General features: G+C 61.4%; 33 protein-coding genes. 18 read left to right on the forward strand and 15 right to left on the reverse strand.

The window, feature by feature from the left end; translation table 11 throughout:
• From WCA85_RS00825 to WCA85_RS00840, 4 genes are all read right to left on the reverse strand, one after another.
• Window positions 1–184, reverse strand: a 184-nt coding sequence (locus WCA85_RS00825; protein ID WP_424061096.1) for an alcohol dehydrogenase catalytic domain-containing protein, incomplete at its 3' end; no start/stop codon positions are given.
• A gap of 51 nt (window positions 185–235) precedes the next feature.
• Complete coding sequence (locus tag WCA85_RS00830) at window positions 236–1,081, reverse strand: ATP-binding cassette domain-containing protein (RefSeq protein ID WP_424061097.1); 846 nt, start codon at window positions 1,079–1,081, stop codon at window positions 236–238.
• Window positions 1,078–2,058, reverse strand: coding sequence for an ABC transporter permease (locus tag WCA85_RS00835; RefSeq protein WP_424061098.1), 981 nt, complete (start codon window positions 2,056–2,058; stop codon window positions 1,078–1,080). Before WCA85_RS00835 ends, WCA85_RS00830 begins: the two co-directional genes overlap by 4 nt.
• A gap of 64 nt (window positions 2,059–2,122) precedes the next feature.
• Window positions 2,123–3,160 carry a sugar ABC transporter substrate-binding protein gene (locus tag WCA85_RS00840; protein ID WP_424061099.1) on the reverse strand — a complete coding sequence of 346 codons (1,038 nt, stop codon included), beginning with the start codon at window positions 3,158–3,160 and terminating at the stop codon, window positions 2,123–2,125.
• Between the two features lie 154 nt (window positions 3,161–3,314).
• On the opposite strand from WCA85_RS00840, the gene WCA85_RS00845 reads away from it, so the two are divergent.
• On the forward strand, window positions 3,315–4,322 hold the full coding sequence (locus WCA85_RS00845; RefSeq protein WP_424061100.1) for a LacI family DNA-binding transcriptional regulator: 1,008 nt from the start codon (window positions 3,315–3,317) through the stop codon (window positions 4,320–4,322).
• Here WCA85_RS00845 and WCA85_RS00850 read toward each other — a convergent pair.
• From WCA85_RS00850 to WCA85_RS00870, 5 genes are all read right to left on the reverse strand, one after another.
• Window positions 4,288–5,202, reverse strand: coding sequence for a sugar phosphate isomerase/epimerase family protein (locus tag WCA85_RS00850; RefSeq protein ID WP_424061101.1), 915 nt, complete (start codon window positions 5,200–5,202; stop codon window positions 4,288–4,290). The two genes, WCA85_RS00845 and WCA85_RS00850, sit on opposite strands and share 35 nt — an antisense overlap.
• Window positions 5,199–6,452 (reverse strand): NAD(P)/FAD-dependent oxidoreductase, encoded by a 1,254-nt coding sequence (locus WCA85_RS00855; RefSeq protein ID WP_424061102.1) that lies wholly within the window; start codon window positions 6,450–6,452, stop codon window positions 5,199–5,201. Before WCA85_RS00855 ends, WCA85_RS00850 begins: the two co-directional genes overlap by 4 nt.
• Window positions 6,449–6,814 (reverse strand): non-heme iron oxygenase ferredoxin subunit, encoded by a 366-nt coding sequence (locus WCA85_RS00860; protein WP_424061104.1) that lies wholly within the window; start codon window positions 6,812–6,814, stop codon window positions 6,449–6,451. Before WCA85_RS00860 ends, WCA85_RS00855 begins: the two co-directional genes overlap by 4 nt.
• A 63-nt stretch (window positions 6,815–6,877) precedes the next feature.
• Complete coding sequence (locus WCA85_RS00865) at window positions 6,878–7,945, reverse strand: fatty acid desaturase family protein (RefSeq protein ID WP_424061105.1); 1,068 nt, start codon at window positions 7,943–7,945, stop codon at window positions 6,878–6,880.
• 226 nt (window positions 7,946–8,171) lie between these two features.
• Complete coding sequence (locus WCA85_RS00870; RefSeq protein ID WP_424061106.1) at window positions 8,172–9,113, reverse strand: LysR substrate-binding domain-containing protein; 942 nt, start codon at window positions 9,111–9,113, stop codon at window positions 8,172–8,174.
• 99 nt (window positions 9,114–9,212) lie between these two features.
• Here WCA85_RS00870 and WCA85_RS00875 point away from each other — a divergent pair, with 99 nt between their 5' ends.
• Window positions 9,213–10,634, forward strand: coding sequence for an aldehyde dehydrogenase family protein (locus tag WCA85_RS00875; RefSeq protein ID WP_424061107.1), 1,422 nt, complete (start codon window positions 9,213–9,215; stop codon window positions 10,632–10,634).
• A 269-nt stretch (window positions 10,635–10,903) separates the two neighbouring features.
• On the opposite strand, the gene WCA85_RS00880 is transcribed toward WCA85_RS00875, so the two are convergent.
• Window positions 10,904–11,671 carry a tetratricopeptide repeat protein gene (locus tag WCA85_RS00880; RefSeq protein WP_424061108.1) on the reverse strand — a complete coding sequence of 256 codons (768 nt, stop codon included), beginning with the start codon at window positions 11,669–11,671 and terminating at the stop codon, window positions 10,904–10,906.
• A gap of 461 nt (window positions 11,672–12,132) precedes the next feature.
• On the opposite strand from WCA85_RS00880, the gene WCA85_RS00885 reads away from it, so the two are divergent.
• The 5 genes from WCA85_RS00885 to WCA85_RS00905 all read left to right on the forward strand — a co-directional run bounded on the left by WCA85_RS00885 (window position 12,133) and on the right by WCA85_RS00905 (window position 19,822).
• Window positions 12,133–12,810 carry a response regulator transcription factor gene (locus WCA85_RS00885; RefSeq protein ID WP_424061110.1) on the forward strand — a complete coding sequence of 226 codons (678 nt, stop codon included), beginning with the start codon at window positions 12,133–12,135 and terminating at the stop codon, window positions 12,808–12,810.
• Between the two features lie 139 nt (window positions 12,811–12,949).
• The gene (locus WCA85_RS00890; RefSeq protein ID WP_424061111.1) at window positions 12,950–16,111 is read left to right on the forward strand and encodes an efflux RND transporter permease subunit; all 3,162 of its coding nucleotides are present in this window, start codon (window positions 12,950–12,952) and stop codon (window positions 16,109–16,111) included.
• Entirely contained in the window at window positions 16,108–17,388 is a 1,281-nt protein-coding gene (locus WCA85_RS00895) for an efflux RND transporter periplasmic adaptor subunit (RefSeq protein WP_424061112.1), read from the forward strand. The genes WCA85_RS00890 and WCA85_RS00895 overlap by 4 nt, the downstream gene beginning before the upstream one ends.
• A 5-nt stretch (window positions 17,389–17,393) precedes the next feature.
• Window positions 17,394–18,893, forward strand: coding sequence for an efflux transporter outer membrane subunit (locus tag WCA85_RS00900; RefSeq protein ID WP_424061113.1), 1,500 nt, complete (start codon window positions 17,394–17,396; stop codon window positions 18,891–18,893).
• Window positions 18,894–18,949: 56 nt separating this feature from the next.
• The gene (locus tag WCA85_RS00905; protein ID WP_424061115.1) at window positions 18,950–19,822 is read left to right on the forward strand and encodes a universal stress protein; all 873 of its coding nucleotides are present in this window, start codon (window positions 18,950–18,952) and stop codon (window positions 19,820–19,822) included.
• 39 nt (window positions 19,823–19,861) lie between these two features.
• Here the strand turns inward: WCA85_RS00905 and WCA85_RS00910 are convergent, their stop codons facing one another.
• Window positions 19,862–20,158, reverse strand: a complete 297-nt coding sequence (locus tag WCA85_RS00910; RefSeq protein WP_424061116.1) for a DUF4148 domain-containing protein — start codon at window positions 20,156–20,158, stop codon at window positions 19,862–19,864.
• Between the two features lie 344 nt (window positions 20,159–20,502).
• Here WCA85_RS00910 and WCA85_RS00915 point away from each other — a divergent pair, with 344 nt between their 5' ends.
• Both WCA85_RS00915 and WCA85_RS00920 read left to right on the forward strand, forming a co-directional pair.
• Complete coding sequence (locus WCA85_RS00915) at window positions 20,503–21,447, forward strand: LysR family transcriptional regulator (protein WP_424061117.1); 945 nt, start codon at window positions 20,503–20,505, stop codon at window positions 21,445–21,447.
• Window positions 21,448–21,829: 382 nt separating this feature from the next.
• Entirely contained in the window at window positions 21,830–22,996 is a 1,167-nt protein-coding gene (locus WCA85_RS00920; protein WP_424061118.1) for a porin, read from the forward strand.
• Between the two features lie 163 nt (window positions 22,997–23,159).
• Here the strand turns inward: WCA85_RS00920 and WCA85_RS00925 are convergent, their stop codons facing one another.
• The 4 genes from WCA85_RS00925 to WCA85_RS00940 form a co-directional block, all read right to left on the reverse strand.
• Window positions 23,160–27,359, reverse strand: a complete 4,200-nt coding sequence (locus tag WCA85_RS00925; protein ID WP_424061119.1) for a molybdopterin-dependent oxidoreductase — start codon at window positions 27,357–27,359, stop codon at window positions 23,160–23,162.
• Window positions 27,356–27,703 carry a nitrite reductase small subunit NirD gene (nirD, locus tag WCA85_RS00930; RefSeq protein WP_424061120.1) on the reverse strand — a complete coding sequence of 116 codons (348 nt, stop codon included), beginning with the start codon at window positions 27,701–27,703 and terminating at the stop codon, window positions 27,356–27,358. The genes WCA85_RS00925 and nirD overlap by 4 nt, the downstream gene beginning before the upstream one ends.
• A 39-nt stretch (window positions 27,704–27,742) precedes the next feature.
• Window positions 27,743–30,337 (reverse strand): nitrite reductase large subunit NirB, encoded by a 2,595-nt coding sequence (gene nirB, locus WCA85_RS00935; protein ID WP_424061122.1) that lies wholly within the window; start codon window positions 30,335–30,337, stop codon window positions 27,743–27,745.
• A gap of 310 nt (window positions 30,338–30,647) precedes the next feature.
• Window positions 30,648–32,048, reverse strand: coding sequence for an MFS transporter (locus WCA85_RS00940; RefSeq protein ID WP_424061123.1), 1,401 nt, complete (start codon window positions 32,046–32,048; stop codon window positions 30,648–30,650).
• Window positions 32,049–32,723: 675 nt separating this feature from the next.
• Here WCA85_RS00940 and WCA85_RS00945 point away from each other — a divergent pair.
• From WCA85_RS00945 to WCA85_RS00985, 9 genes are all read left to right on the forward strand, one after another.
• A complete protein-coding gene (locus tag WCA85_RS00945; protein ID WP_424061124.1) occupies window positions 32,724–34,208 on the forward strand; it encodes an MDR family MFS transporter in 1,485 nt (494 codons plus the stop codon).
• 215 nt (window positions 34,209–34,423) lie between these two features.
• Window positions 34,424–35,107, forward strand: a complete 684-nt coding sequence (locus tag WCA85_RS00950; RefSeq protein ID WP_424061126.1) for a class I SAM-dependent methyltransferase — start codon at window positions 34,424–34,426, stop codon at window positions 35,105–35,107.
• Window positions 35,108–35,519: 412 nt separating this feature from the next.
• Window positions 35,520–36,086 (forward strand): acyloxyacyl hydrolase, encoded by a 567-nt coding sequence (locus tag WCA85_RS00955; RefSeq protein ID WP_424061137.1) that lies wholly within the window; start codon window positions 35,520–35,522, stop codon window positions 36,084–36,086.
• Window positions 36,087–36,300: 214 nt separating this feature from the next.
• Window positions 36,301–36,666, forward strand: coding sequence for a hypothetical protein (locus tag WCA85_RS00960; protein WP_424061127.1), 366 nt, complete (start codon window positions 36,301–36,303; stop codon window positions 36,664–36,666).
• Between the two features lie 365 nt (window positions 36,667–37,031).
• Complete coding sequence (locus tag WCA85_RS00965; RefSeq protein WP_424061129.1) at window positions 37,032–38,264, forward strand: cyclic nucleotide-binding domain-containing protein; 1,233 nt, start codon at window positions 37,032–37,034, stop codon at window positions 38,262–38,264.
• Between the two features lie 95 nt (window positions 38,265–38,359).
• Window positions 38,360–39,124 carry a flagellar motor protein gene (locus WCA85_RS00970; RefSeq protein WP_424061131.1) on the forward strand — a complete coding sequence of 255 codons (765 nt, stop codon included), beginning with the start codon at window positions 38,360–38,362 and terminating at the stop codon, window positions 39,122–39,124.
• Between the two features lie 82 nt (window positions 39,125–39,206).
• Window positions 39,207–39,872 (forward strand): OmpA/MotB family protein, encoded by a 666-nt coding sequence (locus WCA85_RS00975; protein ID WP_424061132.1) that lies wholly within the window; start codon window positions 39,207–39,209, stop codon window positions 39,870–39,872.
• A gap of 104 nt (window positions 39,873–39,976) precedes the next feature.
• Window positions 39,977–41,308: a TAXI family TRAP transporter solute-binding subunit gene (locus tag WCA85_RS00980; protein ID WP_424061133.1), complete on the forward strand. Its 1,332-nt coding sequence runs from the start codon at window positions 39,977–39,979 to the stop codon at window positions 41,306–41,308.
• A gap of 323 nt (window positions 41,309–41,631) precedes the next feature.
• The coding region (locus WCA85_RS00985; protein ID WP_424061135.1) for a CheR family methyltransferase at window positions 41,632–43,160 on the forward strand (1,529 nt) is incomplete at its 3' end.

The raw sequence follows: 43,160 nt of genomic DNA on the forward strand, positions 1-43,160 counted from the left end.
GGCCGAGAATCGCCGGGAAGATACCTTCCGGGTCGGCGCCCGAGAGCGTGTAGTAATCGGTATGGCAGATGCCCGTGGCCTTCACTTCGATCAGCACTTCACCGGCACGCGGGCCTTCCAGATCGACTTCCTCGATCGTGAGCGGTGCGCCTGCTTTCCATGCAATGGCTGCTTTCGTCTTCATTCTGTTTCCTGTTTTAAATTGCCAGGTTTTGCCGCTTGCGTTGCACGCCGATCAAAGCAGATCGGTCACTTCCTCGATCGATGTATCGGCTACTGCGCGGTCTAGCACCACCTCGCCCCGCGCCATCGCGACAATGCGATCGCACGAATGGAACACGTGTTGCAGATTGTGGCTGATGAAGATGCCCGTCACGTCCTGGGCAGACAAACCACGCACGAAACCGATCACCTTATTGGTCTCTTTCACCGAAAGATGATTGGTCGGCTCGTCCAGAATCAGCAGCTTGGATTTGAAGTGCATCGCGCGAGCAATGGCCACGCCCTGGCGCTGCCCACCGGAGAGTTCGCCAAGCAGCGCGTCGGCCGAGCGCAAATGCAGGTCGACATTCGCGAGCGCGAGGTTCGCGTCGCTGCGCATACGCGCCTGATTCATCGGTCCCACGCCAAGCAGCGAAAAACGCAGCGGTTCACGGCCAATGAACAGATTGCGCGCAATCGAGAGCGTCGGCACCATTGAGTTGTGCTGATGGATCGTTTCGATACCCAGTTGCATCGCCTGTTTAGGTGAGCCGATCTGGACCGGCCGTCCTTCGAATAGAATCTCGCCTTCGTCGGGACGGTGCACACCGGACAGAATCTTGATCAGCGTCGATTTGCCCGCGCCGTTATCGCCCAGCAGTCCAACCACTTCACCCCGACGGAAATCGAGGTCAATGCCCTTGAGTGCGTGAACGCCTGAATACCATTTGTGCAGATTGCGCACCCCGACGAGCACTGGGGAAGCCCGCGTGCCCGCTTGTTCCGCGGCGCTCGCGTCGGCCGACGCATCAGACAGCGGCGCAGTGAACTCAGTGCCGAACGCTTCAGGTGCAAGTCTTGCGGAGGATGTCGGGTTCATAGTTGCACCTTCATGCGGCGCGCCGTGCGGCGCATCCATGCGTTAGCGACGACCGCGACGATCGTCAGGGCGCCGACCGCAAACTTGAACCAGTTCGCGTCGACCTGGGTGAGCACAAGACCGTTGTCGATCACGCGGATCAACAGCGCGCCGACCACGGCGCCCAGCACGTTGCCGATGCCGCCTGACAGCGCCGTGCCGCCGATCACCGCGGCAGCAACCGCCTGCAGTTCCATGCCATCGCCGATCGAGGGCAGCGGCGTGCCCAGCCTGAAGACCTGGATCATGCCTGCGAAGCCGGCCAGCATTGCGCACTGTACGAAGCAGAACAGCTTGACGCGCCGCGCAGGTACGCCGCTCGACACCGACGCCTCGAGAAAGCCGCCGGTTGCCTTGATCCAGTTACCCAGGTTGGTGGCCGACAGCAGCAGCGCCGCGAGCCCGCCGATGCCCACGAACCAGAAGAACGACGCGCGGAATAGTCCAGCAGGCCCAACAAAGCGCACGAACAGATCAACGGGCATCTGGTCGGTTGGCAACGTTGGCGGAAAGCCCCCGCTCGCCACGACCGTGAGCGAACGCACGATGAACAACATGCCTAGCGTCGTAATGAAACTCGGAATGTTGAACACTAGCGTAATCAGGCCGTTAGCGAGCCCGATACCCGCAGCAATCGCAAGGCCGATCGGCAACGCCACCCAGAATGGTACGCCGGCATTGACGAGCAAGGTGATCGCCATGGGCGTCAAGGCAAACACCGAACCGACCGACAGATCGAACTCGCCGCAAATCATCAGCAACGTGACACCAATCGCGACGAGCCCCGCTTCGGGCAGCACGCCCAGAATGCCGCGCAGGTTATCGGCACTCAGGAATGCCGACTCGGAGCGCATCTGAAACACCGCCACGAGTACGACAAGCAGAACCACGCCGGCCAGCTCCGGCTTCTGCAGGTAGATTTTCAACAGTTTTTTCACGTGAGCCTCCAACAGTGAATGCCCGTCATCCGGTCAGGAGAAGCCCCTGCCGGATGAAACCGTACTAGCGCATGCCGCGCTCCGACAAAGCCAGCACCGACGAAGCCTGCGGCGGCGTGACGATCGCGTCACCGGTGTTGACATCAGCCGGAGCGAGACCCGCCGTTTTTGCCAGATACACTTCCATCACTGGCAGGAAGCCTTGCATATACGGCTGTTGATCCACTTCCGCCTGGATATAGCCGGCTTTCATCATGTCGAGCACCTGCGGCACGATGTCAAAGCCTGCCAGCAGCACCTTGCCGGGCGGCACACCACGGTCTTTCAGTACGCGCGCTACCGAGGCGTGAAAGAAACCCATGTCGAAATAAGCCGTGGTGTCAGGATGCGCAGTCAGGTAGGCGCCGACACGATCTCCCGTGACCGCGAGGTCGGTGCCCGAATCGATGCGGTCCACCGTCAGCTTGCGAGTCGGGTTCGCGCGCTTCCAGTCGTCCAGGCCATCCATCACGCCTTTCGCGCGTTGCTCGGCCCAGTTCTGGCCAGGCGCGCTCACGCCCAGCAGCACCCGCACCGGCCCGTCCTTCGGAAACATTGCGCTGAGCTGATGCGCGAGATTGCGTCCCGCCGGCACGAAGTTCTGGCCAATGAAGGCTTCGCGTTGCGCGGCACCCGCCGCCCCGCCGCTCTGGTCAACGTTGTAGGCAATCACGATGATGTTTTTGCTGCGTGCCTCGTTGATCATTGGCGCGAGCGCCTTGTCATCGACGATCGTCGTCAGGATCGCATCGGGCTTGCGTGCCAGCGCCGCCTGAAAGTTCGAGCTTTGCTGCTCGACCGAACTGTCGTTCTGCGTGAATACCATCTGGCAATGCGCCTGCACCTTCGCACACGCATCGTCGAAGCCTTTCTTCACGGCTTGCCAGAACGAGTTGGTCGCGGCGCCATGCGTCAGCATCACGATGTTCAGCGGTTGGACCGCATCCGCGGCAACACTGGTATTGACTACACCGAACAGCAACGCCGCGCCGCACGCGGCGGCCGTCATCCATCCGGCTCGCTGGTGGCCCTGAACACCAGACTTGTTGGAATTCGCATTCATCTCCTGACTCCTGGTAGTTATCGCGAGCCATGCGGCCCACGCTTGATATCGCGCTGGTCTTGATGCGATCATGCAGCCGACGCTGCAAGTCGCACCCTCCACCTCTCGCGAGTCCTTCTTAGCGATGTCTTCCAATCCGAGCCGCAAAACCAGCATGGCGGACGTCGCCAAGGCAGCTGGCGTCAGCGAGGCCACCGTCGATCGCGTCCTCAACGGACGCGGCGGCGTAGCGCGCGACAAGGAAGCACGCGTGCTGGAATGGGCGCGCAAACTGAAACTCGACCGCGCGCTTGGCACGGTGCCGGCGCGCTGGCTGCGCATCGCCATCCTCATGCAACAGCCCGCGGCGCCCTACTTTGTCAGCCTCAAGCGCGGCTTCGAACTCGCCCAGCAGTCGTTCGAGGCGCAACGCGCCATTTGCGCAGTCACCTATTTCGACAGCCTGGAACCCGCCTGTATCGTCGACACTATCCATCGCGCTACGCAAAAAGCGGATGCGCTGGTGATGGTCGCCTATGAGCATCCGGACATCAGCACGGCGGTTCGCAAGTTGAGTCCGGCCATTCCCGTCGTCACGCTGGCTAGCGATCTTCCGGGCACCGGTCGCCTCGCCTATGTCGGCATCGATAACCGCGGCGCGGGCCGGGTCGCCGGCGAACTGATGGGACGCTTTCTCGGCGACACCGGTGGCAAGGTCCTCGTGATCACAGGCATGCATGATTTCCTCGCACATGAAGAGCGTGAAAACGGTTTTCGTTCAGTACTGCGCCGCTGGTTTCCGCGCTGCGATATCGTCGAGACGGTCGAAAGCTTCGAGCGGCCGGAGCGCACTGAACGCCTGACCCGTGATGCGTTCGCCCGGCATCCCGACCTGCGCGGCATCTACAACATCTCCGCCGGCGACGAAGGCATCAGCGCCGCGCTGCATGCACTTGAGCGTGCCCGCTCCACCGTCGTGATCGGCCACGAACTCAACCAGGTGTCACGCCGTCTGCTCATGGACGGCACGCTCGATGCCGTGATCGATCAAAGCCCGGTCGCCGAAGCCATGCGTTCGGTGGAACTGATCCTGCGTCACTACCATCGCGAACCTGGCGGCGCGCCGCCTCAGCAGATTCCGGTCACCGTCATCCTGCGCGAGAATCTGCCGCCTGAAGATTGAAACCGCCCGGCATGGCTTCGCGCGCGCCGCCGCGATCGTCACGTTGCTGCTGCACCTCGCGCCACACGTCGCGGATCCAGTCGCGCAGCAGCAATGATTCGCTCCAGCGGTCCGTCGTATCGTTGCCGTCGCGACCGATAATCGCGTAAGGCTTCGGTCCCAGCTCGCAGGTGAATGACAAGCTATCGTCCGCGCCGGCACGCTCGCACCACGACGCGAAGCCGTAACGCCACCAGTCGAGAAACAGGTCGACCCACATCCGGTGCGGCTCGAACGACAATTCAATCTGCACCTGCTCGCGACTCGCCACGCGGCCGTGAAATGCCCACGCACTGTCGAGAATGCGCCGCATCAACGCGTGATTCTCTTCCGATACCGGCCATGCGAATTCGCGACCTACCAGGTAGTGCGAAATGTCCCCGAGCAACTTAAGATCAGGACGGGCGTCGAGCAGATCGAGCGTGAAAAACAGGTCTGTGGTCAAGCGGTCCCGGTGCGTTTCGATGTACACCGGGAAGTCCACCTGTTCCGCAAGACGCGTCCAGCCGTCGAGCAAGCTCAACGCTTGCGAGAGACTGCGCGGGCGCACGTCGGGTTGCAGATCGATGTGATGAACTCCGCATTCAGCGGCGTTTTCCAGCACCGGTTGCAGGTCGTCGACCGTGCGTGGAAAGCATTGACCCTCGGCATCGAGGCCATGCTCCTTGCGCAGTACCGCGAGCCGCCGCACTTCGTCACGATCGCCGTAATGCGCACTGACGCCGTCAAAACCGGCCTCGGCGATCATTTGCAGATTCGCTTCGAGCGAACGTTCGAAGCCATCGGTATGGCGCCGTTCCATGGCCCACATCGACTGGAACACCAGCAGGCGTTGACTCATAGCACCTCCGCAGTCAGTAGCGACTTCAGTTTTATCGAGCGATCCGCGAGCACGGCCGGTTCGACCGAGGCGCGGCGGGCGATCAGTTCCTGCGCAATGCGCACCTCGCGGGAAATTTCACTCGCCTGGCCGACACCACTTGCACCGACCAGCACGCCGTCACCATCGAGCGCAAAAAACACTTTGGATGCCGAACCGGTCTCCCGAACCACGCTCGTCGTACCGAATGCGGGCAGCCCGGCGATCTGGATGGTCATGTCGTACTGATCCGACCAGAACCACGGCACCGCCGAATAGGTCTCACCGTATTCGAGCATGTTGCGAGCCACGACCCGCGCGTGATCTTCGGCGTTTTTCCAGCATTCGAGCCGGATGCGGCGCCGAAACAGCCGGTGGGGAAACGAGCACACATCGCCGGCCGCGAAGATATACGGATCGTTGGTGCGCAGCGTATCGTCGACGGCGATGCCATCGGCCACGTCGATGCCGGCGGCTTCCGCCAGCGCGGTGCGCGGCGTAACGCCAATCCCGACGACGAGGGCATCGCATTGCACGGTCGTGCCGTCGGACAGCTTGAGCCCCGACACGCGCGTATCACCGAGAATGCGATCAACCTGCGCTGCAAAGCGCACCTCGACACCCATCTGACGATGCCGCTCGACCAGATAGCCCGAGACGATTTCCGGCACGGCGCGCATCAGTGCCCGCGAAGCCGCTTCGATCACGACGACCTTGCAGCCGCGCGCGACTGCGGTCGCGGCGACTTCCAGACCGATGAAACCCGCCCCCACCACGGCGATCCGCTGCCCGGGTTCGAGTTCGCCGACGATCGACAAGGCATCCGGCACGGCGCGCAGCACATGTACCCCGGCGAGCGTCGCCCCAGGCACGGGCAAGCTGCGCGGCTGCGCACCGGTCGCGATCAGTAACCGCCGGTACGACACCGTGCGGTCGTCCCCGAGCACGACGCGTCGTTCGACGCGATCGATGGCGGCGACCGGCGCATCGACGCGCAGATCGATACGGTTGTCGCGATAGAACGCATCGTCGTAAAGGGCGCACTGCGCGGCGGTTTTTTGTCCGAGCAACACTGCTTTCGACAAAGGGGGCCGGTCGTAGGGCGCAATGCCTTCGTTGCCAAGCAGGGTGATCTCACCCTCCCAGCCGTTTTCGCGCAGCGCCTGTGCGGTACGCGCGCCGCACTGGCCCGCGCCGACGATCACCATCGCGCCATGTTCAGCGGCTTTCATGCGGCATCCTTTGCGCCATCTGTGGCGGCTACAGCAGGCAGGCCGATTAGTACGCTATGCCCATCGACACGCACCGGGTAAGTTTTTAGCTTCACGCAGACCGGCGGGCTAAGCGGCTTGCCGCTGACGATGTCGAAACGGCCCTGATGGAGCGGACACTCGATCTCGCCGTTCACCACGAAGCCGTCAGCCAGATGCGCCTGTTCGTGCGTACACCAGCCATCCGATGCGTGAAAGCCCTTCTCGAGCCGGTACACCGCAAAGCTCGCGCCTTCGTGATCGAAGCGCAGCACGTCTTCTTCGTCGATGTCGTCGGTTGCACACGCGACGACCCACTTCGTGTTGTCGGTATCGACTGTCACGATGCCTCCTGCGGCTGGTAAAACTGGAATGGTCAAGCGCTTCGTCCGAAGCCTCAGCGGGTCTTAAGTGCTCGGCTGCGCGGTGAAATTCGCCTGCGCCCCCGGCATCGGATCCGGCAAAGTGCGCTGGATCACGTGGCTCGGATCGCGCCGCTGCTTCCACAAAGCAGGCAGCATCTCGCGGTAGGTTGTGTATAGACCCGGATAGGCAGGCGGCAACTGGTCCTTGATTGCGTCGTGCAGACGCGGCAGCGCATGGAACGGCACCATCGGCAACAGGTGATGTTCGAGGTGATAGTTCATGTTCAGGTACAGGAAGCGGAACACCGGATTGATATATACCGTGCGTGTATTGAGCCGGTGATCCTTCACGTTGACGCCAAGCCCTGCATGCTGCGTGAGGCCCAGCAGTTGATGCAGCCAGCCACCGTAGAACCGCGGCGTCCAGATGAACATGAGTGGCAGGAAACTACGCAACGCAATCGCGAGGACGATTGTCACCACGATCACCGCAAGATAGATCCGCGACGACCAGATCATCTTGGGCTTTTCGCTGGCGGGCAGGAACGCTTCAGTCGCGGCATCGATGCGGCCAAACGCATGGCGAATGGTCTTGCGAATTTCCGCAACACCGCCAACCAGCGCAAAGAAGTCCAGCAGAATCGGCAACGCCTGGGTCGGACGCGCTACCTGAATTTCAGGGTCACGCTCCTGGAAGTAGGTATGCGTGTGGTGCCGTGCGTGGCTCCAGCGCCACCAGTAAGCCTCGCGGATCGTCATGAACGACGACAGGTGGTAGAACGCGTCGTTGAGCCAGCGCGTCTTGAACGGCGTGCCATGCGCGAGTTCATGCCAGCGGGCGTCGCTCGACGAATAGAGGGTGCCATAGACAAAGAACGCCGGCACCGCCCACCAGGTGCCCCAGGTCAACCCCGCCACCACGCCCGAAGCGATCAGCAGCGCGATCCAGAGCCCGAAATTGCGCAGGCCGGGCGCGTCGCTGCGCTTCATCAGTTCCTTGAGGATCGCGCGGGGAATACGCGGCTGATACCACTGCTCGCTGATGCGATCGTCGAACGTCTCGTCTGTCAGGCCGGGTTTGGTTGTGCCGGTCGGGGGCGTCGATGACATGCTTGTCTCCTTTATGACCCGCCGCTGAAAGCCGCCGGGTTGGAACAAACATTAACTGATCGACTACGTGGTAGCACGGTGAAATTTGATGGCTTTCCATCAAGCTTAAACGGCGCACTGGAGAGCCTTGCCGACGCTTTGGACGGCGGTTTTGAGGCCTTGCGCCAGATGAGGCAACCGGCAAATGCGAGCCCGCGTTTTGCGAATGCCCGACTGCGACCCAGAACTAAGCGCTTTTCTTTGCGCTCCTGGTCCGCGATACACGTTGCGTCCTTTGCAAATCGGCGGACTCGCGGATTAACTCGATCAACGCGCGCAGACCCGCAGGCACATGGCGACGCCCCGGATAGTAGAGACACAGACCATCGAGCGGGGGCGTCCAGTCTTCCAGCACGCGCACCAGCGTACCGGCTTGCAGATCCGCCGCGACGTTCCATTCGGTCAAGTACGTGAGGCCTAAACCCGCACGCGCCGCGGCCAGCATCAGGCTCGGTTCGTCCAGCGTCAGCGGCCCCTTGCCGTCAATCCGCACCGCCTCGCCGCGGCGCTCGAATTCCCATTGGTAGATCGCGCCGCTCGGCATGCGTGAGCGAATACAGCGATGTGCATGCAGATCGGCGGGCGTGTGCGGCGGCTTCTGCTGGGCAAAATACGCTGGACTGCCGACTACAGCGAAACGCTGGCGTTCGCCAAACGGAACGGCAATCATGTCTTGCGGCACCGACTCGGCAATCCGGATGCCCGCGTCGAACCCGTCCACCACGATATCGATCAACCGCCCTTCTGTGACGATGTCCAGCGTCATGTCGGGATAGCGCTGTAGATAAGCGATAAAAATCGGCATGGCGCGTTGCGCCGCGCCCACCGACGTGTTGATGCGCAGTGTGCCCGATGGCACGTCACGAAAACTGCCGGCCTGCTCGATTGCATCGCGAATCGTGGACAGTGCCGGCGCGACGCTATCGACGAATTGCGCACCGGCTTCGGACAGCGACACACTGCGAGTGGTGCGATTGAACAGACGCACCCCAATGCGTGCTTCCAGCGCCGCCACCGCATGACTGAGCGCCGAGGTCGACACGCCCAGCTCGGTCGCAGCCGCGCGGAAACTCCGCCGACGCGCAACGGCCAGTACGGCTTCCAGTTCACCGAGACCCGATGTTTTCATTATCCTGAATCGTTCAACACGGCATCCTTGATTGTACGGCTAGTCAACGCAATCGCGCAGGGCTATCTTGGCCTCCTCAGACTTATTTCCAAGGCCATCATGCAGAATATCGACACTATTTATATCGACGGCGCGTTCGTCACACCGCATGGCGACGAGTTGTTCGAGCTTTTCAATCCCGCTACAGAGCAGGTGATTGGGCGCGTTCGCCTCGCCGATGCACAGGACGCGCGCGACGCAATCGCCGCCGCGAAACGCGCGTTTCCTGCGTTTTCGCGCACTAGCAAGCGCGAACGTGTCGACATGTTGATGCGCATGCACGCAGCGGTCGCCGCGAAAGAGGACGCGCTCTACGAAGCCATCACCGAAGAATATGGCGCGCCGGTTTCGCGCGGTCGCTGGATGGCCCAGCATGCGGCCAATGTCCTGCTCGAAGCGGCGAAGGTCCTGGAGGATTACCCGTTCACGCGACGCGCAGGCATCGCCGACGTGGTGATGCAACCACTTGGCGTCGCCGGTCTGATCACGCCATGGAACAGCGATGCGGGTTTCATCTGCGGCAAACTGGGCGCCGCGTTAGCGGCGGGTTGCACGGCGGTGATCAAGCCGAGTGAGATGAGCGCGATCCAGACTCACATCGTCACCGAGGCGCTCCACGAGGCGGGCTTGCCGGCTGGTGTATTCAACATTGTGACCGGACGCGGCGAAACAGTCGGCGCCGAGATCAGCGCGCACCCCGACGTGGCGAAACTCTCGTTCACGGGATCGACGGCGGTCGGCAAGGCGATCCTGCGCGCGGGCGCCGAGACGTTGAAACGCGTCACGCTCGAACTGGGTGGCAAGTCGCCGGTTGTCGTGCTGGACGACGCAAATTTCGACGAAGTTGTGCCGTTAGCGATTCAAGCGGGCTTCATGAACAGCGGGCAGGCGTGCATCGCAGGCACGCGCATTCTCGTTCCCCAGCAGCGTCTCGCGGAATTCGAAGCGCGCGTTCAGGCGGAAGTGGCCCGCACTCAGTCGGGCAACCCGCGCGATCCGCAGACGAGCGTCGGCCCGATGGTCAGCAAGAAGCAATGGGAGCGCGTGCAACGCTATATCAGCGTCGGTATCGACGAAGGTGCGCGTCTGATTGCGGGCGGCGAAGGCCGACCTGAGGGTATCGACGCGGGATGGTTCGTACGCCCGACGGTTTTCAGCGACGTGACCAACGACATGGTCATTGCCCGCGAAGAGATCTTCGGCCCGGTGCTGTCGATCATTGCTTACCGCGATACGGAAGAGGCGATCGCCATCGCCAACGATACCCCGTACGGCTTGCAAGCCTACGTGTTCTCCGCGGATGCCAAACGCGCCCGCGAGGTTGCTTCGCGGATCGAGGCGGGACGGGTGCTCGTCAATACGCTCGCACACGAACCCACTGCGCCGTTTGGCGGTTTCAAGCAGTCGGGAATTGGCCGCGAATATGGCACCTACGGAATTGAGGCATTTCTCGAACCCAAGGCGATTCTGGCGGCATCGTGATTCGTGCATGCCGCGCCGTGTGCATTCCGTGCCATGCACACTGAGCGGGCATCGGCCACGCCAGCAGCCCGTATAAATCGGCCGATTGCCCATCGATGGGGCACAGATGTGTGCGAAACAGCGCTTTCGGCTGAATAACGGATCGTTATCCTTAGCGTGCGATGTGCTCTCCCCGATGCGCATCGTGTTTTGCTCCTTCGCGTGCCCGCTCGTCTCCGCGGGCATCTTTTTTTGGGGATTCGGATTCTATCTATGCGGGCCAACACCCGTCATGGACGCCCACCCCCACCCGCGAGAGCCGCCTGGGCGCGCTCCAGCCATTCGCGGTTGTGCTCGCGCGCGTGGCGCGGCCAATGTTTCGCATCGTGAGTAATGTCGGTATACAGGCTGCGAGCCCGTTCGCGATCCGCCTGATCCGGCTGCGCAGCGAGCCAGTCGGCAAACAGGCAACGCGGGGCGGCATCGCTCGCGCAACTCAACGCCTGCTCGAAAGCCGCACGCGTGCCTGGTGCCCCTAGCGCTGCCTGAGTGCGTGCATAGAGCAACGCCGGGTCAGGCTGCTGACGCGCCTCGCGATGCGCCGCAAACAGACTGTTCAAAGTCGCGTCGGCTGACACGCAATCGCCAAGTGCGAACTGTGCCCGCGCAAGGCCCATCAGGACAGCCGGATCGGTAGCAAACGGGCCCTGTGCCGCGCTCTGATAGTGCTCCAGTGCTTCACGGGCCTCGCCCGCTTCCAGCAAGGCGGCTCCCAAGCGCATGCGATGCTGTACTGTCGGCGCGCGATCAAAATCTGAACGCGCCTCGCGAACCGCGCGATTCGGATCGACCCATTGCGTGATCGCGCGGGTCGCCGCGCGTCCCCCGCGCGACTGACGCAGGCTGGGCAAGTAGACGGCAAAGAAATAAACCGCGCTACCAAATAGCGGGAAAATAAACAGCAGCAATAGCCAGTACATGTTCTGACCGGTGCGCACCGCATGCACCGCGAAGAACAACGCAACGATAACGTGTAGACCGATTCCCAGGTATGGCATGTGTATTCGACTCGAGGCCTCTGATAGGCAGGGAATGCCGGGCGCACCCGAGCGGCGCGCTCGCCCTGCATTTGTCCGAGACGTGATCGTAAACCATCCGCACTGCGGGCACAGAAATATGGCCGATTCGCCCGGGGAGCGCCCGAGTCGGTAGAGACTCGTGAGTTGAGGTGATGTAAAGGGATGCACGGTCCTCACTGCGAGTTGTAGCGCCGGCGCATCGCAACGGCATGCCACGTGTGTCCGTGTCATTTGCATGAACAATCCTTCATGGTCGGGGCAACGATAGTACAAGCCGACTGACTGAATCTGTCTCAAGCGGCCCTCCCCGCTCGATGTCAAAACTCTAAAAAATGCTTAATCCCTCTGGCGATGCTCCGTTACGTCGCTTCACCCATCATGCCCCCATGGAACGCGCACCGCGCCCAACGCTGGACCGCCCAACCCAGGATGTTGTGAACATGCCGAAGATACTGTCCGTGGACGATGATGAGTTGATGATTCAGGAGATCCTGATGTCGCTGGCGGACTCGGGATACGACGTCGATGTCGCGCGTTCCGGACGAGCGGGTCTCGCGAAAATCATGGCCGGAGCTTACGACGTGGTTACGCTGGACCGCATGTTGCCCGATCTCGATGGCCTCGCCATCCTGTCGGCGATGCGCAGTGTCGGCATCGAAACGCCGGTCCTGCTGGTCAGCTCCATGTCGAATGTCGATGAGCGGGTGCGCGGTTTGCGCGCCGGCGGCGACGACTATTTAACCAAGCCCTTTGCACCCGACGAAATGGCCGCCCGGGTCGAAGTATTGTTGCGGCGCAAGGCCCCCACCCATGTACCCGAGACGACCCTGCGCGCCGGCCCCGTGGAACTCGATCTGATCAAGCGCCGCGCCACTCATGGCGATATCGAGCTCGATCTTCAGCCAACCGAGCTGCGGGTTCTCGAATACATGATGCGAAACCAGGGCCAGGTGCTGACCCGCACAATGATTTTCGAGGGCGTGTGGGGCTGTCGCTTTGATCCAGGCACAAACCTGATCGACGTCCACGTCGGACGTCTGCGGAAGAAACTCGCCGCCTTGGGAGACAACCCTGCTATCCGCACGATTCGGGGGTCCGGCTACCTGCTGAACGAATAAGACACGCGGCAGCGTCGCGGCATCGGGATTCGACAAGGTTGTTGCGCGAGCAACCGTCACCGGACCACACGCTCGACGGTGCGAAACCGCGCCTGCAGATTGCACAACCCGCTTTCCCCGAATTTTTTAACGGCACCCAATGAACGCCATTGTCCTTGTCGCGCTGCGCAGACCTTTGACCTTCGTCGTTATGAGCATCCTGATCGTGCTGTTTGGCGGGATGGCGGTGTTCAAGACCCCGACTGACATCTTCCCTAGCATCCGCATTCCGGTGGTGGCTGTCGTATGGACCTACAACGGACTGACGCCGCAAGACATGTCCGGCCGCGTGATCTATTACTACGAGCGCGCGCTGACCTCCACGGTGGAGAACATCGAACACATCGAGAGCCAGTCGCTCTATGGGCGCGGCATCGTCAAGGTGTTCCTGCAACCCGGCACCAATGTGGCCGCGGCGCAGGCGCAGATCACCGCCGCCTCGCAAACCGTGCTCAAGCAGATGCCCGCCGGCATCACCCCGCCGCAGATCCTCTCGTATAACGCGTCGTCAGTTCCCGTGCTGGACCTGCAGGTTTCCGCTGCGGGCATGACTGCCGCGCAAGTGTATGACATGGCGTCGAACCTGATCCGCCCGCAACTGGTGGCGGTCCCCGGCGCGGCGATTCCCACGCCTTACGGCGGCGCGTCGCTGAACGTCGAGATCGATCTCAACCAGACCAAGCTGCTGGCGCACGGTTTGTCAGCGGTGGACGTCGCACACGCGCTCAGCTCGCAAAACGTGGTGCTGCCGGCCGGCGACCAGAAAATCGGCGGCCTCGATTTCATGGTCGAGACCAACGCCAGCCCGATCGCCGTGTCGACCTTCAACGACCTGCCGATCAAGACCGTAGGTGGGGCCACCGTCTATCTGCACGACGTCGCCTATGTTCATCGCGGCTCGCCACCGCAGATCAATGAGGTGCTTGTTCAAGGCAAACAGGCGGTGCTGATCCAGATCCTCAAGAGCGGCGATGCGTCGACGCTCGCAGTGGTCGACGGCATCAAGAAGGCGCTGCCCGGCATCATTCGCACATTGCCGCCGGGCGTGACGATCACACCGCTTAACGATGCGTCCGGCTTCGTGCGCGACTCCGTGGATGAAGTGGTGCAGGAAATGATCACGGCGGCGATTCTGACCGGTTTGACGGTGCTGCTATTTCTCGGCAGCTGGCGCTCGACCTTGATTGTGGCCACCTCCATCCCGCTCGCCATTCTCTGTTCCGTGCTGGTGCTGTCGTGGCTCGGACAGACCATCAACGTCATGACGCTGGGGGGGCTTGCGCTCGCGGTGGGCATTCTGGTGGACGACGCCACGGTTATGATCGAGAACATCGATTCGCACCTGGAAGCAGGAGCGGAACTCGAGCCCGGAATTATCGAAGCGGCCAATCAGATCGTTGTACCTACTTTCGTCGCGACGCTGTGCATCTGTATTGTGTGGCTGCCGCTGTTCCAGTTGAGCGGCGTAGCCGGTTATCTGTTTCTGCCGCTGGCCGAAGCCATCATCTTCGCGATGATCGCCTCATTCATTCTTTCGCGCACGCTGGTGCCGACGATGGCCGCTTATCTGCTGCGCGGTCAGGTGGAAAAGCACAAGCATGGCCACTCGCCAAATCCCGGTCCGTTCACGCGCTTTCAACGAGGCTTCGAACACCGCTTCAACCGCTTTCGCAATGGCTACCGGATCGTGCTGACCAGCGTGGTGGCGCGTCGTGGCCGCTTCATCACGGTCTTCGCGGCGCTCGCGTTTGCTTCTCTCGGTCTGATCGCGTTCCTCGGCCGTGACTTCTTCCCGAGTATCAAGTCTGGCGAAATCGACATGCACATGCGTGCGCCGATCGGCACGCGGCTCGAAGAAGCCTCGCGGATGGCCGTGCTCGTCAACGCCTCCATCCGCGAGATCCTGCCGGGCGAAGTAACCAACGTGCTCGACAACTGCGGCCTGCCCGCCAGCGGCATCAACGAGGCTTACAACTCGACCGGCACGATTGGTCCGCAGGATTGCGACATTACGATCAGCCTGAGGAACGACCGATCGCCCGTTGACGACTATCGCTTCAAGTTGCGCCGGCAACTACCGCTGCTTTATCCGGGCACCGCATTTACCTTTTTGCCCGGCGACATCACCGCGAAGATTCTCAACTTCGGGCTACCCGCGCCGATCGACGTGCAGATTTCAGGCCGTGGACAAGCTGCCAATTTTGCCTATGCGCAGGCTCTCGCCGCGCGTATCCGGCGCATTCCTGGCAGTGCGGACGTCAACATCCAGCAGGCTTTCAACGAGCCTACGCTGAAGATCGCAGCGTCACGCTCCTTCGCATCGGGCATCGGCTTGACTGAATCCGATATCGCCAACAATACGCTCGCCACCTTGTCGGGCAGCGGGCAGACGGCGCCCACCTATTGGCTCGATACCTCCAGTGGCGTGTCCCACCTCGTCAACATGCAGACGCCGCAAGACCAGTTGAGCACGATGAACGATCTGGAGACCATCCCAATCGACAAGGGTGACGGCGACCCCAACGATCACGGCGTGCAACTGCTCGGCGCATTGAGCCGCATCAGTCAGACCGGCTCACCGTTGCTCGCATCTCACTACAGCATCCTGCCCGCGATCGATATTTTCGTCAGCAACCAGCGGCGCGATCTCGGCGCGGTACACGATGCCGTGCAGAAAGTCCTCAACGATATGAGCGATCAGCTGCCACATGGCGCGGCCGTGCATCTGCGCGGTCAGGCACAGACCATGAGCAGCGCGTATGCGCAGTTGCTCGCGGGACTCGCGCTCTCCGTCCTGCTGGTTTATCTGGTGATCGTGGTCAATTTCCAGTCGTGGCTGGACCCGTTCATCATCATCACCGCACTGCCTGCAGCGCTGGCTGGCATTGTCTGGAGTCTCTTTCTGACTCACACCACGCTGTCGGTGCCCGCGTTGACCGGCGCCATCATGTGCATGGGCACGGCCACCGCCAACTCGATCCTGGTGGTGTCGTTCGCCCGCGAGCATCTGGCCACCTACGGCGACCCCATCGCGGCGGCCATCGAAGCCGGTTTTGCGCGGATTCGTCCGGTGCTGATGACGGCGCTCGCGATGATCATCGGCATGCTGCCCATGTCCTTCAGCAATACCCAGAATGCGCCGCTCGGACGCGCCGTGATCGGCGGTCTGCTGGTTGCCACCTTTGCCACCTTGCTATTCGTGCCCTGCGTGTTCGCACTCTTGCATCGCGACAGGAAACAAGACCGGGAAATGCAAGCATGAACACTCTACGAGACCTTTCCCTTCCGCGCCGCCCCAAGGTCCGGCTGCTCACCGGCATCGCGCTGCTGATCGCGCTGGCGCTCGTCGCCGTGGGTATCATCCAGCGGCACAGCAACGTCGTCGAACTGCGCGATGTGGCGAACGAGGATGCGATCCCACCGGTTCAGGTCATCTCGCCGATGCCGGGCCCACCGACGCGCACCATGACGCTGCCCGGCAATATCCGCGCGTGGTATTCAGCGCCCATCTACGCACAGGTGTCGGGCTACGTGTCGAAGTGGTACAAGGATTACGGTGCGACAGTCAAAGCCGGCCAGCTGCTCGCCAGCATCGACGCGCCCGCTGTGGATGAACAGTACGAGAGCGCCCAGGCGAATCTCGACGTCGCGCGCACCAATTACAACCTCGCGGTAGTCACGGCCAAACGCTGGACCGCACTCGCCGGCACCGAGGCCGTGTCGCAACAGGAAGTGGATGTGCAAGTGGCCAACGCGGCTGCCCAGAAGGCCCAGGCACGCGCCGCCGAACACCAGGTGGCACGCTACAAGGTGCTGGAAGGTTTCAAGGACATCGTGGCGCCGTTCGACGGCGTAGTGACTACGCGCAATACCGACGTGGGCAACTACGTCAACGCAGCAGGCGGCGACGTCAGCGCGCGCGGCGCAGCCGACGAGCTGTTCAGTGTCGCCGACATCCACGAGATGCGGGTGTTTGTGTCGGTGCCGCAGGACTATTCGTCGTTTCTCAAGCCTGGACTCACCGCGTCACTTTCGCTGCCGCAGTATCCAGGCCGAAAATTCGAGGCCACTTTCGACACCACGGCGAATGCCTTCGATCCACAAACACGCACCGTGGTCACCGAGTTGCTGGTGGCCAACCCGGATCATCTGATCTGGCCAGGCACCTATGCGGACGTGCACTTCGTCATTCCGTCCGACCCGAACATTCTGATCATCCCCGAGCAGGCGCTGCTGTTTCGCGCTGAAGGCATGCAGGTCGCGCTCGTCGGTCCTGATGACAAGGTCCATTTGCAGGACGTCAAACTCGGACTCAACCTGGGGCAGACCGTGCAGGTCATCTCGGGTCTGAGGCAGAGCGACAAGCTGGTGGTGAATCCGTCAGCCGGGATTCTCGAAGACGAGAAGGTGCGTATCGTCACGGGCGCGCCGGGCGTCGCGCTTGCTGCACAGTCGCCTGCCCGCGCACCGGTCCCCGGCAATCTCAATGCAGAACAGAGCGCCAAGGTAGAAGCTGCACGTAACGATCCGGGAAAATGATGCTGATGCGGCGAATTCCCAACGCACTGAATCTGTCGTGCCTGGCTGTTGCGATGTTGCTGTCCGGTTGCGATCTGGCACCCGTCTATCATCCGCCCAGCATGATCCTGCCTTCAGATTATCGCGGCTCTGGCCCGTTTGTGAGGGCGAATCCGCAGGACCAGGTGCCACGCGGCCCCTGGTGGCAGATGTTCGACGACCCGGAGCTCGACCGTCTGGAACGTCAGCTCGATGCGGCCAATCCCGATCTGCAGGCAGCGGAAGAAACCTATACGCAGGCCCGCGACGTAGTGGGCGAAGCGCAATCCGGCCTGTATCCGCAGATCGGTGTACAGGCCTTCACGAGCGAAAACAAGGAGTCTGTCCATACTCTGTTCCATGGCTCCGGCGGTCCCTATCAGGAACAGTCCAACGGCTATGGCGGTGCTGCGACGTGGGAGCCCGACTTCTGGGACGAGATCCGCAACAGCGTAAAGCGTGCCAAGGCCAACGCGCAAGGGACTTCTGCGGAGGTCGCATCCGCACGCCTGAGTCTCGAGATGGACCTCGCCAACGACTACATGGCGGCACACGGTCTCGACACCGAACATGCGGCTTATGTGCAGGCGATTGCGCTCTATGACAAAGCGGTCACCATCACGAAGATGCGCTTCGCCGGCAAGATATCGTCTGGTCTGGATGTCGCGCGCGCCGAGAATCAGCTCTCGTCGGCGCAAGCCATGGATACCGAGGTGCAGGCGCAGCGTGCTGTGCTCGAACACGCCATCGCTGTGCTGGCGGGAGAAAATCCGACCACGTTCAGGCTTCCCGTGCGCGTGGACGCGCAGATCGCGCTGCCGGAGATTCCGGTAGGCGTTCCGTCCGACCTGCTGCAACGGCGGCCTGACATCGCCGAGGCCGAGCGTACGATGGCCGCTGCCAATGCCGCGATTGGCGTATCGCGGGCGGCCTTTTATCCGAACATTCGCCTCAACGCGATGGCGGGCTTCGAGGATACTGGCCTCGCGCTTGCCTCGCTGCCCAACACGTTATGGGCGTTGGGTGCGTCAGCGATGCTGCCCCTCTTTGAAGGCGGGTTGCGCAAGGCCGAGTTGCAACAGAGCTGGTCGCAATTCTCGCAAGCCGGCGATAACTATCGGTCCACGGTGCTGGCCGCTTTCAAACAGGTGGAAGATGATCTGGTACTCACCAGCAAGCTCGGCACTGAAGCTGAACAGCAGCAAGCTGCACTACAGTCCGCATTAAAGGTGCAGAATATCTCCATGAGTCTCTACACCGACGGTCTGGATAACTATCTGAACGTGACCGTTGCGCAGATTGCAGCGTTGACGGCTCAGATTGCCGAAGTGCAGGTTCAGACGCGCCGCCTGCAGACCGCAGTCGCATTGACTGGGGCGCTAGGCGGCGGCTGGAGCACGGCGCAGTTGCCCACGCCAGGGCAAACCGTGCCGTTCAATCCGCTCAGCATGCGCACCGCACCCACCGATGTGCATGAACCGCAGTGAGCGGGCTGAATTTGTTCTAACCTCAGATAGCGCGACGCTGCGGGACTACGTAGACAATGGCACTGAAAGACATTCTGGTTCATGTGGATTCGAGCAATGCAGGAAAGACGCGCCTGCACCTCGCGGCCGATCTCGCGGCGCGACACAGTGCGCGCCTGACCGCCCTTTACGTGCGCGAGTACAGCATCGATCAACTGCACCGTCTGCGTTCAGCGGAATTGGGACTCGCTTCCGGCAAGCAAACGGATGCGTTAAGGCGCAGCATCGAAACCGAACTTGAAACCGACGCACACGTGCTTCGCAGCCTGCTCGCGCACCTGCAGCAAGACTGCGCCATCGATACCGAGTGGCGCACGGTGGCAGGGCATGCGTCCAAGGCGGTACCCCAACATTCTCGCTACGCAGATCTGACCATCGTCGGGCAAGACCCGTATGAGGATACAGATCTGCCAGACGACTACTCATTCGCCGAGACCATGATCTTCACGACCGGGCGCCCACTCCTCGTCATACCCGCTCAAAGCGCTTCAGACCAAACCCCGGCCACGCTCGGGCGGAGCATCGCAATTGCGTGGAACGGCAGCCGTCCAGCGGCGCGCGCTCTCTCGGATGCATTGCCTTTGATCGAACAGGCCGATCAGACCACCCTGCTGGTAGCCCAGGCCGACCAGCTGACTCATCCAGACAGGCCCGCGCCCGCGTCGATTCTTGATCATGTAGGCCGCCACACGCCCCACGCCCGGTATCACGCGCTGGACACCGGCGGTGCCCGCGTGGGTGACGCGTTGCAAACAGCCGCGCTGGAAGCGGGCGCGGATCTGCTCGTTGCGGGCGTATATGGACGCGCTCGCCTATGGGAAAAAATGTTGGGCGGCGTCACCCGTGATCTCCTCACGCGTATGCGCATGCCATTGCTGCTTGCCTATTGAGTTCGCATTGACGGGGGGCGTTGCCCCCCGTACCGCACATCATCCATTCATGTTGTTGTGCTGAACCGGCATGCAATCCTGCCGATACTCAACCTGCAGTTTTTTCTCCGCCTTTTCGATTCTTCGCGGATAGTACGGATCGTCCGGCGTGGTCCGGTAGCCTACCGCCTCCAGTTCCTTCAACTCCTGCATGACCTGTCCATGCGTGACATCGCCCGCAGGATGCACAAACGGATAGTCATCACACTGCTGCGGGGTGAGACTTGGAGCGGCCAGCACGGCCGTGCTGAGCGACATGAGAATCGCGGATGCGACAACGTGTAGATTGAGCTTCATAGTGCCTCCGGGCGTTTAAACGAGTCAGAATTTCCGTCCCGCTGTGCCACACTTACTTGCCGGCCAGTGGATAATCATTTTTATCCATTCAGGAGTGCAGGACATATTCAGCATAGTCCGTATCAACCCGATTGCACGCTCACTAAAATGAAGATTGATTCATCGTGGCGCGAACGCTGAGATAGTCTGCGAGGCGCGACAATATCGCTTGAATCATGGAACCTTATAAGAATTCGATCACGCTCCGGTTGTTTCCCAAGATTAAACGAACCTTAATATGGCTGGCTATGCCAAGTTAAGTTCCATTAGGGATTATCCGTTCATTACCTCGACCTCCTTAACACATGAACCAACTCCATGCTATGCGCGTGTTTTCACGCGTGGTCGAACTCAGCAGCTTCAATCTTGCCGCGCGCCGGCTCGGTTTGTCGCCGGCTGCGGTCACCCGTAGCATCAGCATGCTGGAAGCGCACCTGAACATCAAATTGCTCAATCGCACCACCCGCAGTGTGTCGCTTACCGAGTGCGGCAAGGAGTATCTCGAGGGGTGCCGTGAGGTTATCGAAAAGCTCGACGAGATGGAGTCGACGCTCCCGCAGGTGACGAGCGATCCGCGGGGCACACTGCGCATCGCGACGCCCTTCACTTTTGCCACCTCCGAACTCGCTGCGCTGCTCGCCGCTTATCAGGCTCGTTATCCGCGCGTTGACTTCGACGTGACGACCTTCGACACGCATATCGACATGGTCGAAGGCGGGTTTGACGTCTGCTTTTCCGACGACCGGAATCTCGAAAGTTCATCGCTGGTACGGCGCACCTTGACCAGCGTCCACGAGGTGATGGTCGCTTCACCGAACTATCTCGATGCCCACGGCTCACCCAGCCACCCGTCCGCGCTTCATCAACATGGACTCCTGACCATCTCGGATGGAGCGTCGCGCACATGGGAGTTCATCGACGGCGACGACGTCTGTCGCGTAAGCGCAGGTGGCACCCTCACCGCCTCAAGCAGCGCCATGGTGCGTATTGCCGCGCTTAATGACATGGGTATCGCACTTCTGCCCTTTACGTGCGTCGCGGAAGATATCGCGCGAGGCACACTTGTTCCGATACTCCAGGACTTCCATGTCAACGGCGGCGAGCGGCAGATCGCGATTCTGTATGCGGGGCGCAATTTCCTCTCGCCGAAGGTACGCAATTTCATCGAATTTATTGTCGACCAGTATCGCAATGCTGAACGCAGCGACTGGCCGGCAGTTTCCCGGCTGATAAGGGAGGCGAACCGCTGACCGCATGTTGTGCCAGGTGGTTTTTCTGAATGATTCTTTAAGGAAGCGCCCCTGCCGGAACGAAACGGGCGTCGTCAATTCCACATGCATCAAAAAGAGTGGCGAAAATGACACACTCTGAGCATTGGTTTTGCCCGCCTCAAATACGTCTCAGCGCGACAACCACTAAACTCCCGAGCGCGTTGCAAAGCAGCCGGGCCTCACGCACACAGATATTTTTTGACACCCTAAGATTGAAACGCCCGAAACACGAACCCGAAACTTGAATAGAGCCACACGCCCCATCGGAATACCATGGGAGCCAGGTCGCAGATACCGCTCATCAAGTCACGTTTTAACACTGACCTCTCGCAGTCCTTGCTCAATCACGGAGCTTACAAGCATGAAAAAATCCCTATTGGCAATCGCAATCACAGGTGCATTTGCAGTATCCGCGCACGCGCAAAGCAGCGTGACGCTGTATGGCCTTATCGATACCGGCCTCGTCTATACCAACAACCAGGGTGGCCATTCGAACTGGCAGGAAAACAGCAGCTCGACGGAAAACACGGTTTTCGGGCTGAAGGGCTCAGAGGACCTGGGCGGCGGTCTGCATGCCATCTTCAAGCTGGAACAAGGATTCAACCTGAATAACGGCAGCGAAGCCTTCCCCGGCGACGGCTTCGGTTCGCAAGCGTGGGTCGGCCTGCAAAGCGACCAGTACGGCACCGTGACCTTCGGGCGCCAGTTTGACCCGCTCAATGACCTGCTTGGACCGCTCTCAGCGGAAAGCAACACCTGGGGTGGCAATATCGCCGCACATCCGTTCGAGAATGACAACCTCGCGGCCGACTCGGTGGTTGTCAACAACGCGGTCAAATATGCCAGCCCGACCTGGCATGGCGTCACGTTCGAAGGCATGTATGCCTTCAGCAACTCAGCGGGCGGCTTTTCGAACAACCGCGCTTACGGATTTAGCGCTTCCTTCTCGCAGGGCCCGGTGAATCTCGCGGCCGGTTACCTGCAATTCAACAATGCCGGCGGCGGCGTGCTTGGCACCAACGCCAACGGTGCGGTTTCGCAAAACGACGGCAGCGCGAACTTTGTCGCGCAACGCCAACGTATCTGGGGCGCCGGCGGCAACTACACGTTCGGGCCGGCAACCATCGGTCTTGTCTGGAGTCACACCCAACTTGACAACATGGCGAGCGTATTCTCGTTTGGCCTGGGCGACTACACGCCGTTGGGCGGCAACCTGCGGCTCGACAACTACGAAGTGAACGCCAAGTACGCCCTCACGCAAGCCTTGACTGTCTCCGGTTCGTATACGTTCACGAACGGCGCCTATGGTGACGGCGGAACGACCGCGTCGCCGAACTGGAACTCGGTGATGCTGCAGACCGACTACACGCTGAGCAAGCGCACCGATATCTACCTCGAAGGCGTGTACCAGCACGTGCATGGCGCCCCCGCAGGCTCGATCCTCGGCGATGCAATGATCAATACGCTCTCGCCCTCCTCGACAGACTCGCAACTGGCGGTGACGGTGGGTCTGCGTCACGCGTTCTGACCTCGCCACACGTCACAACGGCCCGGGTCCGGTCATTGATCGCAGCCAGTTGGCGCTTCGCGTCTTCCAGCAGCGATTTGACGTGGCCTCGGGCATCATGTGCCGCCTTGATCGGCATCTTGAGCGCAATGCGGCACGGATTGCATCAAACCCATTTCGCCCATCAATACACATCACGCACATAGCGCTTTTCCCGCGCCAGCCTGTTCACATACTCCTGCGCCCGGTCGTCGCTCATACCGCCGTGCGTCGCGACAGCCGCTTTCAATGCAGCATCGACATCCTTCGCCATACGGCTCGCGTCGCCGCACACATAGAAATGTGCGCCGTCTTCCAGCCATGCCCATAGTTGCGCGCCCTGCTCGAGCATGCGGTCCTGCACATAGATCTTCTCGGCCTGATCGCGCGAAAACGCCACATCGAGCTGTGTGAGCACGCCCTTTGCACGCATCGTTTCCAGCTCATCACGGTAGTAAAAGTCGGTATCGGCATGCTGCTCGCCGAAGAATAACCAGTTACGACCCGCGTCGCCACGCGCGAGGCGCTCATGCAAAAAGCCCCTAAATGGTGCGACTCCCGTGCCCGGTCCCACCATGATCATGGGTGCATCGCCATCACGTGGTGGACGGAAATGCGCGGACTTGTGCACAAACAATGGCACGCTGACGTCGCCAGCGCGATCCGCGAGAAACGTGGACGACACACCTTTGCGCTGACGCCGGCCGTTGTTGTAGCGAACCGCCGCTACGGTCAGATGCACTTCGCCTTGATGGGCTTTCGGGCTTGATGCAATGGAGTACAGCCGAGGCTGCAAACGCTTCAGCATGCCGAGCAATTCCGGTGCGGACAGGTGGACCGGAAACTCATGTAACACGTCGGCCAGTTGCTGTCCCCACAACCAGTTCTTCAGATCGGCCTTGCGGTCTTCCGCCAGCAATGCGCCAAGTGTTGCATCCGGGCTGCGTGCGGCGATCAAGGCCAGCGCTTCGGGACTCGGGCGGGCGATTTCATAGTGTTTGCCGAGCGCGTCCGCGAGGCGCATTTCTCCCACCCCGCTGACGTTCACCGCTGTATCCGCAGCGAGCCCGCTCAAGCCAATCAACTCATCGACCAGCTCCGGACAATTGCTGGGCCACACACCGAGCGCATCGCCCGCTTCATATTCGAGCCCCGAGTCGCCGGTCGCCAGCGAGAAATAGCGCGTGTCCTTCAACGCACCCTTCTTGTTGAGCCGCAGATTCGTCACCAGACGCGATGCGGCAGGACTCGTCTTAGTCGGCAATACGCCGGGCAAAACCGCGGGAATCATGCCGTCGGCGGGCACCTCGTAAAACGCGGCATCCTCTTCCTTGATGCGCGCGACGACCCGCTCCAGCCAGGAGTCAGCTGTCGGCTGAAACTCGGTATCGCAATCAACGCGCGGCAACAAACGCAATGCCCCCTGCTCTGCGAGACGCGTGTCGAGATTGCGCCCGTGACCGCAAAACTGGTCGTAGTTGCGGTCGCCGAAGGCCAACACCGCGTAGCGCACCGCGTCGAGGCGTGGCGCGTGATCCGCTTTGAGCGTTGACCAGAAACTCATGCCGTTGTCGGGCGCGTCGCCATCGCCGAACGTGCTCGTCATCAGCAGCACGTACTGGACTTTTGCCAACGCGGCCACGTCATAATCCTCCATGCAGGAGGTGCGAATTTCGAAGCCCGATTCCAACAACTGCATTGCGTAGCGCTCGGTCAACGATTCAATATTGCCGGTTTGCGAGGCCCATAGCAGCAGCACTTTCGGGCGGCTGTGCGCAATCCGCACCGCGGAAGATGCCGCAGTCTCATTGGATGGCAGTATTGACGCACCAACGGATACCGTTGATGTGATCGTCGCGGAGCGGCTGAATAGTCCGGCGAGCAGGCCGTCAAACCAGAGCCGGTTCGCGGCAGTCAACGGCGCGGACAGTGGCAACACCGGCACACTACGCTCATGATCCTGGCTCGAACGAAGACCGCTGATAAAGCCGGACACGTAAGCGCGTTCCGCTTCGTTGAGCACAGGCGCTGGCGTCGCCGGGATGCCGAGCAGCGTGACGAGGGCGTCGATACGGGGCATGGCCATTTCCTGGGTCGAACCGGCGTTTGCCGCGAGCGCAGCCGCTGCCGGTTCTGTATTCAAAGAGGTCTCGCTGGGGTCGTCCATCAGCGTGTTGGGTTCGGGCGCGACCCGACTCAGCGCGACCGCGCAGAACTTGAGTTCGGGCTGTTGCGAGATCGGGTCGACTGCATCGCTCGTCACGGCATTGATGCAGAGGTCCTCGCCGAACACATCGTTCCAGTGCATCGGCGCAAAGCACGAACCGGCGCGTACCCGATCGGTCACGACGGCGGGCAGCACCGCACGGCCCCGACGCGAACGCACTTCGACACGGTCCTTGGTTTGAATGCCTAACTCAGCGGCATCTTCCGGATGAATCTCAACGAAAGGCCGCGGGTTGAGCTTGTTGAGCATCGCAATCTTGCCGGTCTTGGTCATCGTGTGCCATTGATGCTGCAAGCGCCCGGTATTCAGCACAACAGGAAACTCCGGCACTGGCATCTCCGCCGGGTCGACGTGCGGGCGGACAAAGAACACCGCTTTGCCATGCGCGGTCGGAAACACCAGCGCGGGCCTGCTGCCGTCCGGCGCTTCCCTTAGCGTCTGACTGATGCCATCGTTCAGATAGCGCACTGGATTGCGATCGTGCGTCGCATCCGGCGCACACGGCCATTGCAACGATGTATCGCGCAGACGCGCATGGCTCGCGCCGCGCAGGTCATAGCCGGTCTTCGGATTCGAAGCACGGGTAATCTCCGCGAAGACTTCTTCCGCCGACGTATAGCTGAACGCATCGGCAAAGCCCATTTCGCAGGCCACCCGCGCGATGATCTGCCAGTCGGGCAAGGCCGCGCCCGGCGGGTCGATGGCCTTTTGCATGAGCGTCATGTTGCGCTCGGAGTTGATCATCACACCTTCGGCTTCGGCCCACAGCGCGCCGGGGAGCAGCACGTCCGCGTAACGGTTGGTCTCCGTGTCGAGAAACGCATCCTGCGCGATCACGAGTTCGGCGGCCTGCAAACCGGCGATCACGTTCTGCCGGTTCGGCACGCTTGCCACGGGATTCGTGCAGATGATCCAGCACGCCTTGATGTCACCCGCCGCCATGCGCGCGAACATATCTACAGTGCCATGGCCCGTTTCGGTACGCAGCGTGCCTCGCGAAATAGCCCATAGGTCCTCGACAAAAGCACGGTCCTCCGCCACCAGCACTGAGCGCTGACCGGGCAGCCCCGGCCCCATGTAGCCCATTTCACGGCCGCCCATTGCGTTGGGTTGGCCCGTCAGCGAGAACGGACCGCTGCCGGGACGGCAGATCTTGCCTGTTGCGAGATGCAGATTGCAGATGGCGTTGGTGTTCCAGGTGCCGTGTGTGCTCTGATTCAGGCCCATGGTCCAGCAGCTCATCCACTCGGGTGCTTCGCCGATCCATTGCGCTGCAGTATGGATTTCCGCTTCCGTCAGCCCCGTAATTGCCGCGACCTTCTCTGGCGCGTAGTCGTCCAGAAAGCACGGCATCGCGTCCCATCCTTCGGTGTACTTTTCAATGAAACCCGCGTCCGTGAAGCCATTTTTATGCAGTAGATGCAGCAGGCCGTTGATCAGTGCGAGATCCGTGCCGGGTTTGATCTGCAGAAAGAGATTCGCTTTCTCCGCGGTCGTGGTGCGGCGCGGGTCGACCACGATCAGCTTCGCACCTGCCTTGACGCGATCCATCATGCGCAGATACAGGATGGGGTGACAGTCGGCCATATTCGCACCGCTCACGAAGAACAGGTCCGCCCTATCGAAATCCTGATAGGAGCCAGGGGGACCATCTGCACCGAGCGAGAGCTTGTAGCCACTGCCGGCGCTCGCCATGCACAGGCGCGAATTCGATTCGATCTGGTTGGTGCCAACAAAGCCCTTGGCCAGCTTGTTGACGAGATACTGCGCCTCGATCGACATCTGACCCGAGACATAGAACGACAGCGCATCGGGGCCATAAGTATCGAGCAGGCTGCGCAGATGGCGCCCGGTGTTAGCGATGGCCTCGTCCACCGAAAGCGGCAATGGATCGCTGTAGCGATCGCGCCGTTGAAATGCCCCCTCAAGGCGCCCCGATTTACGCAGCGCAACGTGAGCCGACGATCCCTTGGTGCATAGCCGTCCATAGTTGGTGGGATGCTCCTTGTCACCGGATATCTTCACCACCTGGCCGTCTTCCACCTGCAGCACCATTCCGCAGCCCACGCCGCAGTAGGGGCATACCGTCTTGACGCTCGCGCTGCCCGTCTCGTTCATGCCGAAACCCACACCTGACCATCTTTGACCTGCGTGGCAAACGCGCTAACCGAGTGCTCGGGTGCTTCGAGACATTCGCCGGTGCGCAGATCGAAATGCTGCTTGTAGATGGGCGAAGCAACCACGATGCGCTCACCCAGATTGCCGATCAGGCCACGCGAAAGCACCGCCGCCTGCGAGCATGGATCGTAGTTTTCGATCGCGTACACGCCCGCTTCAGCGGTTGCGACGTTGAACACTGCCACCTGCTTGCCGTTCACAAGCGCGCAGACACCGGTGTTGGGCACGATGTCGTCGAGCGCACATACTTGTACCCACGCGTGCGGGATTCGATCGTTGTTCATGCTGGATTCCTTGACTTGATGACAGTAGCGACGCAATGCTCAAACAGTCTCCGCGACCACCGGAACGGGAAACGGCTTCGCCGTCTGCCGCTCTTCGGGCGTCGCGGGACGAATCTGGCCGCGTTCCTCCACAAAGGTCACGTTCTCGTCGAGCTTGTCGCTGTTGACGAAATGGCGGAAGCGCTTGCGGGTTTCCGGGTCGGTCACGGCCTTTTTCCACTCGCATTCGTAGGTGTCGACCACGTTCTGCATCTCCGCTTCAAGTTCGGCGGCAACGCCCAGCTTGTCGTTCACGACGACGTCGATCAGATACTCGAGCCCGCCTTCCAGGTTGTCGCGCCACACACTGGTGCGTTGCAGACGGTCGGCGGTGCGCACGTAGAACATCAGCACCCGGTCGATGTAGCGCACCAGCGTCTCGCGGTCCAGATCCGACGCGAGCAATTCAGCGTGACGCGGTTTCATCCCGCCGTTGCCGCAGACGTATAAATTCCAGCCCTTTTCCGTCGCGATGATGCCGATATCCTTGCCTTGTGCTTCGGCGCATTCGCGAGTGCAACCGGACACGCCAAACTTGATTTTGTGCGGCGAACGCAAGCCCTTGTAGCGATTCTCGAGTGCGACCGCGAGTCCCACCGAATCGCCAACGCCATAGCGGCACCACGTCGACCCCACGCACGACTTCACGGTGCGCAGGGATTTTCCGTAGGCATGACCCGATTCGAATCCGGCTGCAATCAGTTCTTCCCAGATCAACGGCAGCTGATCGACGCGTGCGCCAAACAGATCGACGCGCTGACCGCCTGTGATCTTCGTATACAGGCTGTATTTCTTCGCCACCTGGCCGACCGCGATCAGGCCTTCAGGCGTCACTTCGCCGCCCGGCATGCGCGGCACGACTGAATACGTACCGTCGCGCTGAATGTTGGCCAGGTAGTAGTCGTTCGAGTCCTGCAGGCTCGCGTGTTCCTTCTTCAGTACGAACTCGTTCCAGCATGAGGCCAGAATGTTGGCCGCGACCGGCTTGCAGATTTCGCAGCCCAGACCGTGACCATGCTTTTCAAGCAGCGCCCCAAAGGTCTTGATGCGCTCGACGCGCACAATGTGATGCAACTCCTGGCGCGAATACGGGAAGTGCTCGCAGACATGGTTGTTGACCGCCATGCCCTGCTTTTTCATTTCGGCCTTCATCACCTGCGTGACGAGCGGCACGCAGCCGCCGCACGACGTGCCAGCGCACGTGGCGCTCTTCAGTGCACCGATACTGGTCGCGCCTGCACTGACAGCGGCGCAGATTTCGCCCTTCGAGACGTTGTTGCACGAGCAGATCTGCGCACTCTCGGGCAGCGCATCGACGCCGAGCGCAGGCCTGGCTTTGCCATCGCTCGACGGCAGAATCAGGAATTCGGGGGCTTCGGGCAGTTCGATGCGGTTCAACATCATCTGCAGCAGCGTGCCGTACTCTGCCGCGTCGCCCACCATGACCGCGCCGAGCAACTGCTTGCCGCACTCGGAGACCACCAGTTTTTTGTAGACCTGTTTGCGCTCGTCGCTGAACTGATAGGTCCGGCTACCTGGGGTCTTGCCGTGCGCGTCGCCGATGCTCGCTACGTCCACGCCCATCAGCTTGAGCTTGGTGCTCATGTCCGCGCCCGCAAAACCGCCTTCGTCACCGAGCAACTGCCTGGCCGTGATACGTGCCATGTCATAGCCCGGCGCAACGAGTCCGTACACCATGCCATTCCATGCCGCGCATTCGCCGATCGCATAGATGTCCGGATCGCTGGTGCGGCAGGTGTCGTCAATGGCAACGCCACCGCGCGGCCCGAGTTCGAGACCGCAAGCGCGGGCGATTTCGTCACGCGGACGAATGCCCGCGGAAAACACGATCATGTCGGTCTCGAGATGAGAGCCGTCGGCGAACTGCATGCGGTGCGTGCCCGCTTCGCCGTCGACGATCTCTAGCGTCTGCTTGCCGGTATGAACCTGTACGCCCAACTCTTCGATCTTGCTGCGCAGAACGCGTCCACCGCCATCGTCGATCTGCACCGCCATCAAGCGTGGCGCGAACTCGACGACGTGCGCGGCCAGCCCCATATCGCGCAGCGCCTTCGCACACTCGAGCCCAAGCAGGCCGCCGCCTACCACCACGCCGGTTTTCGCCCGCACGCCGCACGCTTGCATCGCTTCGAGATCTTCGATGGTGCGATAGACAAAGCAGTCCTGACGGTCATTGCCCTTGATGGGCGGCACGAACGGCGACGAGCCCGTGGCGAGAACCAGCTTGTCGTAAGAAAGCGTCTCGCCGGTCGAGATGGTCACGGTGTGCGCCGCGCGATCGATCGCGACGGCCTTCGCGTTCAGCTTGAGCAAGACGTTTTCGCGTTCGAAGAAGCCCGGCTTGACGAGCGACAGATCGTCGGCGGATTTGCCGGCGAAGAATTCGGACAGATGCACGCGATCATAGGCAGGCCGCGGTTCTTCGCACAGCACGGTAATGTGCAGCGCTGACCTCGCGTCGTCCACCAGGCATTCGAGCAGCTTGTGACCCACCATCCCGTGGCCGATCACGACAACGTTCGTGACAACGGTTTGATCCGAGGCTGCATTCATTTCCAACGCGGTTCGCGACATGATTTTTCGTCCGGCAAATAAAAAGGCGTCCCGCGGATTCAGTCATGAAATGACTGAATTCAGGGGACGCCGTTGTCCAAAAGCTCGTGATCTGAAGAGGTGACTATTGCTGCATGCTGGCCGGACCGTCGTTGGTCCGCCGCGTCTTCTTATGCAAAGCTTGTGCCATGCAACACGACCGGAGTAGCAGCCCGATGCGCCGGGCGTTGCGCGCCTGCGGCGCTAAACTGGGGCAAACGCCGCGACGCAATTTGATGCGGTGAAGCACAGGGCTGGTGCGATGCAGCACTTGATGCGTGCGGCGCTAACATCACACTCCACTATCAACCCGCACACCCGCAGGTTGAATCGCCGTGGCCACCACGAGCCCTTCCGCCGGCAGCGCCCACACCATCCAGCGCGTGCGATGCAACACCACCAGCGCGAACGCAACGGCCGCAATCACGCCGAAGGTCGCAAAGCCCATCTGGTAACTGCCGGTGTTTTCCTTCGCCATGCCCATGATCACCGGCAGATAAAAACCGCCAATACCGCCGGCCGCGCCGATGATCCCCGACATCAGGCCGGTCTTGCCCTTCCAGCGCTGCGGCACCAACTGGAAGGTGGCACCGTTACCCAGTCCAAAGCACAGGTAGGTAGCGACGAGCAACGCGATACCGGTAGGCAGCGGCGGCATCCACGCGGCAAACGCAAAGTCGCACAGGGAAATCCCGGCGAGCAACAACACCAGCGCACGCACTCCGGAGATCCGGTCTGCAATCAGGCCGCCAAGAGGACGTACCAGCGCGCCGGTGAAAGCGAGCAGCGACATGAAGAGTCCCGCTTCAAGTTTCGGCAACTGATAAAGCGACACCAGCAACGTTGTCACATAAGACGACATGCCCACAAAGCCGCCAAACGTAATGCTGTAGACGAGCATCACCACCCACGTGTCGCTTTCCGCGAGCACGCTGCGGTAATGCTTCGGCAACACGGCGATGGCCAGCAACGCGCCGAGCACCGGCAACAGCAACACGCCGGTCTTGCCCGAGCCAAACACACCGGCATGCACGGCGAGCACCAGCACGATCAGGCCCACGAGCGTGATGCAGAAGCTACGAAACGCACGTGGCGCGCTGCCCGATTTCGGCCCAAGATCCTTCGCCCAGAAAAACAGCGCCACGGCCGCCAGTGCCAGCAGCGGCAACGCGGCGCCTGCTGCTCTCGTCCAGCCGAAGTGGTCCGCGATGCCAGGAAACATGAAGCCGTCCAGCACAGCGCCAATGTTGCCGGCCGCCGCGAGACCCAGCACGAGGCCCTGAACCTTGGGCGGATAGTTGCTGCCGGCCATCGGCAACGCGACCGCGAAACTCGCGCCGCCTACCCCGAGAAACACGCCCAGCACGAGCAGCATCACGTATGACGGTGCGACTGGCGACAGCAGCAGCACAATTGAAGGCAACGCCGATAACGCCACGCCCATCAGCGCAATGCGCCGGCCATCGTAGGCCTGATACAGATTGCCGAGTGTCACGCGCAAAATCGCAGCGCCCAACACCGGCACCGCGACGAGGAAGCCCAGTTCCGCGGGCGACATCGCGATGTCCTTGTGAATGAACGGTGCGAGCGGCCCGAACATCACCCATACGGTGAAGCCGGTATCGAAGTAAAAGAAGCACGCTAACAACGCGCGCCAATTGCCGCTCGCCAGCGAATTCAAAAGATGTTTCATGGGTCTCTCTCGCAACGGTGAAAACGAGGCGCAAAAAAAAGCGTCCCGAGTGCCCACAGCGCACCCTGATTGCTCGGGTGAACTGTTGGTACTCGGGACGCCGTTGTCCCTGCGGGTCGCCCGATATGAGCGCCCCATCAAGATTCGATACGCTGAGGCCTTCGTTGACCTCGGGGCGCATCAATGCAATAGGCATGCCATGTGGGTGCGCCGCAGAGTCGACTCAAGCACTCTGCGAGGCAATCCAGCCAGGTAAGATTAACGTCAATGGCGCGCCACATAAGGCGCAACGCGCGAGTGGGCCGCGATGTCACAGGCTCGTTTTGTGACTTGCAGCGAGCCGTTGTCGCCGCGCCATCCGCTTTCGCCAAGCCGTGCGTGAAGCGCGTTCACGGCGCGCAGATGAATTGACTTGGTGCAAGCCTGTGGTGCATCGCACCATGATCTAGCACCGGCCTCCTATGTCCCTCGCGCCGGTGGGGTCATGCACGCTTTTGGGCGGCGCGGTAACATCCGTACTCGCGCTGGAGCGACCCCACCGCATAGCGTCATCAATCTGACGGACCCGCAGCGCGCGCGCCCTCGATCCCGTTGACGCTATCCCGCAGAGCCACCTCCCGCAGCGCCAACGCGGCCCGAAGAAGCCGCTCGACTCTCTCCTACCCTACATACGGCATGTCACACCATCCGAAGACAGTTCGACCGCTCGTGATCGCGTCGGTCATGGCCTCCATGGCGATGGTCGCGATTGAGGCGACCATCGTATCGACCGCCATGCCGCAGATCGTCACGCAACTCGGCGGCTTGCATCTCTACAGCTGGGTCTTCTCGTCCTTTCTGCTGGCGCAAACCGCCATGACCGTGGTGTTCGGCAAGCTGGCCGACCTGTTCGGGCGCAAACCGGTTGTCCTGATCGGCATCGCGATCTTTCTGGTGGGCTCCGTGCTTGCGGGCTTCGCGTGGTCGATGCCCTCGATGATCGTGTTTCGTCTGATCCAGGGCATCGGCGCGGGCGCGATTCAGCCCGTCACGCTGACCATCGTCGGCGATCTCTATCCGGCGCGCGAGCGCGGCAAGATTCAGGGTTATCTGGCGAGCGTCTGGGCCATTGCTGCCGTGATCGGACCGATGGCGGGCGGCTTGCTGATTCGCGACCTGTCGTGGGCCTGGATCTTCTGGATCAACATCCCCATCGGTATCGCGTCGGCGGCCGGCTTCATCTTCTATCTGCATGAGCACGAAAAGCATGAGCGCCCGTCCATCGATCTAGCCGGCGCCGCACTCTTCACCCTCTCGATCGGCTCGCTGATGATGGGCCTCACCGACGCTGGCGAATCGAGCAACACCCTGGTGCTATTCGAGTTTGCTCTGTTCATCGTCAGTGGCGTGCTGTTCGTGATGCAGGAGCGCCGCGCCGCGGATCCGATGATCTCGTTCGCGCTGTGGGGGCATCGGCCTATCGCGGCCTGCAATGTCGCCACCGTGCTATCCGGCATGGCGTTGATGGGCTTGACGAGCTTTTTGCCCATGTATGTCCAGGGTGTGCTGGGCCGCTCGCCGGTCGTCGCCGGTCTCGCGTTGACGATGATGATGGTGGGCTGGCCAAGCGGCGCGACGTTCGCCGCGCGTTCGTTGCACCGGCTCGGGCTGCGCCGCACGCTGATTGGCGGCAGTCTGTTTCTGCCGCTCGGCGCCATCTTCTTCGCGATGCTCAATCCGCAAAGCACGCCCGTATTTGCAGGCATCGGCTCGCTCGTCATGGGGCTGGGCATGGGCATTGTCAGCGTCAGCTCGCTGATTCTGATTCAGGAGATCGTCAAGCCGGCCGAGCGCGGCAGTGCGACCGCATCGAATCTGTTCTCGCGCAATCTGGGCAGCACGCTGGGCGCGGCCATGTTCGGCGCCGTGCTGAACTATGGGCTTGCTCACTCGTCGAGCATCGCAGCGGTGTCCTCTGACCAGTTGCGGCAGATCCTCAACGCGGCGCCCGGCAACAACGCGAGCAATGCGGCGAGCAGCGCCGCCGTGCGCTTCGTGCTGCACCAGTCGTTACATCTGACGTTTGCGTCGATTCTGGTGATCTCGCTCGTTGCGGTTGTCGCACTGGTGATGGTGCCCGCCATCAAGCTCGGCCACGCGCAGCCCGCCTCGGCGAACTAGCAACAACGCGACCGTCTGCTGCGCCCTTGTTTGGCGCACGCCAGGCTCGCGTTTGGCTTTTAGCGCCCCGAATCTGGCGCACAAACACTAGCTTTGCTGATTGCGAAACAGGGTTCAACCCGGCAACCTGAATGCACCGCGCCTTTCACGCGGCTGACACGACGGCCAATTCAGCGGCTAGTTCAGCGTCGTTCCAGATCCCGGGGCCTAAAAAAATGCGAGAAATCTCCTACGAAGAGCAGACCGTCAACGCAACAAATCCCTTGGCGCGCTTTGCCCATCGAACCCGCATGGTGGTCGCCCTGAAGCTCGCGGTCCGCGCTTGCCCCGAACACGCAACCGTCCTCGATTTCGGCGCGGGACCCGGGCTATTCCTGCACACCTTGGGTCAGACACGGCACGACGTGCATCTGATCGGCCACGATCCGTTCGTTGCCCCGGCATTCCCTGAGATCAAATACGCTGAGTCGTTTTCTCATATCGACGATGCTTCTGTCGATGTGCTGACCGCGTTCGAGGTCTGCGAACACCTCTATCCGCAAGAGATCGATCAGCTACTCGACGATGCGACACGCGTCATGAAACCTGGCGCCTCGCTCATCATCTCCGTACCGATCATGTATGGCCTCGCGGTCCTCCCCAAGGTGCTCAACTGGATGTGGCGCCACCGCAAAACGACCACCGAATACCACGTCGACGAGATTTTTCGCTCAGCGGTAGGCGCGCGCGTCGCCCGGCCGGAAAATCCGCGCGCCACTCACAAGGGCTTCGACTTCCGCGAACTGCGCGACACCGTCGATCGGCGTTTCACGGTCTCGCAAGTGCGGCACAGCCCGTTTTCGTGGATGCCGTGGTGGCTCAGTTCCCAGTACTTCATGATCTGTCGCAAACCCGCGTAGCAGCCGGTCCGTAACCGGTCGTCCTGCTCTCCCTGTCGCGTGGGGTCATTCCTACGCTGTTGCGCTGCGCCATCCTCGCGCCACTCGCCCAACGACTGGCATCCGGTTTGCTACGCGCGTCGCCGGCATGCACAAATCAGCGCTTTCGAGGCTTGAGCGAAATCGCGACAGCAGATCAGTCTATGCACGTTCAGTGCTTATCGTTGCCAAATCCGATACAGTAAGTTGCCACCGCGCTATCGCTCAGCATAGGCGGTCGACTTTAGAATTTGTTTAACCGTTTCGGCACTGGCCCATGTACTCCACAACGGGCTGGGCCGACACACACCGCCATGACCTCCCCCTGGCGGCGGCAGCACCCTGCAAAGCGTTTCCCGCAAAAGAGCAAACCAATAAAATTGTCGGACACCTCATGCAAGCAAACAAAAACACCTTCGCTGGAAAAGCGTTGCGCGCCCTCCTCGTTGGCGTGTTCGGCCTCGGATCCGCGTGCGCCAACGCCGACCAGTTCGGTATCCAGATCGCCGGAGGCGTCGCGGACCGTGACATCAAAAAGGCCGATCTTGGGTTCGTCTGGGATCCAGGCCTGAACTGGTGGGAGATAGGCGGCTATCACTTCACTCTGGTCGGCGAGGCACACGCCGCCTACTGGGACATTCAGGAGGATCACGCCGCGCACCCGGACATCTGGGAATTCGGCCTGACACCGGTGTTCCGCTTCATCAAGAGTTCGGGATGGTTCCGGCCGTATCTCGAGGCCGGCGTGGGCGTGCGCCTGCTCTCGCACGTCCGCGAGACCGATGACCGGACCTTCTCGACGTCATTCCAGTTCGCGGACATGGTCGGGATCGGCGCGCAATTCGGCGCCCATCAGCAATACCAGGGAGGATTCCGCTTCCAGCACATATCGAACGCCAGCATCAAGGACCCCAATCCTGGCGCCAACTTTAGCGAGATTTACATCCAGTACAACTTCTGACGGCCCGACTTCGGGGCGCGGCGAACGAGCACACGGCTTCAGCCCCATTTCGGCTCAGTAACAACACGTGTTCCGCATTATGGCAACTGCGTGATATGGTTGAGTTGCATCAAAGGACGGCTCATGCGCCGCCGGACGGGCGACCCTGCGAAGGTCGCGCGCCGGGCGGTTCGCCCCCGTGAGCCGCGAGCAACTCATCGTAGAGAGCCTCGACATGAGTGATGTACGCCTTCATCTGAGCCCACGCGACCGCGTGGAACTGCTTTGCTGGCTCACCTGCGGAAGCCTTGGCGCCTATTACCTGAACGAGAGCTGGCCGGAACCCTCATTTCATGTGCAGACCGCACACAAGTGGCTGGACCGACACTTACGGGAAGCTGACTGGCTGAGCGTCGCCCGACTCTCGGCGCTGGCGCTGGAAATCGCCAACCGGCACGCGCGCTTCGTCGATACCGAGTGGGCGCGCGACGCGGTCGAAGAAATCATCGATACCGACGATCTCAACTTCCAGGCGCGGCTGGTCCTGCAGGTGCTGACCGACTGCGAACGCGCGCTAGCGGACAAACGCATCGCCGACTGAGCGACAATCCTCCGGGGCCACAGGGGGAGAGGACGGCGCCGCAGGCGTTGGAGCCGATGCGCGCTCCGCGTTTCGCCTCGGCTAAATACCGCATATATCCGCCCCATTTAATTAGTCATACTGACCAACCAGATGACTACTCGAAAACACGTCACCGTTGCCGCTGCGACAACCCGACTCCTCCGCCCCCGCCTGAATTGCGCCAGTCAAACGTTTGCGAGCTACCGCGGCCAGAAAAGAGCGTCGCCACGCTAAAGAGATGGGTAAAAAGGTCGTTATCCAGGGGTGAGTCCGGATCGCACACCGGACCTCCGCGACTCAGCAGAAGACGCGTGAGAAAGAGATAAACAGCGCAGGGGAATACTTTGAATCAGCAACAATCGTCAAGGTCGCGGACCGCGGCACCGGGCGAAATCATCTACTCGGAAGGGTACGTCGGGACCTCAGCAATCTATGTGATCGCTGACGGCAAAGTCGAAATTTCAACGCAGTGCGATGAAAAACGCGTCGTCCTGGCGACGCTCGGCAAGGGGGAGATCTTCGGCGAGTCAGCGTTGCTGCCCTCCGAACCGCGTGGCTCCACCGCCAAGGCACTGACTTTCTGCCGCTTGACTGTGATCGATACCGCCGTGGTCGAGGAAGAACTCGAGCGCGTCTCGCCCCTGCTGCGCCATCTGGTGCGCACCATGATTCGCCGCACCAAGCGCAAGGACGATCTGCTCGCTACTTACACGCACGCGGATTTCCTGCCTGGCGTGCTGTCCTACGCCCACGTACTTGCGCTGATGGCCGGCGCGGAGCCCCGCGACGCGCGCACACGCCGCGCCCCGACTGATGAAGTGGCGGTGCCGCTTGCCGACGTCGTCAAGAAATGCCGCGCCATTGCCGGTCATTCGCGTCTGCACGTCATGGCCATGCTCAAGCGCATGGAAAAGCTCAATCTGGTCAGTTTCGAAGCCGGACGTCCGGATTTTCCGGGCCGCGGCACAGCCGCGCATACCGAAGACGGCGCCGCGGGACGGCACATGGTGAGCTTCGACCCGTCGCGAATCCTCGAGCGCGCCCAGCAGGTGGCCGACCACGATCTGGACCTGTCGATTACCGGCGAGCTGGAACTGATCGAACTGTCGGATCTGGAAGCGCTGATCGGCGTGGAACGGCAACTGATCCTCAAGAAGCTGTCGCACTCGGAAATCGCCGAAGATATTTTTGCCTTCCGTAAAACCAAGGTGTTGAACTACATCGAAGAAAACGGCACCGCGTATTTCTCGCGGCGAAAAGTGCGCGCCGTCAGTGAACTGGAGTCACTGAGCGATCTGGAGTTTATCGACCAGCGTACCCTGTTCGATGCGGTCAGCGCCTTCGACACGTACGACCTCGCCAAGCTGCTGACGGCAAGCGCCGATCATTCGATCGCCGACCGCCTGCTCTCCGTGATGACCCAGGCACGCCAGAACGAGATCTCTTGGATCATGCGGCGCGACGTGAAGATCGATCCGCTCGAAATCCCCGATATCGAGCAGCGCTTTATCGATCTCGTGAAGAGCATCAAGTCACCCGCGCCGAATGCGCCGGCGCCCCTCAGTTCGGCCGTCTAGCCGCGCGGGCCGGCGCCACGGTTTCGCCTGAATCCGTCTGCCGTCGGCTCATTCCATTGATGTTCGAGGTTGCAAGAGGTTGTACGAGGCTGACTATGGATCTCCTGACGCTATGCGGCGCGTTGCTGGGTATTGCCGCGATTGTGGTTGGCTTCTTTCTCGAAGGCGGCCGGTTTGCCTCGCTGTTCCAGCTGGAAGCGCTGGTGATTGTGCTTGGCTGCACCATCGGCGCGGTGATGGTGCAGAACACCTGGGCGCGGTTTTCCGACGGCGTCAGGCAATTGCGCCTCGTCTTCAGCACCGCCAAGCCGGTTGACCAGAAAAATCTCGCCGTGTTGCTGGAGTGGGGACATAAAGCGAAACTCAATGGCATGCTCGCATTCGAGTCCATCGAGCCGGACGGCATCCATCCTTTTGCCCGACGCGGACTGGAGCTGATTGCCAATGGCGTACCCACCGCTGTCCTCGAAGATGCGTTGCAGCGCGAACTGGACGCCTACGAGCGCAACCATCTGACGGCCGCGCGGATCTGGCTGCAGGCAGGTGGCTATGCCCCCACGTTCGGCATTCTTGGCGCCGTGCTGGGTCTGATCCAGGTAACGGGCCACATTCTCGAACCCGCCCTGCTCGGTCAAGGTGTGGCGGTGGCATTCGTGACCACGCTCTACGGCCTGGCGCTGGCGAATCTGCTGTTCCTGCCCATCTACGGCAAGATCAAGGCGCAGGTGGAAAGTGAACTGCGTTACCGCAAACTGTACTTCGACGGACTGCTGGCCATTTCGCGCAGGGAATCGCCGCAAACCATCGAAACGCGCCTCACCGGCGATGTCCGCGAGCGCTCCAACGAGTTGCTGGCCTGACCCATGCCGATCTTGCACCCGCTGTACACCTCGCGCATGTCGCACACCTCGCCTCATTTGAAAGCGCGCCCGGATCTTCGCCATGGCGGATGAACGAAACCGCCTGAAAATCAGCGACGAGAACGAGGCGAGCCCTGAACGCTGGCTTCTGTCGTATTCAGATCTCGTCACCACACTCATGGTGCTGTTTCTCGCGCTGTATGCGATCCAGCTTGCCAAAAATCGCGAACTCGAAGTAAAGATGCTTGAGACGACGCACAGCGTGAAGGCGCAAAGCGCATCGGCCGCCGCCAGCCCCAATGCAGGCGATGCGCGCGCCCGGACGGAATTGCTCTCGCTCCTCAAGGCATTGCACGACAAAGGACAGATCAACATCAATGAAGAGCCGGACGGCGTCGAGATTGCGATCAACGCCAGGATCCTCTTTCATGCCGGCGACGCGCATCTGCTGCCGGACTCGTACGACGTACTGGAACAGGTGGCCGCCGCCCTCAAGGATCACTCAACCCACAACATCCTCGTCGAAGGCCACACCGACAGCACCCCCATCGCCACGGCCAAATACGAATCCAACTGGGAGCTGTCCTCGGCGCGCGCGGGGGCCGTGGTGCGATATTTCGTCGACCAGGGGATCGAGCCGCACCGGCTGGCCGCCATTGGCCGTTCCGACAATATTCCATTGATGATCGGCGATGATGCCGCAGCGCGAGCCGCCAACCGCCGCGTGACGATCCTGGTTCAGTATTGAGGCGGTCCTGCGCCTTCGGGAAGCGCTTGCTGCTACGCTTGCACCGCAGACACAATAGAGCGCCAGCTCACCAGAACACGCCCCGCCACCCGAACGGAGCCCCAATGAGACATCCGCGCCAGCGTCCTCCGCAGTTTTCCGGCGAGCACTCGCACGCCGACCTGCGCGACCTGACCTTGACGTTTGCACCCATTGCGTTGCTGGTGGTGATCGTGGTGACGCTCGTCGTCTGGCTCGTCAATCCGGCGCCGCCGCGCACCATCGTCATGAGCGCCGGCCCGCACGACAGCTCATTCATGCTCGCCGCCGAAGAATACAAAACCATCCTCGCGCGCAACGGCATCACGCTCAAGGTGCTGGAGTCCGATGGCTCATTGCAGAATCTGCGGCGGCTGCTGGATCCCAAACAGCACGTCGATGTCGCCCTGGTGCAAGGCGGCGTGTCGGACGGCCTGCCCATTTCATCGCTGATGTCGCTTGGCAGCGTGTTCTACGATCCGGTCGTGGTGTTCTATCGCGGCAGCGGTGTCACCGGCCTCGCGCAGCTCGAAGGAAAACGCATTGCCGTCGGCCGGGAAGGCAGCGGCACGCGGGTGCTGGCGCTCAAGTTGCTGGATGCGAATGGCATCCGGCCCGGCGGTGACACGCCGCTGTTGCCCGACGACGGACTGCAAGCCGCGACCAAACTGGTGTCGGGCGACGTCGACGCGGCGATTCTGAACGGCGATTCGGCCACCCGCGAGCTGATGTTGCGCCTGCTCCGGGTGCCCGGCATCTCGGTGATCAACTTCGACGAAGCAAACGCTTATACGCGCCTCTTTCCCTATCTGGATGAAATCGATCTGCCGCCCGGCGTGCTGGATCTCAAACGCCGAATTCCGCCCGATACCATCCACCTGATCAGCCCCACGGTGGAAATCGTCGTTCGCTCCAGCCTGCATCCGGCCATCTCGGACCTGCTGATCGAAGCCGCGCAGGAAATTCACGGCATGCCCGGCTTACTGCAACACGCTGGGCAGTTTCCCAGCCTGACCGCGCGGGAATACCCGATCAGCGAAGATGCGCAGCGTTACTACAAGACCGGCAAGAGCCTGCTCTATCGCAGCCTGCCATTCTGGATCGCGAGTGTGGTCGATCGCACCCTCGTGCTGCTGGTGCCGCTGGCTGTGCTGCTGGTGCCGGGACTGCGTCTGCTTCCAGCGTTGTACCGCTGGCGCGTGAGGTCGCGCATCTACCGGTACTACGGCTCGCTGATCGCAATCGAGCGCGAAGCGCTGAAGGATCCGTCGCAGCAGGAACGCCGCGTGCTCTTTCAGGAACTCGACCAGATCGAGGCTGCACTCAATGAATTGCGTATGCCGCTCGCGTATGCAGACGCCTTTTACGTACTGCGCGAGCATGTCGGATTCGTACGCGCCCAGTTGAAGCAGCCTTGAGGCGTGCTTTGAACGTCGTTTAAGCGTGCGTGGCGCGTCTCTTGCGCATCCCTGATGTACCCGCGAAGTATCCGTGAAGCGCGCCCTCGCTGCTGGTGACGGCGTGCCTGGGCGCACAAATTCGTCCGGGGCCGGTTCCAACTCGTATGTGAATCAGGGTACGATTGTTGATTACCTATAGGCGAGACACCAGCGGACGTCAAATACATTCGACGCCACGCAGGCAACGGCGATAGCCCATTGACAGGCACCAGCACGCACCGCCAGCGTCTTCAGCACTTTTGGCATCAGTATTAACAGGCACCCATGCGCAGGAGAACACTATGAGCACGCCGACGCGATTTCCAATTGTCGGCATTGGCGCGTCAGCGGGCGGCGTCGAGGCGTTGCAGGGCTTTTTCCGCGGCATGCCGGAGCAGCCAGGCGTGGCGTTTGTGATCGTCACGCATCTCGGGCCCGCGCGTGAGAGCCTCTTGAACGAGATCGTTGCCCGTTATACCAACCTGCCGGTGCATCTCGCGGCTGACGGCAAGCTGGTGGAAAAAGACAATGTCTATGTGCTGCCCTCGGATGTGATGCTCGGCATCGAAGGCGGCCATCTGCGCCTGCATCCGCAGCACACCGAGCGGCGCGAACGCAAGCCGATCGACCTGTTTTTTAGCTCGCTCGCCAAGGATCAGGGCGAACTGTCAGTGTGCGTGGTGCTATCAGGTGGCGATTCGGACGGCACGCTCGGTGTGCGGGCCATCAAGGAGCGCGGCGGCCTGACCATGGCGCAAACCCCGGATGGCTACGGGCCGCAGCATGCGACGATGCCGGATAGCGCCATCGCTAGCGGCCTCGTGGACTACGCGCTGCCCGCCGACCAGATGGGCGCGAAGCTCGCTGAGTTTGCCCATAGCCCCTATGTGCTCAACGACGCCGCCTTCAACGCCAGTGCCGAACATGAACTGCAAAAGCTGGAGGACGCACGGACCGAGATCTACGGCATCCTGCGCAATCAGATCGGCCACGATTTCAGCGGCTACAAGTCCAAGACCTTCATGCGCCGCGTGCAACGCCGCATGCAGGTGGTGCAGGTTGATACCGTAGACGGCTATGTCGCCCAGTTGCAGCGCAATCCGCAGGAAGTGAGTGCGCTGTTTCGCGACCTGCTGATCAACGTCACCGATTTCTTCCGTGACGCAGAGTCCTTCGACAAGCTCGCGGAAGTCGTTATTCCGAAGCTCTTCGAAGGGCGTAGTGCCGACGATATCGTGCGCGTCTGGATCCCCGGATGCGCGACGGGCGAAGAAGTCTATTCGCTTGCGATCCTGTTGCGCGAGCATATGGACGGCCTCGCTGTCGTGCCGCGCGTGCAGATCTTCGCCACCGACATCGACGATCAGGCGCTCGCCACGGCGCGCGTCGCCAGGTATCCGGCGCAGTTGCTCGAAGGCGTGCCCGCCGCGCGGCGCGAGCGCTTTTTCATCCCCGATGGCGGCAGCTTTGGGATGGCGAAGGAAATCCGCGATCTGTGCATTTTCTCGCCGCATAACGTGATTCGCGACCCGCCCTTTTCGCGTATCGATCTGGTCTCCTGCCGCAATCTGCTGATCTATTTCGGCCTCGATCTGCAAAGTCAGGTGATTCCGACTTTCCACTACGCGCTACGGCCCGACGGCTATCTGTTCCTCGGCAGTTCGGAGAGTGTGAGCCAGTTCGACGACCTGTTCACGCCGATCGAGAAAAAGCATCGCATTTTCCAGCGCCGCTCGGATGTGATACCGAGTGTGCGTCTGCCGCTCATCGTGTCGGCGCTGCGCCCCGGGCAGGCCGCCGATCTCTCGCCGCGACGCACCCAGCCCGGCAG

The organism is Paraburkholderia sp. (assembly GCF_049581445.1).
Classification (GTDB): domain Bacteria; phylum Pseudomonadota; class Gammaproteobacteria; order Burkholderiales; family Burkholderiaceae; genus Paraburkholderia.

Coding starts and splice junctions, on each gene's coding strand:
- WCA85_RS00890 (WP_424061111.1), top strand. CDS start 12,950: ATGAACGCCATTGTCCTTGTCGCGCTGCGCAGACCTTTGACCTTCGTC.
- WCA85_RS00850 (WP_424061101.1), bottom strand. CDS start 5,202: ATGAGTCAACGCCTGCTGGTGTTCCAGTCGATGTGGGCCATGGAACGG.
- WCA85_RS00925 (WP_424061119.1), bottom strand. CDS start 27,359: ATGAACGAGACGGGCAGCGCGAGCGTCAAGACGGTATGCCCCTACTGC.
- WCA85_RS00905 (WP_424061115.1), top strand. CDS start 18,950: ATGGCACTGAAAGACATTCTGGTTCATGTGGATTCGAGCAATGCAGGA.
- nirD (WP_424061120.1), bottom strand. CDS start 27,703: ATGAACAACGATCGAATCCCGCACGCGTGGGTACAAGTATGTGCGCTC.
- WCA85_RS00900 (WP_424061113.1), top strand. CDS start 17,394: ATGCGGCGAATTCCCAACGCACTGAATCTGTCGTGCCTGGCTGTTGCG.
- nirB (WP_424061122.1), bottom strand. CDS start 30,337: ATGTCGCGAACCGCGTTGGAAATGAATGCAGCCTCGGATCAAACCGTT.
- WCA85_RS00970 (WP_424061131.1), top strand. CDS start 38,360: ATGGATCTCCTGACGCTATGCGGCGCGTTGCTGGGTATTGCCGCGATT.
- WCA85_RS00960 (WP_424061127.1), top strand. CDS start 36,301: ATGAGTGATGTACGCCTTCATCTGAGCCCACGCGACCGCGTGGAACTG.
- WCA85_RS00955 (WP_424061137.1), top strand. CDS start 35,520: ATGCAAGCAAACAAAAACACCTTCGCTGGAAAAGCGTTGCGCGCCCTC.
- WCA85_RS00950 (WP_424061126.1), top strand. CDS start 34,424: ATGCGAGAAATCTCCTACGAAGAGCAGACCGTCAACGCAACAAATCCC.
- WCA85_RS00865 (WP_424061105.1), bottom strand. CDS start 7,945: ATGTCATCGACGCCCCCGACCGGCACAACCAAACCCGGCCTGACAGAC.
- WCA85_RS00870 (WP_424061106.1), bottom strand. CDS start 9,113: ATGAAAACATCGGGTCTCGGTGAACTGGAAGCCGTACTGGCCGTTGCG.
- WCA85_RS00920 (WP_424061118.1), top strand. CDS start 21,830: ATGAAAAAATCCCTATTGGCAATCGCAATCACAGGTGCATTTGCAGTA.
- WCA85_RS00830 (WP_424061097.1), bottom strand. CDS start 1,081: ATGAACCCGACATCCTCCGCAAGACTTGCACCTGAAGCGTTCGGCACT.
- WCA85_RS00945 (WP_424061124.1), top strand. CDS start 32,724: ATGTCACACCATCCGAAGACAGTTCGACCGCTCGTGATCGCGTCGGTC.
- WCA85_RS00940 (WP_424061123.1), bottom strand. CDS start 32,048: ATGAAACATCTTTTGAATTCGCTGGCGAGCGGCAATTGGCGCGCGTTG.
- WCA85_RS00845 (WP_424061100.1), top strand. CDS start 3,315: ATGGCGGACGTCGCCAAGGCAGCTGGCGTCAGCGAGGCCACCGTCGAT.
- WCA85_RS00910 (WP_424061116.1), bottom strand. CDS start 20,158: ATGAAGCTCAATCTACACGTTGTCGCATCCGCGATTCTCATGTCGCTC.
- WCA85_RS00980 (WP_424061133.1), top strand. CDS start 39,977: ATGAGACATCCGCGCCAGCGTCCTCCGCAGTTTTCCGGCGAGCACTCG.
- WCA85_RS00875 (WP_424061107.1), top strand. CDS start 9,213: ATGCAGAATATCGACACTATTTATATCGACGGCGCGTTCGTCACACCG.
- WCA85_RS00895 (WP_424061112.1), top strand. CDS start 16,108: ATGAACACTCTACGAGACCTTTCCCTTCCGCGCCGCCCCAAGGTCCGG.
- WCA85_RS00880 (WP_424061108.1), bottom strand. CDS start 11,671: ATGCCATACCTGGGAATCGGTCTACACGTTATCGTTGCGTTGTTCTTC.
- WCA85_RS00975 (WP_424061132.1), top strand. CDS start 39,207: ATGGCGGATGAACGAAACCGCCTGAAAATCAGCGACGAGAACGAGGCG.
- WCA85_RS00885 (WP_424061110.1), top strand. CDS start 12,133: ATGCCGAAGATACTGTCCGTGGACGATGATGAGTTGATGATTCAGGAG.
- WCA85_RS00855 (WP_424061102.1), bottom strand. CDS start 6,452: ATGAAAGCCGCTGAACATGGCGCGATGGTGATCGTCGGCGCGGGCCAG.
- WCA85_RS00840 (WP_424061099.1), bottom strand. CDS start 3,160: ATGAATGCGAATTCCAACAAGTCTGGTGTTCAGGGCCACCAGCGAGCC.
- WCA85_RS00915 (WP_424061117.1), top strand. CDS start 20,503: ATGAACCAACTCCATGCTATGCGCGTGTTTTCACGCGTGGTCGAACTC.